Source organism: Saccharopolyspora erythraea NRRL 2338 (assembly GCF_000062885.1).
Classification (GTDB): Bacteria; Actinomycetota; Actinomycetes; order Mycobacteriales; family Pseudonocardiaceae; genus Saccharopolyspora_D; species Saccharopolyspora_D erythraea.
This window is the reverse complement of the sequence record NC_009142.1, coordinates 6126985-6184655: the sequence shown is the minus strand read 5'-3', so window position 1 is coordinate 6184655 and position 57671 is coordinate 6126985. Positions and strand designations below refer to the sequence as shown.

5 protein-coding genes (2 of these 5 only partly in view) are annotated in these 57671 nt (G+C 67.0%); 4 read left to right on the top strand and 1 reads right to left on the bottom strand.

All coding sequences use genetic code 11. From position 1 onward, the window contains the following. Both SACE_RS26405 and SACE_RS26400 read left to right on the top strand, forming a co-directional pair. Positions 1-34496 carry the 3' portion of a helix-turn-helix domain-containing protein gene (locus SACE_RS26405; protein WP_011874736.1) on the top strand. 883 nt of this gene lie to the left of the window's left edge, so only the last 34496 of its 35379 coding nucleotides appear in the window; the start codon falls outside the window, past its left edge; it ends in the stop codon at positions 34494-34496. Between the two features lie 149 nt (positions 34497-34645). Next, a complete protein-coding gene (locus tag SACE_RS26400; RefSeq protein ID WP_143538232.1) occupies positions 34646-36532 on the top strand; it encodes a hypothetical protein in 1887 nt (628 codons plus the stop codon). A gap of 403 nt (positions 36533-36935) precedes the next feature. On the opposite strand, the gene SACE_RS26395 is transcribed toward SACE_RS26400, so the two are convergent. Then, entirely contained in the window at positions 36936-38228 is a 1293-nt protein-coding gene (locus SACE_RS26395; protein WP_231849793.1) for a YrhB domain-containing protein, read from the bottom strand. 446 nt (positions 38229-38674) lie between these two features. Here SACE_RS26395 and SACE_RS26390 point away from each other — a divergent pair, with 446 nt between their 5' ends. Continuing rightward, positions 38675-39400: a type VII secretion system-associated protein gene (locus SACE_RS26390; protein WP_009951229.1), complete on the top strand. Its 726-nt coding sequence runs from the start codon at positions 38675-38677 to the stop codon at positions 39398-39400. A 481-nt stretch (positions 39401-39881) separates the two neighbouring features. Continuing rightward, positions 39882-57671, top strand: the 5' portion of a protein-coding gene (locus SACE_RS26385; protein WP_143538231.1) for a hypothetical protein. The gene runs 7404 nt beyond the window's last position; only the first 17790 of its 25194 coding nucleotides appear in the window; it begins with the start codon at positions 39882-39884; its stop codon lies beyond the right edge, outside the window.

The window sequence follows — 57671 nt, the reverse complement described above, 5'->3', positions numbered from 1 at the left end:
GGTTGGGGGAGGCGATTGGTGAGGGGTTGACGGAGATGTTCGGGGAGGCGGCGTATGGGGCGGTGACGGGGGATGGGGAGTTTAATCCGTTTTCGTTGACGGCGGGGTTGTCGGAGGGTGTGGGGTCGTGGGTGGGTGATGTTGTGGGGTTGTGGCGGCGGGGGTTGTTGGTGCCGGGTGGGGGGAGTCCGTATGTGGAGTCGGGTGCTGGTTCGGATTCGGATTCGGCGCCGTTGGTGGAAAAGCCTTCCGATCTCGATGATGATGCGGGTGATGATTCCGGGTATGACTCGGGGTATGGATCGGGCGGTGATTCGGATGCGGAGTCGGTGTGGTCGGACGAGGGTTCTGGTTCGGGTTCGGGGGTGGAGGCGTCGGGTCCGTTGGGCGGGGGTGCGGGCTGGTCGACCGGCCCCGGCCTGGGCGCGGGTGGGGGTGTGCCGGTGGGGATCGATCGCGGCGTTGCTTCGGTGCCGGGGGGTGCGGGCTCCGGTGGGACGACGTCTGCTGGTGGTGGTGTGTCCGGTCCGGGTGGCTCGTCGACCGCGGGCGCGGTGGCCGGGGCTTCGGCTGGGGGCTTGGCTGGGGGGTCGGAGACGTCGGGGGGTCCGTCGGAGGGTGCGGCTCCGGCGACCAGTGGCGGAGAATCCGCGGCCGCGCAGCCGGGGCCCGGGACGGGTCCGGTTTCGCATGGCTCGGTGTCTTCTGCCACCGGCCCGGCGGCTGGGGGACACGGCCCCGCTGTGTCGGGTGCGGTGCCGGCATCGTCGGTGGATGGTGGCCCGGTTGTGTCTTCTGCGGGTTCGCGCACCGGCGCGGTGGTGGATCCGGCGACCAATGCTGGTGAGGTGTGGGCTGGGGATGTGGAGGGGGTGCGGTCGCAGACCCCGCCGCCGCCCTACACCGAGCATGACACCGGTGCTTTTTCCGACCCGGATGTGAGTGTGCCGCCGCCCGCCTACAGCGAGACCGAGCCCGGCACGGTCCACGGCGGACAAGATGGGTCTGGTGCGGACTCGGCCGTGGGTGCCGGCGATGGCTCTAAGCCCCACGTGTCGGAGCCGGGGCGCCAGGACACGGTGTTGTCGGAGGACTCGTCGAGCAGTTCCGCGGTCGTGGGTGCCGGGCACGCGGGTGTGCCGGCCGGCGGCACGGCTGGGGCGGCTTTGGTGGGGTCGGGTGCGGGGTTGTCGTTGGCGGGGTTGCCGTCGGGGGTGGCTGAGGGGGCGCGGGTGGTGCGGGTGCCGGAGCCCACCGGTACGGGCACCGGCGGTGTGTCGGCGGAGCGGGTGCGGGCCCAGCTCGGCGCGGACGTGTCCACCACGGGTGGGCCGGTGGTGGTGGCGTCGCGGGCGGCTGCTGGTGGCGGTGTGGTGATGTCGCCGGAGCAGGCCACGACGCTGGCGCGCGAGCTGGGCCGGGACGTGGTGGTGCTGGCGCCGGGGCGGGGGCGTCGAGGGCCTCGGTGGATGCGGTTTTCGGCCAATGGTGGACGTCCCAAGCCCGCGGCCGACGGTGTGGTGGTGCGCCCGTCGGAGCCGGACACCTCACCGACCGCCCCGCGCACGGATCTGGGCTCGCTGGCGCACGCCTCGACGGCGGTTCCGGAGACCGCCAAGCCCACCACGCCCGCGACCGGGAGCGAGGACGCTGCTGGCCCGGAGGCGTTGGAGACCGCTGCGGTCGGCGCGGATCTCGGCGGGCCGGGGCGGCCGGTCGCGGGGTCGGAGCCCGCCACGCGCGGAGAGGTGTCTGATGCCGATGGACCGGCGATGCCGGCTGGTGCGGAATCGGGTGTGGAGGATGGCTCGGTCGATTCCGTGACAGCCGAGGCCGGTAGCGGTGTCGGAGATACCTCGGCGGAGTCGGTGAGCACTGCGTCGACGTCCCGGCCGGAGCCTGGCCGGTCTGAGAGCGCCGGGGCCGTTGACGCCCGCAAGGAAGCGGTTCGGATCGTCAGGGATACGCATGATCCGGTGAAGCTGGCGCGTTCGCCTGAGGTGGTTTCGGTCGATGAGGTGATTGAGCGGATCGCGGCGCTGGTACGAGAGCACGGTCCCGCGTGGGCGCGTCAGTACTCCCAGGAACTTGCCGACGAGCTCGGCACCGCGGGTCGGGCTTATGGCATTCGTGGCGGGGCGGGACCGGAGCCGACCGCGCAGCCAGGGAACCAATCTGGGGGTTCGGGCCTGCGACGCCGGGGTGCTGTGCGCGGGCGGGTTGGTAACCGGCTCCACCCGGATAACCAGCCGGTGGTGCCACATTCGACTCCACCCGCGCAGCCGCCTGGCAGCGACGCTCGTGGCCACGAGGAGGCTCAGCCTCCGGACGTGCAGGACGTGAATGCCGGAACTCGAGGCGATGATCCGTCCAGGCTTACCGGGCCGCTCGATGCGCCGCACGTTGGTGACGCCGGGCCGGTCGTTGATCTGTCTTCACTGGGTGAGCCGTCCCTGGGGAGGGACTGGAGGCCGGCGGATAGCCAGCGCGGGGATGCGTCTGGCTCCGGCGATCCGTTTGTTGATTTGTCTTCACTGGATGGGATGCCACAGTCCTTGGCCGCGCGGGCGAGCGGCACGGATGTGGCTGGCCCCAACGAGTCTGGCGGTTCTGAGCAAGACAGCCGGACCGTGCAGGCGGAGTCGGAGTCCGAGCCGGCCAGCCCGATTGTTGGCGACCACGACGGGGACCCTGGGAGCCCGGTGTCTCCATTGGACCCCGATGACTCGCGGCCGCTGTGGCCGAGCGTGGACCGGGGCACGGGTGTATCGCGCGGTGAGCGGAGCCCCGAACACGAGGAGTCGCTTGACGTCGACCTGACGCAGTTCGCGGGTGAGCCTCCGGCGCTGTATCAGGGGGAGGTCTACCTGACCGGTGGGTCGTCGGCGCGGCCGGTTGGCGGCGCTGACGGCTTCGCGTACCCGATCCGTGACGACGCACCACAGCGACCGGTGGGCGCACAGCGGTACAACGCGACACCGTGGCAGGACGTTCGGCGGTGGTATTGGAAGCGGCGGGAGCAGGACATCGAGGTCTCGCGCGAGATGCTGGCTGGCAAATTCGGCATGTCCGAGGATGAGGCCCTCCGCGCGCATGAAGCCCTCCTTTACGAGGAGTCTGTGGCTCCGACTGCGCCGCCGCGGTATGACTCGTCGGGCCGCGATGGGTGGACTGGTAGGCGGGGCGAGGGGCCTCTTTCGGGGCGTGATCTGCAGGAATCTTATGAGCGGGCTTGTTTGCTTTTGGCGGAGCAGGCTCGGCTGCGGGGCCAAGGAGCTGTGGCGGGGTGGTTCGCGGACGCGGAGCACGTGTTGGGCTCGCTTGGAGCGTCCGAGACGTTTCGGGTGTTGATGGCGCACCATTTCATGGCGAATCCGAATGACTGGGAGGGTGCGTGGAACCTGCGGGGGCGGTTCCTGGAATACATGGCTCGGGGTGTGTCTGCGGGTGCGGGGCCGGAGCCGGGTGGCGAGGGTTCGCGGTCGTCGGAGGAGACTTCTGAGGAAGAGCGGCAGGAGATGCTGGCTCGGCTCAAAGAGTTGGCTGACCCGGCGGACGATGGCGTTGAGCTGGACACGAGCCGGGAGGAACCGGAGTCTGGCGCGGAGACCGCGAGCCGCCGTGTGTCCTGGCCTGGGGCGCTGACGAGCGAGCAGCGTTCCACTGCGGACAGTGCTGCCGTTGTGACGGCGGATGGTGCGACTGGCGCCACTGCGGATGCCGGCGGCATCGCTGCGATGGACGGGGGAGAGTCGACTGGGCGTGTCCAGCCGGTCGCGGGCCCGGTGTCGGCTCAGGGGCAGTCGGGCCAGGTCACGCTTGATGAGGGCCGGTTCCCGAAGGACGAGTCGGCGTTGACGGTGTTTGGTGCGGGTTCGGCGCACGGTGTGCGGATCGGTGGGCGGTTGCTGTCGGGGGAGGCGTTGGGTGCGGCGTTGGCGGCGAGGCGTGGTGGGGATCGGCGGCCGTTGCGGTTGATCGCGTGTGATTCGGCGGTGGGTGGTCTGGACTCGGTGGCCGCGCGGGAGGCCGCGCGGAGTGGGTTGCCGGTGCTGGGTGTGCGGGGCTGGGTGTGGCAGGCCAAGCGTGGGGGCCGGTATCCGGAGGGGATGGCCAGCCGTCCAGCGCTGGATGGCAGTCGTCCGGTGTGGCCGCCCAACGGCGGTTATGTGCTGTTCGTGCCCGGCCGGGACGGCAAGGTCGTCGAGCATGATCTCAAGGCCACTGTCCCGCCGCAGAATTTGGGTGCTGTGGTCGCGGCGGTCGAGGCCGGTGACGCGGCCCGGCTGCACGAGCTCACCGCCGCTGCGGGTCGTGACATGGCCAGCAGTACCGGCGATGCCCAGGCGGCGGGGGTCTACACCGACACCGACTGGGCCCACTGGGCCGGCACCACACGCCCGGTTAGGGCTGGGGAACAGCCCGTGACGCCGCAAAGCGGGACGTTGGGGTCAAGGCTGCAGACGCTTCGTGAAGAGGCTGGGTTCTCTAAACGCGCCGCGGCAGAAGAGGCGAAGGTCTACTACGGGTGGATTTTGCACTACGAGGACGGCCGCCGTGTTCCAACGCCGGGGGCGCTCCGAAAGCTGCTGGATGCTTACGACGTTTCGGGTGACGAGCGGGCGGCCGTCGAAGCTCTCCATGATGCGGCTCGGAGTAAGCTGAAATTGGCTCGGCAAACCGCTACGTTGGGGGCGGAACTTACGTCGCTTCGTATCAAGGCTGGGTTGAGCCAACATGAAGCAGCGAAGCGTGCGGGGTTCGGACAGGGGCGTATCGCCGATTATGAGGTTAACAAGTTTCCCCCGAGCTCGGAGCGGCTTGAGGCGCTCTTAAGTGTTTACGATGTCTGGGGCGAGCGGCGAGAGCAGGTCGTGGCCCTTCGCGATAAGGCTAATTCCGGCCGTAGCCCTAGTGAGCAGGAAATAGTCCAGCAACGTGGTGCGTTGGGGGCGAAGCTCTGGATGCTTCGCGACGCGGCTGGGTTGACCCGAAAGAAGGCAGCGGCCAAGGCGGGGGTCAAGGAGTGGTCGATTGCCTCCGTTGAGACTCGCCGCACTGTTCCGCACGCGGACTGGCTCGCTGCGCTGCTGGACGTTTACCGTGCCTCGGACGCGGAACGTGCGGAGGTCGAGGCTCTTTACCATGCAGCTGGCGGTCGGAGTGGGGCAGGCACGGAGACGACCGCTGAGCCGGAAACCGGGTCGAACCCTCCGGAGTATAAGTGGCTAACGGGCAAAAAATTGGCGGATACTCGCGCCATGCTCGGGGAACGGGTCCTTAACCGGCTTGCGGAGGTGGAGCCGGAAGGCGGTGTGAATCGGCGGGACGAGAATGAGGCGGCGCGTCAGGAGTGGATCAGTGCCTATTACGCTGGTCAGCAGCTAACGGGTGCCCAACTTGGGGAGCGCTACAACAAGGACGGCCGGTGGGGTAGTGCTCGGGCGGCGGAAGCGCGGCGGCGAATCGAGGACAGCCGCCGGGAGGCGGATGAGCGGCAGCGTGAGGCGGCGAGTCGGGAAGCGCCTGGTTTGGCGTCTGAACTTTTGGGTGAGTTGGACTCGTTGCGGGCGATGGCGGACCCAGGGTCGGATATGCGTTCGCGCCTGGATTTGGTTCGGGCGCAGGTGATCGAACAGCTTGATTTGGGGCTGTTGCGGGATTCTGACTTGCAGGAGCATTTGGATGTGGTGCGGGGGTTGGCGCAGCAGGTGCGGGCTGAGAGTGGCGGGGCGGGCAGTAGTGGTGGTGATACGGCGGATTCGTTGAATGCGGTTGAGCTGCTGGCGGATGCCGAGTCGGCGCGCATTGCCTTGGAGGCGGGGGCCCGGCAGTGGGGTGAAGCGGCTATGGCGCAGTGGTTCGCGTACGCGGACAGTGTTCTGGGGTCGATGAGTGCTTCTGACCCGTTCCGGGTTTTGATGGCCCATCACTTTATGCAAAATCCCTGGGACTTGGACGGTGCGCAGCAGTTGCGTGCGCGGTTGATGGGGTACATGGCTCGTGGTGTGTATGCGGGTGCAGGTCCGGAGCCGGGTGGGGATGCGGATTCGCGCTCGCCGGATGAGACTTCGGAGGAAGTCGCCCACGAGCAGGGGCGGCAGGAGATGCTGGCTCGGCTCGAGCGGTTGGCTGGCTCGGCGGTTGATGGCGTTGAGCTGGGCACGATCCCGGAGGAACCGGAGTCTGGCGCGGAGACCGCGAGCCGCCGTGTGTCCTGGCCGGGGGTGCTGACGAGCGAGCAGCGTTCCACTGAGGACAGTGCTGCCGCTGTGACGGCGGATAGTGCGGACGGCGCCACTGCGGATGCCGGCGGCATCGCTGCGATGGACGGGGGAGAGTCGACTGGGCGTGTCCAGCCGGTCGCGGGCCCGGTGTCGGCCCGCGAGCGGTCGGGCCAGGTCGCGCTTGATGAGGGCCGGTTCCCGAAGGATGGGTCGGCGTTGACGGTGTTTGGTGCGGGTTCGGCGCACGGTGTGCGGATCGGTGGGCGGTTGCTGTCGGGTGAGGGGTTGGGTGCGGCGTTGGCGGTGAAGCGTGGTGGGGATCGGCGGCCGTTGCGGTTGATCGCGTGTGATTCGGCTGTGGGTGGTCTGGGCTCGGTGGCCGCGCGGGAGGCCGCGCGGAGTGAGTTGCCGGTGCTGGGTGTGCGGGGCTGGGTGTGGCAGGCCAAGCGTGGGGGCCGGTATCCGGAGGGGATGGTTAGCCGTCCGGCGCTGGATGGCAGTCGTCCGGTGTGGCCGCCGAATGGCGGTTATGTGCTGTTCGTGCCCGGCCCGGACGGCACGGTCGTCGAGCATGACTTGGGTATTGCGGTGCCGCCGGCGGATCTGAACGCGGTGATCGCGGCGATCAAGACGGGTGACAGGGCGCGGCTTGTCGAGCTTACCGCCGCTGCGGGCCGTGACGTGGCCAGCAGTACTGGCGATGCCCACGCGGTGGAGGTCTACACCGACACCGACTGGGCCCACTGGGCCGGCACCGACACCGTCGACACAGGCCAGACCCAGGCCGGGGCGCGTGTTGAGTTGGGCAACAAGTTGCGGGCTCTTCGTGAAGCCGCCCGGTTCGAAACCCAAGCCGCCGCGGCCAAGCAGTTGAGGAAGACGCCTTCGAGATTTTCTGAGTATGAGTCTGGTTCTCAGGTCCCGAGTTCGGGGCGGACCAAGGCGTTGCTGGAGTTGTACGGGGTTAGGGATGCGGCGCAGCGAGAGGAGGTGATGCGTCTTCGTGATGAGGCTGCCGGGCCTCGTGGTCAGCAGGAACCGTCGCCGGCGCGTGTTGTGTTGGGCAACAAGTTGCGGGCTCTTCGTGAAGCCGCCCGGTTCGAAACCCAAGCCGCCGCAGCCAAGCAGTTGAACATTACGGCTATGGGTATTGGTAGGTATGAGTCTGGTGTTGCGCTTCCGGGTTCGGGGTGGACCAAGGCGTTGCTGGAGTTGTACGGGGCCGATGCGGCGCAGCGAGAGGAGGTGATGCGTCTTCGTGATGAGGCTGCCGGGCCTCGTGGTCAGCAGGAACCGTCGCCGGAGCGTGTTGTGTTGGGCAACAAGTTGCGGGCTCTTCGTGAAGCCAAGTTCGAAACCCAAACCGACGCGGCCAAGCAGTCGAACATTAAGGCTGTGAGTATCGGTAGGTATGAGTCTGGTTCTAGGGTCCCGGATCCGGCGCGGACCGAGGCGTTGCTGGAGTTGTACGGGGTTAGGGATGCGGCGCAGCGAGAGGAGGTGATGCGTCTTCGTGATGAGGCTGCCGGGCCTCGTGGTCAGCAGGAACCGTCGCCGGTGCGTGTTGTGTTGGGCAACAAGTTGCGGGATCTTCGTGAAGCCGCCCGGTTCGAAACCCAAGCCGCCGCGGCCAAGCAGTCGAACATTAAGGTTAGGAGTTTTTCTAGGTATGAGTCTGGTTCTAGGGTCCCGGATCCGGCGCGGACCGAGGCGTTGCTGGAGTTGTATGGGGTTAGGGATGCGGCGCAGCGAGAGGAGGTGATGCGTCTTCGTGATGAGGCTGCTGGGCTTCGTGGTCAGCAGGAACCGTCGCCGGAGCGGCTCATGGAGCTTGATGAAGCGGCCGGGTTGGAAGCCCAGGCCACGGCGGCAGGGGTTGGTGTGCATGTTGATGAAGATGGTGTTGTTGAGTCGCTGGTTGCCAAGTTGGAGGGCAGTGTGGCTGCTCTGGAGCGGCATTTGGCGGCGTTGCCGGCGGATTATTCGCCGGAGTTGCGTGAGCGTGTGGTGTTGTGGTCGAGGGTTTTGCGGGATCGTGCGGACCAGATTCGCAGCGGTGCGGACATGGCTCGTTTGGAAAAGCGGGCGAGCGATGCGGCAATGTTGGTGGAGCGGGTGCGGCGGGATCGTGAGATTGTGGCTGAGTTGGATTCTTTGGTGGGGTTGTTGGATTCGGTCTCGGATGCGTATGTGATGCCGGTTTTGCGGGAGCAGATAAATGATTTGCGGGCGGAGGTGGTGAGGGGAGACCAGGTTGCTGATGTGGAGTCTCGTCTTAGTGTTGTGCGCGAGTTCGCGGACGACGTGCGGAGTCGGTTCGAGCAGGGTGTGCCGGGTACGGAAGATTTGATGCAGGTGGAGGAGGCTGGGGACACGGCTAGTGCTGGTGCTGTTCTTGGGGATACGGAGTTGTCGCGGATCGAGGCGCTTCAGTTGCGGGAGTTCGCCGCGCGGGCGCGCGCGGCTTTGGAGGAGGCTGATCAGGAGGAAGTTAAGGAGTGGTATAGGAAGGCTGGACGCTTCCTGGGGGAGCTTCGGGCGTCTCCTGACTTTCTGGACTTGATGGCGCACCATTTCATGGCGAATCCGAATGACTGGGAGGGTGCGTGGAACCTGCGGGCGCGGTTCCTGGAATACATGACTCGTGGTGTGCGTGCGGGTGCGGGGCCGGAGCCGGGTGGCGAGGGTTCGCGGTCGTCGGAGGAGACTTCGGAGGAAGTCGCCCACGAGCAGGGGCGGCAGGAGATGTTGGCTCGGCTCGAGCGGTTGGCTGGCTCGGCGGTTGATGGCGTTGAGCTGGGCACGATCCCGGAGGAACCCGAGTCTGGCGCGGAGACCGCGAGCCGCCGTCAGTCCTGGCCGGGGGTGCTGACGAGCGAGCAGCGTTCCACTGAGGACAGTGCTGCCGCTGTGGCGGCGGATGGTGCGGCCGGCGCCACTGCGGATGCCGGCGGCATCGCAGCGACGGAACGGGACGAGACCACCGAACGCCCCCAAGACGTCCAGGACACCCTGTACAAAACGATCACCCGGCAGGACACCGAGTACACCGAAGCGACCGAGTACACAGCGACCGACTACACCGCAGCAACCCGGGAAACCGAGCCCACAGAGCTGTCCGACACCGAAGACGCCGGCGACAACGGCAGTGAGCCGGTCGACGACGACGGTGCATCGAGGCAGGCCGCGGGCGAACGCAACGGTGTCGGCTCATCGCGGCCGCGCTTGCCCGACTACTTCCTCAGCGGTGACTCGCTGGGCCGATCACCGCAGCTCAGCGAGACCGTCGGGGCCGACCGAGTGGTCGCGAGCGCGGAGAGGCTGTTGCCCAAGGACAGCAGCCGAGACGGCATCGACAAGCTGGAGCAAGCTGTCCGAAAGCAGTTCGGCAGCCTCTTCAAGCATGGCCGGAAGTTCAAGGTCGGCGACGTGACGCTTCTGGTCAAGGCCGACTTCACCGCGGACCCGCGGACGCTCGTCCAACCCGCGCGCGGCACGCAATCGGCCTCCACGAGCAGCGACTACATCGCAGGAGCCAGTACCCAGTCCGCGCACCGGCCGGACTTCACGCTGTTCTGGTTCATCCCCGGCGTGCCGGGTGTTTTCGGTACCGGGGTCATCAACATCCCGCTCGGCGCGTCCGATGTCCGCGGCACCAGCCGCACCGACACGCACAGCCAGTCGATGAGCCTCACGCTGCCGGCCCAAGCAGGCCCGGACAGCGACAGTGAGTACACCGGAACGCGTGCGCTCTGGGCACCGTTGAAATTCGAGATCTCGCGCGTAGACGACGACGGCCGGGTCCTTGGCGACAGCGAGTTCGTCGGTGGGAAAGACGACCCCGATTCCCGCCCGGTCGGCGTCGCGTTGGGCGTGGCCACCGGACTGCGGCCGCTGGAGAGCGCCCGCCCCCTGCCGATGCCCCGCGAGCTGCCTCCTTCCGTGGTGGAAGCACCGCTCGTCGATGAATCGGCCCGCGGTTACTACAAGGGCAAGCCCGTCGGGGTCAAGACCAAGGACGGGCAAGCGCCGACCATCTACGAGCAGGTGGCCGCGCAGATCCCTTCCCTCAGCGAAAAGGGAAAGGAAACGCTCGAGAACTTCATCGCCGGCATCGGCGAGCTTCTGCCGCCGATCGCCGTGACCCAGGAACAGGCGGACGCCGGTCTGGGCTGGCAGTCGTCGGAGGCGCTGCTGCCCTCCGGAAACCCCCTCAAGCGGCTACTGCGGAGCCGCGCGATGCGCGTGCAGGCGCGGGCAGTGGTCCGGAAGGTCGCCTACCTGGAGACCATCGACAACGCGCCGTTCGCGTCGTCGACCAAGGATGCCTCCCAGCTGACCAGTCAGCACGGCGCGGGAAGGGAGGTGAGCGCCTCGCAGCTGGTGGGGGCAGGTGTGGACGCCCTGGGAATTCTCGCCGCCGGGGGAGGGCCCTATTTCGGAGCCGGTCTCGGTTCCAGCCAGGAAAAGCAGTTCGCGAGCACGACCGAGCATGGTGAGGCCGCGGCGCGCGACGTCAAGCTCCTGCGCTACCGCAAGGTTCTCGACCTGGAGGTCCGGCTTCCCGGGCGCCCCGCGATCACGTTCCCCGGCGCCATCGACTCCGCGAACTGGACGCCGGCGGAGTTCGCCCAGAACGCCGGAATGCTCGACACCGACGGTCGGCCGGAGGTGGACCTCGCGACCGACATCACTCGTACCGGCCTGCGGTCCAGCGGGGCGGGCGCGAAGCTCGCCGAGATCTTCCGCGAATCGGCGCGGACCATCCCGGGACACCACCGATGGAGTTTCTGGCGGGACACGGCGTTGGTCACCGACTTCGGTGATCCGAAGCTGAAACGGGGAATCAAGGGCAGGACCGACGAGCAGCTCAAGCGCGGCGACCAGATCGACGCCGCCACCTCGGGCGCGCGGTTGTCGTCACCGCAGGTGGTCGAGGAGATGCTCACCGACCAGGCCACGGTGGTCGAGCTGGTCGAACAAGGCCGGGGACACGACTACCACGTATCGCTCAAGCTGGATGCGAAGGTGCTCGAGGTCAAGGCCCCGGAACCGGTCGACGAGGTCGCCGCGACGACGACCACGACCGAGTCCGAGTCCGCGCTGCACAGCACTGGAAGGAGCTGGACGGCCGCGGGGGGTTTCGCCGGGCGCGTCTACTCGGTGGTGGCCGGAGCGCCGGCCTTGATCACCAGCTACCACAAGTTCGGTTTCACCCGGTCGAAGGCGTCGGCCATCGGGGAGAAGACTGAGCGGACCTTCGGCGGTGCCCGCGGCAAGGAGCCGGCCGCCAGCGGGTCGGTGGGCCCCGAACCCCGCAAACGCCTGGCCTTCCGGGTGCGCTACACGGCTTCGGGAACGCATTGGCAGGAGTGGAATGCCCTGGTCAAGGGTGTGACCATCGGCAGGCCGGGTGTGCACACGACGGAAGTGAAGAACCTGCCGATCGTGGACAGCACGGCCGCCGCGGAGGGCCGCGAGCCGGGCGTGGTGGAGGTCGACCAGGTCATCGAACTTCCCGCGTCGAAGGCCGACCAGCTCCATGCCGAGCTGCTCGAGCTGATGAACTCCGCGGTCGAACCCGTGGACCGGCACGAGGTCCCCGACGACGACGAGACCACGTCCCATGGTTTCTCGCGCCTGTATGACGGCACGGAGCTGATGTCGCTGCACGGGCTCCGCCACATCCGGGAATCGGCGTACCGGCAGCTCGAGAAGCTCTCCGGCCACGGGAACTGGAAGCTCGCGGACAACGGGCGCCTGGTCAACAGCGGGATCTCGCTCGGCGCGATTCGTCGCAACCCGCGCTCGTGGAGCAAGAAAATCCGGCTGGGTGGCCTGGTGTCGGAGCGGCGCCGCCGCGGCCAGGTCGGCGCGGTCGAGTATTCGCTGATGCGGCGAAACCCCAGGGTGCTGCTGGACGACAAGGGCAATCCACTCGAGGACTGGAAGCGGCCGGCGCACTCGATGACCGGGGGGCGCACCACCGACAGCAGCACGACCGGTGCCGGCACGTTCGTCAACTCCATCGAGCCCGGAATCATCCCGGCCAGCGACTTCTCCGGCGAACACGATGGCAGCACCTTCAAGCTGGGTGCGCTGGCCCTGCTGGAACTGACCCCTTGGAAGGGTTCTTTCTTTAGCAAGCGGGGTTATACGACCACCAGCAGCCGCACGCGTTCGGAGAAGCACACGGCGGTCAAGGGCAAGTGGATCGAGGCGGATGTCGAGGTCACCGTCGCCGCGGAGATCAAGACATCCAGCAACTTGCCCCTGAGGAAGCTGTTCAAGTCGAAGCCGGACGAGCGGTCGGCCGAACGGTTCACGCTGCCGAGGGCGGGCAAGTTCTGGGTCACCGACGAAGAGCTGCACGAGATCAGGACCAAGCAAGCCGAGGTGGACGCACAGCGCGCCCGGGAAGCCGCCGAGAACCCGCCGGCGCCGAGCCCGGCCGCGCAGCCCGCCCCCTCAACGGACCTGGCGCCGCTGCCCCCCGGACAGACTCTCGCCACGCCGTCCTGGAGTGGAGGGGTCACGGCGGCCGTGGACCTCACCGAACGGACCGACCGGACCGATCGGGACCCGATCTCAAAGCTTCACGAGCGGTTGGTGAACCACCTCGGCTCCAAGCTGGCCGACCAGGTGCTCCCGCGTTCCGCGCAGGACACTGGCCACCCCAACTATCCCGATGTCGCGGGGTTCCTGTCCAATGTCCAGGCCAAGCTCGGCGACGTCGAGAACGGTGGGGCCAGCACAACACTGCGCATCGAGGACCGCAGGCGGAAGGGGCACACCTACGAACTCCACGTGGACGCCGAGCTGCTGTCGGAGCCGGTGGCGCAGGGAATCACGCACGGCGAGCTGGTGACCGCGAACGACGCGACCGTCACACTCAGCGAGACGCGCCAGCGGAGCAGGGTTCTCCTCGAAGTGTTCAGTGCCCTGATCCCAACGCTCGACATCGCGGGGCCCGATTCATCGGTGCCTTCGCCGACTGGCGAACCGACTCAGCAGCACGGAGGGGCGTACGCCAAGCTGGGCCTTGGGCTCGTGCACATCGCAGAGTGGCTGAAGCAGTCCCGCACCCGCGCACGGTCCGAGGCCAAGCACTACACGCAGACCGAGACGGTGTCCGGTGCGCTGGCGGCGCATCGCGCTGACGTGCTGTTCGACCTGCGGATCGAGCGCCACGGAGAAACCCTCGCCTCCGTACAGGAGCCCCGCAACAACGTCGGGATCCGGACGGCCGTCGAGGACGCCCTCCCCGCCGATGTCGCGCAGCGGCCACGGGGTGGCGTGTTCGTCGATCGGGAGGCGTCGGAGGCGACCGGCGAGGCGCTGCGCCGGTGGCGGGAAGCCGAAGGCTCGGAGCGCCTGCCCGATGACTCCCGGTTCCGGGCGGTGGATTTCCTCGGCAAGGTCGACGACCTCGTCGAGGCCGTGGAGCACTACGTCACCCAGGCCGGCGGGTCCGTGGACGCCGAAACACGCCGCAAGCTGCGAGCGTGGTTCACCCCGCACCGGTTGGAGGCGCTGCTCGGGCCACTGGCCGCCCGGGGAACCCATGCCGTGGAGGTCGAACTACCGGACTGGCTGGGCGTCGACGTCGCCATCGCCGTCAGGCTCGACCGGGGCACGCTCACCTCGACCAGCGGGCGGATCAACCTGGGTGGCCAGCCCACGACATCAGAGACCGAGCAGGACGCGGTCAGCTCGGGCAACGGCCATGCCGTCTTCGCCGCACCGTTCGTCGCCGGTGGCGTGTCTCAGCCGGAAGGAGCGGAGACCTACGAGGAGGGGCGGAACCCCTTCGGTTCTGTAGGCGACTGGAACATCCCCCTGCGTTCTCTGGGCGCACACGAATCGGAGCTGGAGCAGGAAGCCGAGGAGCACACGACCGGTGCGTCTGGGCGCGGGACGAGCACGGACTACTCGCTGAAGGACATCACCAGCACCTGGTCGCACCGCGCCGAGTTCCGCATCATCGCCAGCGGCAAGCGCACCGCCGTCGGCGACGTCCCGTTCGAAGCGGGCTATGTGATCCGCCGCGGTGACCGCGGAGACGAGCTTCCCGCCGAGTTGGTGGCCGCGACGCGCCAGTTCGCCGAGAGCGACAGGGAGTGGACCGCCGCCACTTACCAGGAGCACGCCGCTCACTTCCACCTGTCGCGGGCAGAGGCGGACGAAGCGAAGGCGAAGCGCGAAGCTGACGAGCTGGCTCAGCACGAGGCGGAGGCGCGCAGGCAGGCTGACGAGTGGGGCCGGCGCGAGTCGGTGGCGTGGACGCAGGCCGCGGGTCCGGAGTGGCACGGGGACGCGGTTGGGCGGGAAGCCGCTGAGGGGGTCTGGCGCGATGCCGCGGTGGGCAAGGAGGCCGCGGAAGAGGTTCGGCGCGAGGCGGAAGCGGCTAACCGAGCCGCGCAGCAGCGCTGGCAGGAAGCGGTGGCGAGCAAGCAGGCCGCGGAGCAGCTCTGGAACGAGGCCGCCAGGCGGAAGCAGGTCGCTGAACAGACCTGGTGGCAGGCCAAGCAGTACTACGAGTTCCAGCTCGCCAAGGCACGCACGGAAAGCGACCTCGCGGGTGGTCCAGCGGATGTGAGCGTGACCTTCCCGGACGACGCCGATACCCTCCCGCTCTCGAAGCTGGTCGAGCTGAACGGTGTCACCAGGAAGGCACTCGACCACGCCGTCGAAACGGGTCGCCCGGCCCGTATCCGCTACGTCGTGCACGGCGACCTTCGCGCTGTCGATGAGGCCCACCAGTCGCGGGCCAAGCGGGACTTCTCGGAAGCGATGGGTCAGCTTCGGCGTTCGCTCAACCTCGTGCAGGCGGGAATGGGCACTCCGAATCACGCCCGCCTGGGGCCGGAGGCCGTTGGGCTGTATGCGACACCGCAGTTCCTGCACTCCGAAGGACCGACCCGGGTGCAGATCTGGGTGGAGCAGGACGCGGCCGTGCACGAGGACGGCTCCGGTGGTCATGAGCCGGCGGATGCCCGTGGCCAGGAGCCCGTGGAGTCCGCATCAGGGTGGTCACGCGAGGACCTGCGGCGCGAGGCGCAGCAGGCCAGGTCCAGCCTCGATGACGCGGATGCGGCCGAGCGGCAGCGGTTGCGGCGGGGCGCCGCGGCGGTTCTGGCGCGCCATCACGACTTCACCGGCCAGACGAACGGCCGTGCGGAACACGACCTCGCTGCCCTGCGCGAGGACATGGAAGCGGTGGTGGCGCAGCGGCTGTCCGAGAGCGGCGAGACGCGGGCCCGGGAGCTGTCGCGTGGTTTGGCGGAGTGGTTCCAAACCTGGCGCGGGGTGCGCGCGGGCGCGGGTCCAGAGCCGGCGGATGGTGGCATGCCTCCGGAGGGCGGGGAGACGGGGCTGAAGCGGGCTCGGGGTGGCAGGACGCTGCGCGGGGTCGCGAGGGCGATCGGGGTCACTCACTCCACGTTGTCCCGTTGGGAGAAGGGCAGGGGGGATATCGATCCCCATTATCGGGAGAGGTTGGCTGCATTTTATGGGGTTTCTCAGGAGGAGCTTTTTGCTGATATTCCTGAGGCGAGCGGGGAGACGAGGCTGAAGCGGGAGCGGGCTCGGGTTGGCAGGACGCAGCGCGAGGTCGCGGAGAAGATCGGGGTCCATCTCTCCACGTTGTCCAATTGGGAGCATGGCAGGGACAATATCGCTCCCCGTCATCGGGAGAGGTTGGCTGCATTTTATGGGGTTTCTCAGGAGGAGCTTTTTGCTGATATGCCTGAGGCGAGCGGGGAGACGGGGCTGAAGCGGGCCCGGGGTGGCAGGACGCTGCGCGAGGTCGCGAGTGCGATCGAGGTCACCTCCGCCACGCTGTCCCGTTGGGAGCATGGCAGGGGGGATATCGATCCCCATTATCGGGAGAGGTTGGCTGCATTTTATGGGGTTTCTCAAGAGGTGCTTTTTGCTGATATGCCTCCGGAGGGCTCGTTCCAGCGGGTGGCTGGAGGGTTTCGGGGTGTGTCGTCGGTTGTTGTGGTGCCGTTGGTGGATTCGCGGGCGGGTGGGGATGGGTTTGTGGGTGTGGCGTTGCTGAATGCTGCTGAGGGTTGGGTGGTGGCGGATGCGGTGTGGAGGGGTGCTGCGGGGGTGTTTGGTGCGGGGTCGTTCGTGTTCGTGGCGCATGGTTCGGTTGAGGGTTTTGCGGGCCCTGGTGGGATGTTGGATGCGGCTGGTGTGGCGGCGGTGATGTTGGCGCATGGTCTGGGTGGGTTTGAGCGGGCGGCGGTGGTGGCGTGTGCTCCGGGTGAGGCGGGGTTGCGTGGGTTGTGGGGGTCGTTGCGGGAGGGCGGTTTCCGGGGTGCGGTGGTGGGTACTGAGCGTGATCGGTTTGTGGTGTTTGAGTCTGGTGCGATCACGTTGGAGAGCGGGTCTGGGGCGGTGTGGCCGGCGAATGATGGTGAGGCGGTGATCCTTGACGAGTGGGGGAACCGGTCTGTTCGCAGCCTTCCGTGGCCGGCGACCGCGCCCGGCGGGGCGAGTGTCATCCTCGCCGACGAGGACATGGCGGGGGATGGCTCGTCGCAGGGGGATGCTGGTGGGTCTGGGACGCCGGATCCGATGAGTTTGGACGCCATCCTCGACACGGTGCCGTCTCAGGGTGGTGCGAAGCGTAAGCGTGGCGATGAGGGTGTTGGTGGTGCTTCCGAGGTCAAGCGGGTTAAGACGCCGCCGTTGGTGACGGGTTTTGCGCCGCGTGACAATGCGGTGGGTGGTGTCGCGTTCTCGGCCGACCCGGGCACTGTTGCGAGGTGGCAGCACATCTACGAGGGCATGCCGCAGGTGCAGGGCCGGAACACTCAGCCGTTCTACGTGTTCGCCGACACCAGGGACGGTCGGTTCGTTGTTGACGGGCAGTTGGTCGGCGGGGCGGAGTTGGCCGATCGCGTGTCCCGGTCCGATGAATACCGGGCGACCGCTGCGACGAACCCGGACGTTCCCGTGATCGTGCTCGCAACGGACCCGGCTCATGCGCAGGAGTTCGACGCGTCGATGAACCAGTTCGCCGATGCGCTCCGCGGCAGCGGTCCGCCTCGGGAGGTGCTGGCACCGAACCAGCCGGTGGAGCGAGGCCCGCTCGGGCCGTCGTATGTGACCAACGGTGGATTCTTCAACGATTTCTCCGCGGTTCGGGTCGGGGACTTGGTAAGAACCGAGCTGCGTGACATGGATTCGCGTGAGATTGGGATGGCCTTCGTCGCTGATCGGAGCGCTGCCGACCGGTTGCGCGCGACGATGGCGGCGTCGACGGACTTCTCTGAGCGTGTGGTGGCTGAGATTTCCACCCGTGCCGACGGCACGACGAAGATGGCGGAGTCGGTGCAGGAGTGGGCGCCTGCCACCGATGGTGAGCGGATCCGTCCGGTGCGTCTGTTCCTGGAGAGCGAGAACGGGCACTACAAGGTGCCTAAGCGAGACGGGGCGACGGTGTCTCTGCGGCCGGAGACGGTGGCGCAGATGGTGTTCGCGAGTGGCTTTTTGCAGCGGGCCGAGGTTGAAGGGGTGCGGCCGCCGCTCATCGTCGTCACCAAGGACGATGGTGCGAGCCCGAGCACGGGGTTGAACGCGCGGTTGCTGGACCGGTTGCGGGAGTTGACCGGTCCGCGGCAGACCTTCGAGTACTCGGGCTATGTCGATTACCAGCCGGACGGCAAAGACGGTCACGTGCAGAGCGGTGTCATCGGCACGGCCAAGGGCGTGGGGTTCACGGCGGGGCGCTTGGGGCCTGACGATGTCGAGTACACGCGGCGTGGGGACGTGTTCGACTTCGCCACCGATCCGGATGATCCGGATGCGCTCGATGAGCTCGACCAGTTCGCGGCCGGGGTGGAGAAGAAGACCGCCGATATGGACGGGCTGGGGACGCCGTTGGTCGTTTCGGTTGTCGCGATGGATGACGGCTTCGCGCGGGTGCGGTTGCCCGATGGTACCGAGGCGGATCTTGGGGGCCGGGAGCTTGCGAAGCTGCTGCTCGCCGATCCGGAGTTTCGGGCGCGGCTGACGGCTGATCCGGCACCCTCGGTGCTGTTGCTGGGCGAGAACACGGGTTCGCGGGACGACATCGGTGGGTTCGGTTTCGATTTCGCGGGAGGGCTGCACGAAGCCGGGATCTACAACGACGTCATCGGAACCAAGGGCGTTGCCTGGTTCGAGGATTCGAAGCTGCAGAAGACGCCGACTACGACTTTTGCGAATGTTTCGCGGCTCCGTGCGGGTGATCTGAAGACCGCCGCGCTTTACGGCAAGGACGGCAGGCTGGTTGCGGTCTATCTCCGTGTCCGCGGTGATGACAAGGTGCTCAGCAACCTGCAGGACTGGGCGAAGGATGTGACGCCCGATTCTCTTGCTGAGGTCATCGGCCCGGACGGAAACTCGGTTGCAGCCCTGTGGGCGAAGGACAATCCGCCGGTGCTGGTAATCACTCATTCTGTCGCGGATAAATCCGCCGGACAGAGCAGGATTTACGCGATTCGCAATGACGATCGATCGATCTTTTTGCGCAAATTCTCGCTCAACGGCGCGATCCATGATGAGCTCGCCGACGCGCTGCGCGATGACCCGGTCCTGCGCGAAGGTATGGGCAACTATGGGGTTGGGTATGGACGAGGTTTCCTGCTGGCCGGGTTCGGAGAAATGGACGCGAAGTATTTCGCCAACGGTATTTCGCTGGGCGGGTACGCGCGTGCGGTGTACTACGGCCGTATAGCAACTCGACCTGGTGGACGGCTCGCCGTCGGACAGGTCCAGGAGCTTTCCGCCCTTTTCGATGGGAAAAACGTAGCCAGCCAGGTATACAAAGATGTTCTCGGTCCATATGGTCAAGCATTCCACAGTCAGGATTTCGATGCCGCACGAGGAATGACGGACCACCGCAGGCGGATCCGAAACCGGCCGGGCTACTACTTCATTGAGACGACGGACTCCTCCGGTAATACGAGAAAGAACCCGGTGGCAGTACCCTGGCAGGGGCGTGCGTGGCATTGGATCGGGCACGGGACTCCGAGCGTGCTCCAGTTCGGCATGCGTACTGGCAACCCGTATGTGCGCGGCGACGCAGTGTTGGTGGGCGCTGAGTTGAGTGCTGACGCCTTCTCGGCAAGCACACACTTCTCCCGAGCTATGGGCATGCCGAACGTCTTCTACCACTGCAACGCGAACTCTCCGGACGACCAGAGTCCGGATCGTGTGACGGTTGCGCGCCGAATCATGCTGGAGTGGGAGAAGAAGACCGGCCAGCCGGTTCCTGCGTTGTATGCCGCCACCGGCAAAGTGGCTAACGATTTCCGCGGCGGACTGGTTGTCAAAGACGGAGGCCAGTTCGACAAGGTCCGAGATCCGAACGAACCAGGGATCACCCCGGTCCCGCTGTCCAACCAGGCCGCACCGCCCGCCGCCAGCCTGGTGTCGGGCATGACATGGGCCTCGGACACCTCTACGCAGGCACCCGAGGGCCAGACGCCCGAACAGGTCGGAGAGCGCGCCAACAGGAGCGCCGCTGAGGAATTCGATCAGGAGACGGCGCGCCAGTACGTGCGCCAGGCGTGGGCTGCCAATCTGCCCGTCTCGGGCCGGCAGGTCGGGGCGGAGTTCGAGCGGAATGAATCCGAACACGTCGGAGAGACCGCCACCGATGCCGACCATGAGATGGTCGTTCTCGGTCCGGACGGCAGCCGCAGCACACGCAGGCTCTCGTGGCCCACGCCTGCCCCGGCCGCTGGCGCGACTTCGGCGGCGCCCGCCGCCCACAGCATGGGTTCTGGCTCGGCATCTGCCGATCGCACGGCTGGTGATGTGGACGCGTTGTCCGCGCGCCGGGCGGAGTTCATCGCCGGCTTGCTTAAATTCGAGGAACCGGACACCGGTGCGGTGTTGGGTGAGCTGGGTCGGCTTCGGGGTGATGCGGCGGAGATTCGCGGGCTGCGGTCCGCCTTCTGGCAGCACACCGGCAGGGAGCTGGATTCGGTGCTGTCTGAGCACCTCAGTCCAGCACAGTTCGACCACGCTCTGACGATGCTGGGTTTCCGCAACGACTTCAGCACCAACCCCGCGCACACCCCACCCAAGGTTGTCGCGAGCCCTGGGCAGAAGCTCTCCGAACTGCCGCAGGTCCGCGCCTTCGCGGAACAACTGCGGGCCCACGTCGAGGCGGACGAGTTCGACGAAGCGCTGGTGATGTTGCGCGGCCTGGACCGCAATCTCCGCGCCGTGTGGGCGGTGCAGGAGGCCTACCACGCCTCCGGCAGTCGAATTCTCGGTGTCGATCTGATCAAACTGCGCCCCGAACACTCGCACGCGGTGCTGGACGCACTGGCGTTCGTCAACGACAACGCGGTCTCTCTGGAACAGGCCATTCACTGGCACGAGCGGCTCAAGACATCCACTTTCGAACACCACAGCCGTGGCACTGTTCCGATCCGCATCGACTACCCCGACCAAGGCTGCAACATCCGGGCCCACCTGTGGTCGCTCGATCTGCAGCGCATGGGTGCCCAACCGAGCAAGGTATTCGTTACCCGCAGCAACCCGAAACTCACCATCACGTCCGCCAACGCCGCCGACGCCACACCCGGTGTGCCCGGCACCGTCAGCTGGCGGTACCACGTGGCGCCATCGGTTGTGGTCCACACGCCACAAGGAACGCAGAACTACGTGCTCGATCCCACGCTGAGCGGTACACCCCTCCCCGTCTCCGACTGGCTCGCCATGATGGGGGTCGATATCAGCGACGAGAGTGGCACGATGGTGCTCGGCGGTAGTCCCCGATACATCCAGGAGGTCGTCGACCGGCATTTCCTAGACCATCCTGACCAGTGGGAGACCGTGGACGGCTTGATTTTTCCCACCCAGAAGGCGTTCATTGTCTTCGGCGACCCCAGCATGCTCGGGTGGCCCATGCCGCTGGTCAACGTCACGTCGCGTGGCAGTTTCAAGGCGGCTGACGATATGATTCGCGCAGGGTTTGAGGGCGAGCTCATTGAAGCCAACGAAGAGGCCGAACGTCGCGCGCAGCAACGTCAGCGCATGGTCGACCTCATGACCCTCATGGGTGCGAGCCATCAGGCCGGCTTCAATGTTTTCTCCGCCGATCCCAGCGACCCGAACTCCTTGTCCTACAACCCCGGAAAATTTCAGGAGTTCGTCAACGAGGCCATCGATCCCAACCTATTGCACATCGATCCCGTCCACCTGAACGCCATCCTCGACAGCATCGACAACGGCTTCCCAGAGCTGCTCGACACCACGAACGTCGGTATCAACCCCGAGTTGCAAGATCTGTTCGCCGGTACGAGCGCTGGGTTCGATCCGAATGCGCTGGGGCTCGATCTCAACGATGGCGTCAACCCACAGGACTACTTCATTGCTGTGGAACACAGCGCCGATGTGATGGATCTCGATGGTGCCGAATCCGATCGGATGAATCTCGATGTTTCTGCTGAGGCTCCGGTGCATGGCGAAGACGGGCCCGGGGAGAGTGCTGCCGAGTCTGCCACCGAGGAATTCGAGGCCGATGAGGCGCTGACTCTGGATGAGCAGGGGAACCAGTCCACTCGCGAGCTTCCGCGGCTCGCGAACACGCCCAGCGGAGCGAGCGTCGTCTTCGCCGACGAAGACAACACGGCAGGACCCGCTCCGGAGCAAAACCAGAGTGCCAGTGCTCGGCGTGCAGCGCTGCGTGAGAAGGCGCGGGAGGAGGCGCGGGAGGTGGCGCGGAAGGAGGGTGATCCGCATGCCGGTGAGATTGTGGTTCTCGGCGAGGACGGTTCCCTCAGCACGCGTAAGCTTTCCTGGCCCACGCTGGAAGCGGCCGGGCCGGGCGTAACTTCCGAGGGGTCTTCCGGCCCCGGTGCGGGGCCTGGCTCGGATTCTGCCGCCGGGTCGTCCGGTGATGTGGACGCGTTGTCCGCGCGCCGGGCGCAGTTCATCGCCGATTTGCTTAAATTCGAGGAACGACGATCTGGCCGCGGCGCGCGGCCGAGGACGCCAGTGCGACGGCGTGCTCCCGGCTCCGGGTCGGGCACACGGTCACCTCGGCCGGACACCGATTCGGTGTTGCGTGAGCTGGGTCGGCTTCGGGGTGATGCGGCGGAGATCCGCGGGCTGCTATCCGCCTTCCGGCAGCACACCGGCACGGAACTCGATTCGGAGCTGAATAAGCACCTCAGCCCGGCACAGTTCGACAATGCCCTGAGGATGCTGGGTTTCCGCAACGACTTCAGCACCAACCCCGCGCACACCCCACCCAAGGTTGTCGCGGAGCCTGAGGCGCTTGGCCGGAATCTCGCTCTCGGGCACTCCCCTGCTCCGCCAACGATAGCCATGGCCTCGCCGAGAACCCGCGAAGCCGCCCGCTCGAAGGGTAAGACTCCGCTGCGGCAAGCGCGGGAGGCCATGGGGTGGACGCAGGCATACGTCGCTGAGAAGCTTGAGGTCAGCAGCAACACCGTGTCGAACTGGGAGACCGGTAAGACACCGATGAGGAGCGGTGACCGGGAGAGTTTGCGTGTGCTTTACGGCCGCTCCACGGACGAGACGTTGTTCGATGGCCTTCCTCCGGTGAGTGACGGGATACAGGCGCCGGAATCTTCTCGCCATGAACGTGCCGCGCAGTATCACGAACAGGAACAGGTGAGCGGCCCCACCGTTCAGGATAAGGTTGTCGCGGAGCCTGAGGCGCTTGGCCGGAATCTCGCTCTCGGGCACTCCCCTGCTCCGCCAACGATAGCCATGGCCTCGCCGAGAACCCGCGAAGCCGCCCGCTCGAAGGGTAAGACTCCGCTGCGGCAAGCGCGGGAGGCCATGGGGTGGACGCGGGCATACGTCGCTGAGAAGCTTGAGGTCAGCAGCGACACCGTGTCGAACTGGGAGACCGGTAAGACACCGATGAGGAGCGGTGACCGGGAGATTTTGCGTGTGCTTTACGGCCGCTCCACGGACGAGACGTTGTTCGATGGCCTTCCTCCGGTGAGTGACGGGATACAGGCGCCGGAATCTTCTCGCCATGAACGTGCCGCGCAGTATCACGATTCGGATGACGATGACGCGGTGATGGGCGGTGCGCTTACTGAGGCGGTGTGGGAGGAAGAGCGGCCTGCCAGCCCGGGGGAAGGCGAGGCGCAGGACGGTCTGTCCCGTCCTGGTGATGAGGAGAGTGCGCGCGCGACTGCGCTGCTTGCTCAGCAGAGGGAGGCTGAGGCCGAGGGCGGTTTGTCCCGTGACGAGTTGCAAAATCTCACAAGGGAAGCTGGACGAGCGGAGGCGCGGCGTCTTTTCGCACGGGGTGAGTTGCCTGACGGTGCGAGTGTGGCAACGCCGTTCAACCAGCACCCGTCGTGGGGTACGGCTCGGATACGGGAGGTTGAGGCCGAGGGCGGTTTGACCCGTCGTGAGTTGGTCGGTATCAGGCGTGCGGTGGAGAATGTCGCGGTGTGGGAGGAAATCAGACGTGCTCATGCGGCGGTGCCGGCGCTGAACGTCCCCGAGAGCGGCGATGTTCAGTCGCTGGAGGAGGCCGGCGGGGCAGAGCCGGTGATCGATCAGAGGATGTATGAGTTTCTGCGTCAATTGACGCATCTTCAGCGGCAGCCTGTCGAGTTCGCGTGGTCCGGGACGGTCGTCAATGCGAGCGAAAGCGACCCGTTCCAGCCGGGTGCGCTGGATAAGTTGAAGCGGACGGTCCATGCTTTGGCGGAGGAGGCGCTGGCGCGCGACGCGCTCGGTCGGGTACCGTTGACCCTCTTGCTCGCCGGAACGGGTAGCAGTCGTCTCCAGCACAAGGTAATCCGTTTGCTCGGTCCCCTGGCGGCGGAAGTGCTGGGAGACCGGGTAGCGGAGTTGTTCCACGTTGAGCCGATGACGCTGCCCGGGGCTTACCGGAAGACGCTTGAGGAAGCCCGGAAGAACGCGGAAACCGCAGGCGTGCCGCGGGATTTGATGGTGCTGGCGGTGGGCCGGCGCGAGCAGGACAAGGAGGATTACCAGAGGCGGGGTAGCTCATTCGACATCGGTTTGGTGAGCAGCCCCAAGGGGTTGGCGTGGGTGGAGCGGCAGCAGTTGGAGTGGGCGTTCGAGGCGTTGTTCACGCTGGTGGAGGAAATTCCTGAGGGCAAGCGCCCTGTGCTCGGCTTCACCCTCTACGTGGACTCCAGATACAAGCAGAGAAAGTCGGAGACTTTTGCGGAATTTCGTCGTAATTTCTGGGCGGAGAAGGTAAACGAACGCGATTCTTACACGCCGACGGAGCTTGATGGAAACTATTTCCGCGTCGGGGTCAAGACCATATCGGAAATCCCCGGGGAAAAGAAGGGATTGGACTTCAGGCAGGGTTTCGTGCGGGTTGGTGTGGAGTGGGTTGATGGTGCTGACGAGCTGGGTTGGCGTCCTGGGGATCCGGAGCGGGGTGGAAACGAATCCGCCAATTGGGATGTGCGGGCACGGGATTATCTGCAGCACCTGCCCCCGCTGAGGCGGCGGCCCGTCACGGGGTTTTGGGCGGGACGCTATTCCGGCGCTTCCAGAAAGGGGTTGATGGAGCCGGATCCGCCGTATCGGGCTGGGTTCGAGGACGCGGTTCGGGAATTGGCGGTACAGGCGCTGGCGAGGGAGCGCGCGGGATTCGAGCCCCAGGAGGTCCTGGTTGCCGCCATTCCGGCGAGTTATTACATCAAAAAAACCGCGGTATCGTGGGTGTCTCGTGTCCGGGAGATCGCGCGACAGACGTTGGACGATCGCGTTGATGAGTTGTTCGCGGTTGAACCCGCGAGTTTGTACGGCACCAATGGCACGACGCCCGAGCAGATCCGGAGGAAGCTGGCCGAGACGGGGGCGCCGGAGGGTGTGGTGGTGCTGGCGGTGGGCATGCCTGCCCGGCGCATCACCGAGTACGAGGAGGTGGGGACCACCTTCGGTATCCACTTCGCCCTGAGGGAAGCCTGGATCCCGGATGCCGATCGACGAAGGCTGAAGTATGCGGGTAGGGGTTTGCTCAACCAGAACCCACCACCGGGCAAACGTGCGCTGCTGCAGATCACCGCTTATGTCGGTAACGAGGGCGTGGAAAAACTGAACGCGTTCGCGGCTGCGCTGGCTGAGTTCTGGGCGAAGGACAAGCCCGCGGGGGGGCTGGGTTTCACCAATGAGCACGTGCGGATGGTCTGGCGAACCTCCAATGCCGAGGTGCGGGAGCGCAAGGCCGCGGGGCTGCCGGGGCGGCACGTGCGGGCGGGTCTGTTGTGGCTGGAAGCCGACGACAATGTGGCGAACCAGGCCGGGGGCGATGTGCGGTGGGAGCATGCGGCACCGGAGAGTGTGGAGGAGCGCGCGGCGAGGGCCGAGACGAAGCTGAAGGCCGCCCGCATTCGCCGGGGCTGGACCTACGACGACGCCGCCCGGGCACTCGCCGACGCGATCAACGATGCCGGTGGCGAGCCCGTAACGCCCAACTACCTGTCGAAACGTCTGATGCGGTGGGATTTCGGCACGCCTGTTCCGGCGGAGTACAGGCCCTTCCTCCGTGAGATTTTCGGCCTGACCGACGTCGAGATCGGCTCCTCCGGACTGGCTTCGGCAGGTGCGTTCGAGGTGCAGGCGCACGAGCCTGCTGATGCGGCGTTGATTGAGGACGACGTTGTGATGGGCGGTTGGAGTGAGCCGGAGTCAGGGACGGGGCTCGGCGCTGATGGGGATGTGGCGGTGCAGTGGGACCCTCAGCCAGGCGAGGACGTTGAGCCGGCCGCGTCGCCTGTCGACGGTGCGATGGAGATCGATTCGTTCGAGGACGAGTCGGCAATGGTCGGTAATGCTTGGGGGCCGCTGTCGGGATCGGACGCGACCCGTGCTGCGGAGTGGGCCGGGTTGGCTGCTGAGTGGACGATCTTGCTGGGTCAATTGCGGAGGACCTTTGCTGCCCTGGACGGTGGGGTGGCAGATGGGGTGCGGGAAAACTTCGAGTCGTGGATGGAATCGTGGCAGCCTGATTTGAACCAGGGGCCGGCTGCGTTGCCGCTTGTGCGGGCTCATGTGCGTGTGGCGGTCGGATTGTTGCAGGGGTTGGCGGCGTCGGCTCCGAGTCAGGGTGTGTCAACGGTGAGTCTCGTGCCGTTGGTGGATTCGCGGGCCGGTTATGCGCGCTTTGTGGGTGTCGCGTTGCTGAATCCTGGCGAGGGCCAGGTGGTGAGAGATGCGATGTGGAATGGTGCTGCGGGGGTGTTTGATGAGGGGTCGTTTGTTTTCGTGGCGCATGCTTCGGCCCGGGGTTTTGTGGGGCCGGGTGGGTTGTTGAATGCGGCCGACGTCGCAGGGTTGATGTGGGCTAATCGGGTGGGGAGTTTCCGCCGGGCGGCGGTGGTGGCGTGTGCTCCTGGTGAGGCGGGGTTGCGTGGGTTGTGGAAGTCGTTGCGGGAGGGCGGTTTCCAGGGTGCGGTGGAGGGGAGTGAGCGTGATCGGTTCGCGGTGTTCGAGTCTGGTGGGATCACGTTGGAGAGCGGGGCTGGGGCGGCGTGGCCGGCGAATGATGGTGTGGCGGTGATCCTGGATGAGCGGGGGAACCGGTCGACCCGTCGGCTTCCCTGGCCGTCTACGCCGCCGGGGGGTGCCAGCGTCACCCTCGCCGACGAGGAGCGGGCTTTGGCGGCACCTGTTGCCGGCACGGTCGGTGATGGTCAGCGTGCGGCGACGCTGCTTGCTCAGCTGCGGGAGGCTGAGGCTGCGGGCGGCTTGACCGATGGTGAGTTAGCTGCTCTTCGGAATGCAGCGGCGTGGGAGGTGGCGCGGCGTGCGTGGGAGGAGGGTCGGCCGCATACCGCTGCGAGTTTGGGTGCGGTGTTCGACAAGAGCAAGACGTGGGGTTCCGAGCGGTTGCGGGAGGTTGAGGCTGAGGGTGGTTTGTCCCGTCGTGATGTGGTTGATGCGACTCGCCAGGTGGCGTTGGAGGAGGCGCGGCGTGCGCTGGCGGATGGTCGGCCGCATACCGGTGCGAGTTTGGGTGCGCTGTTCGACAAGAGCGAGTGGTGGGGTCGGGCTCTGTTGCGGGAGGTTGAGGCTGAGGGTGGTTTGTCCCGTCGTGATGTGGTTGATGCGACTCGCCAGGCGGCGTTGGAGGAGGCGCGGCGTGCGCTGGCGGATGGTCGGCCGCATACCGCTGCGAGTTTGGGTGCGCTGTTCGATAAGAGCGAGTGGTGGGGTCGGGCTCTGTTGCGGGAGGTTGAGGCTGAGGGTGGTTTGTCCCGTCGTGATGTGGTTGATGTGACTCGCCAGGTGGCGTTGGAGGAGGCGCGGCGTGCGCTGGCGGATGGTCGGCCGCATACGGGTGCGAGTTTGGGTGCGCTGTTCGATAAGAGCGAGTGGTGGGGTCGGGCTCTGTTGCGGGAGGTTAGGGCTGAGGGTGGTTTGTCCCGTCGTGACGTGGCTGGTGTCAGTCGTGATGTGGTTGATGTCAGTCGTGATGTGGTTGATGCGACTCGCCAGGTGGCGTTGGAGGAGGCGCGGCGTGCGCTGGCGGATGGTCGGCCGCATACCGGTGCGAGTTTGGGTGCGCTGTTCGACAAGAGCGAGTGGTGGGGTCGGGCTCTGTTGCGGGAGGTTGAGGCTGAGGGTGGTTTGTCCCGTCGTGATGTGGTTGATGCGACTCGCCAGGCGGCGTTGGAGGAGGCGCGGCGTGCGCTGGCGGATGGTCGGCCGCATACGGGTGCGAGTTTGGGTGCGCTGTTCGGCAAGAGCGAGCGGTGGGGTTCCGAGTGGTTGCGGGAGGTTAGGGCTGAGGGTGGTTTGTCCCGTCGTGATGTGGTTGATGCGACTCGCCAGGTGGCGTTGGAGGAGGCGCGGCGTGCGCTGGCGGATGGTCGGCCGCATACCGGTGCGAGTTTGGGTGCGCTGTTCGACAAGAGCGAGTCGTGGGGTGCGGCTCTGTTGCGAGAGGTTGCAGCCGAGGGTGGTGTGGTGGTGGCTGGGGGGGCAGCTTCTGGGGCTGACTCGCGGCGCACACACGAGCTTGCGGGGCCCTCGAACACGTCCAGCGGGACCGGCGGCACCCCTGTCGACGAGAACAACATGGTGGGAGAGAGGCCTACTGCGGAGGAGGACCCGAGTGCTCGTGCTCGGCGTGAGGAACCGCGTGAGGCGGCGCAGGCGAAGGGGCGGCGTGCGCGGGAGGTGGCTGATCCGCATGCCGGTGAGATGGTGGTTGTCGGCATGGACGGCTCCCTCAGCACGCGCAGGCTTTCCTGGCCCACGGCGGCACCGGGCAGCTCCGGCGTAACTTCCGAGGAGTCCGTCGGCCGCAGTGCGGGGGCTGGCTCGGCTTCTGGCGTCGGGGCGGACGGTGATGTGGACGCGTTGTCCGCGCGCCGGGCGAAGTTCATCGCCGGCTTGCTTAAATTCGAGGAACGACGATCTGGCCGCGGCGCGCGGCCGAGGACGCCAGTGCGACGGCGTGCTCCCGGCTCCGGGTCGGGCACACGGTCACCTCGGCCGGACACCGATTCGGTGTTGCGTGAGCTGGGTCGGCTTCGGGGCGATCCGGCGGAGATTCGCGGGCTGCGGTCCGCCTTCTGGCAGCACACCGGCAGGGAGCTGGATTCGGTGCTGTCTGAGCACCTCAGTCCAGCACAGTTCGACCACGCTCTGACGATGCTGGGTTTCCGCAACGACTTCAGCACCAACCCCGCGCACACCCCACCCAAGGTTGTCGCAAGCCCTGGGCAGAAGCTCTCCGAACTGCCGCAGGTCCGCGCCTTCGCGGAACAACTGCGGGCCCACGTCGAGGCGGACGAGTTCGACGAAGCGCTGGTGATGTTGCGCGGCCTGGACCGCAATCTCCGCGCCGTGTGGGCGGTGCAGGATGCCTATCACGCCTCCGGTGCCGGGATTCTCAGCGATGACTTGAAGAAACTGCGACCCGAGCACTCCCAGGCGGTGTTTGACGCGTTGGCCTTCGTCAACGGCAACGCGGTCTCGCTGGAGCAAGCAATCCGGTGGCACCAGCAGCTCAAGACTTCCACCTTCGAACACCACAGCCGTGGCACTGTTCCGATCCGCATCGACTACCCCGACCAAGGCTGCAACATCCGGGCCCACCTGTGGTCGCTCGACCTGCAGCGGATGGGCGCAGAACCGAGCAAGGTCTTCGTCACCCGAATCAATCCGAAACTGACGATCAGGTCCAGCAACGCCGCCGACTCCGCGGCTGATTCGCCCGGCGTCGTCAGCTGGGAACACCACGTGGCACCCACCATCGTGGTCCACACTCCGCAGGGACCGCAGACCTACGTGTTCGATCCCGTGCTCAGCGAAGATGTGCCACTCAGCGTCTCGGACTGGCTCGCCAAGATGGGAGTCGACGACAGTGACGGGAGCGGGACCTACGTGCTCGGGGGGAGCCCCCGGCACATCCAGGACGTAGTGGACCAGCATTACCGCGACCACCCCGACCAGTGGGCGGAGCAGGACCCGGGCTCCGGCTACTTCAGGCCCAGCGGGAAAACGTTCGTCATCTTCAGCGACCCCAGTGTGCTGACCGCACCCTGTCCCAACAGGGCACTGGGGGCGCGCAGCTTCCAGCAGGCCGACGACTTCGTGCGTGGCTCGGAGGAAGACAAACTCATCGAGTTCAACGACGAGGCTGAACGTCGCGCGCAGCAACGCCAGCGCACGGTCGACCTCATGACCCTCATGGGTGCGAGCCATCAGGCCGGCTTCAATGTTTTCTCCGCCGATCCCAGCGACCCGAACTCCTTGTCCTACAACCCCGTTGAACTCTGGGATTTCGTCAACGAGTCCATCGATCCGAACCTGTTGCGCGACCCCGTCGACCTGGACGCCATCCTCGGCAGCAACGGCTTTTCAGAGCTGCCCGGCACCACGAACGTCGGCCTCAACCCCGAGTTGCGAAGTCTGTTCGCCGGTACGAGCGTTGGGTTCGATCCGAATGCGCTGGGGCTCGATCTCAACGATGGCGGTAACCCACGGGGTATGTCCGGCGACGACCGTGTGCGGGCTTTGCAGGAGGAGGCTGGTGGATTCGGCGAGTCGCACGTTGCGAACAGGAATCGCCAGGTTTCCGCGGCTGAACAGCGGCGTGAAAGGGAGAGGTCGGCTCTGCTGGGGCGTGAAAGGGTTGTGCTGGGGGCGTACCTCAACCGTGTGCTGTACACCGCGCCCGAACTGCAGGAAAAGCACGGTTGGAGTCCGGAGCAGGCGGAGAGCGTTCTTGCCAGCGTCCGGAGGGACTACAGTCTTCTGAGATTCCGTGAAGCTGATCAAGTTGTGCATGGTTTGGCGAAGGTGGAGGCTGCCCGTGCCGCTCGAAGCGGAAACGGGTACACCCTGCGTATGTTGGCCGCTCGGTATTGGCGGAACAACCTAGGCAGTTTGGGACCGGTTGAGGGATACGCCGGGCTGGATCCGTCGGTCGTGGTTGTGGTGGAAGGGCTTGTTGCGTTGCTGGGTCCGGGGATGGATGTGAATAGTTTCGTCGCGGCTGTGTGGGGGATTGGTGAGGGCTGGCGGGGTGTGGTGTTCGATGCGTTCGAGCGGATGACGGGTAGTCCGGTTGCTCGTGCGGTGGAAGTGGCGTGGTTTGAGGGGTGGTTGTCCGAAGCGGGCCGCGCCCAGGCTCTGCGGGCGCTCGGCGTGGAGGACAAGCACGAGCGAGCTCGTCGTGAGAAGGGGCTTGCGGCTCTTGATCTTCCTGCGCTGTCGGGCCCGCGGTTGATGGGTGCGCGAGCCGGCCAGGAGCAGTGGGCGAGCAGGCTGCGTTCGATTCCTAAGGACGGTGAATGGAAGAAGAATGTGAAGTCGGTTGTGTTGGAGGCTTACCTAGCGCATCACCTGTATACGCCTGTCAATTTGCAAAGAGACGCTGGCGGAGGTAAGCGTGTGGCGGAGGGTATCCTTGCCGAGGTCCGGCGCGATTACGGTGTTCTTGGCGCCAATGAGGCTAGTCGAGTCGTGCGTAGTCTGGGGCGTGTGAAGCCTGGTCAGGCCGATGGGAATGTAGCGGGGCTGGAGGCATCGGTGGTGGCTGAGGTTGAGACGCTTGTGGGGTTGCTGGGTCCGGGCATGGATGTGGATACGTTCGTGGCGACCGTGTCGGGGATTGGTGCGGACAGGCGAGGCGTGGTGTTCGATGCGTTTGAGCGTATGACGGGTGTTCGGGTTGCTCGTGCGGTTGAGGTGGCGTGGTTCGAGAAGTGGTTGTCCGACGCGGACCGTGCGCGGGTGTTGCGAGCGCTGGGTGAGCCGGATACGCATGAGCAGGCTCGCCGTGATCTCGGGGAGCGTGCCGAAGACGCTGCCAGCGATGCGCCTCGGCGGGGAAGCCGTCGTCAAGCGTGGCCTGCCACGGGCAGTTCACGGTCGACGGGGGCCGAGGGACCGGATTTGCCGTCGCGGGCGGAGGGGACGGAAGTCGCGGAGCGGTCAGTCGCCTCTGGGCCGGTGTCGGTGGCGGATGTGGTGGACGGACTGGAAGGTCTGGCGGCGCGTGCGTCCGGGGAGACGCCGGTGGAGCCGGGTACGGAGTTGCTGGGCCCGGATGTGCTCGGGTTGCGGGGCTCGGAGCCATTGGCCGCGGTGCGGGGGCGTGACTACTCCGGTTGGAGTGTGGAGCAGGCTATTGGCTACCTGCTGAAGGCGAACATGCTGCGTGGTGTGGAGCCGACGTGGGAGGAGATGGATCCGGCCAATCTCGCCAACGACGCCGGTATCGAGATCCTGGAGGCGGACACGCCGCAGGAGGAGATCGAGCATTGGCGGAGCAGGGGAGTGCCCGAGAGCGAGATTCCGGCCAAGCGCCGGATTCCGCTGATCATGCATAGTTACTGGGTGGGTGATCCTCTTCGTCGTGACGGCCGTGAACGCGAGGAGTTCATGGGCAACATCGGCGTCGCCACGAGGATGTTTCCGCAGTTGCTGCCGGTGCTGTGGACAGATGTTCCCCGGCGCGTCATCAACGACGTGCTGGCGTCGGAACCGCCGTCTGATGGCAGTGCGGATCCGCATGCGGACGTGCGGGAGGTGGTCGAGTGGGCGAGGCGGCGCAACATCGTCCTGGCGAATGTCTGGGAGTTTCCGGGTGTGGAGTTGCGCGCGTTCTTCGAGACGGAGATGTTCAAGCTGTCCGGGCCGGGATTCGCCGGCTCAAGCGATGTGTTCCGGTCGCACCTGGACTGGTTCGGCGGCTTCTACACCGACGGTGACAACCAGGTGGAGAGCATCGACTTCCTCGACGAGGTGCTGGAAGCCGAGCACGGGTTCGCGCTCCAGGAGTTCCGTGTCTCGGATGCGGACGGAAAGACGCGGGTGGCCGGGGTGAACTCGGCGTTGGTGGCGGCGCACCGCCACCCGTTCTTCCGCTTCGCGTACCGGCCCTCGATCGTGGACAATTACGCTCAGCCGCAATCGGCGTTGTTCCAGCGGATACCTGAGTCGGAGCGTCGCAGCATCGAGGTTAGCTTGGACGTGCCGCATGGCCGTGCGCGCCGGTATTCGACCTTGCTACGGACCGTGCCGGAGCCCCGGAATCTTCTGGCCAAAGCCGGGCTCTCGTCGCCTCCTCTTTTCCGGGGCATCACCAAAGGCAACGGCATGAGTTGGGCTCCGGCTGTTCCGCGCGCCGCCGAGTCGAAGGTGCGGGCGGATGATCTGGCGGGCACCGTCGAGCTGACGGCGAAGGTGGTGCACACGCTGATCCGGGACATCTACAACCGGGAGGGTGATCTGCACCTGCCGGCTGTCGAGTCGGCGATCAAGCGGCACGAGGACCCGCGGATGGTGCTGACGGCGGCGCTGCAGTTCATCGCGTCGCGTCCGGAGTTGGCGTCGCGGGTGTCTTCGGTGACCGATTTGAAGTATGACAACGGTGAGACCCTGTCTTTCGCCTTGCCGGATGAGGCCCAGGGGCTGCTGGAGTACCTCCCGGACGGTGCGCACACGTGGTTCATGGGCGAGGGCACCCGCCCGGTTGTGATGGTGTCGCGGGAGGCGCCGGGGCATGAGCCTGTGGCGGAGGGGTCGGTGGAGTCGCCGTATCCGGTTGCGTGGGGGTTGAGTGGTGATGCGGTGTGGGCGAAGAGTTTCGCCTCGGAGGAGCATGCGTATCGGTATGCGAAGGATCGATATGGGTTTTTGGCGGGTGTGAACCGGTTCAACTACTTCAGGGGTGGGGAGGGTTTCCGGCGGAATTGTCTGAAGGCGGTGGTGGCGTTTTTCAATGCGGTGCGGTTGGGTCGGCGGTTTGCTGCGGGGTCGGCGGATGTGGACCGGGATCCGGTGGCGCTGGAGGCGGCGTTGCGTTCGCGGTTCCGGCGGGTGGGTGGTTTCGACGAGGTGAAGCGGTGGATGCGTGGTCAGCGTGATGGGGCGGGTGCGGTGGTGTTGTATGAGCGGCCGGGCAAAGTTGCGCATGCGATTGTGGTGGTGCGGCATCCGGATGATGGTGTGATCGATTTTGTTGATCCGCAGGTGGGGTCGATGGCGGAGTTGCCGGGCGATGTCACGCGGGTGTGGCTGATGCCGGCGGGGTCGATCGCGCGTGGTAAGGATGCGGTTCCGTTTGTGTTGCCGGGTAATGGGTCGGAGCTGCGGGCCGCGCGCGAGCGGTCCGGTATTGCTGCCGACGGTGATCTGCCACGCGAAGCTGGAGCGCGTACGGGTCAAACGGATGCTGGGGGCCCTCAGCCATCGGGCGATGGGACGCAGGGCGGCCGACGGCGGGGGCGTCGAGCAGCCTGGCCTTCCAGTGGGAAGTCCGCGGAGAGCGGGCACGGTCCTGAGGGCGGATTGAAACGGGCGCATTCGGCCGAGACGGCCGGGCAGCGGGCGGTGCGTGGACGGCACGACACCGGCGCGGAGGAGCAGACCTCGGCTGCCGGTTTCCCGGACACCCGCGATGAGACACAGGGCTCCGGCGCGGCGCAGCAGCAGGTGGCGGTGGAGCTGTCGGGGCCGCTGGAGAAGGTGGTGCGGTGGCGGCCTGAGAGTGACGGGGACACCTTGTGGAAGTACCTGGTCGAGCTCGGCTTGGTGGATGGCTCCTTGGATGCCAAGGAGGCTTGGCCCCAGTTGGGGTCCGAGCTGCAAAAAGCGGTGCGGCGTTGGGCCATCGGCATGGCGGAGGATGACGGAGCCCGGAAACGCTACTCAGGGTCGCAGATGGCCAGACTTTCCGGCGACCTGATCACTAAGGACCAGGCCAACAAGTGGCGGCTACGTGCTGAACCGCAGCGGCCGGAGGTCGTCCGGCGATAGAAATTCCGGAGGGGTGGCGGCCTGTGCCTGGCTCCGGGCCGCAGACGTTGAAGGACTACCTGCTCGCTGAGGGGGTGCCGGAAAGCGTTCTTGTGAAGAGGGGCCCGCGTCGGCTGGATCCTGCGATAGAGGCACAAGTGCGACGGTGGGTGATCGGCCTCAAGGGTGACATCAACCCGTTGCTGAGCAAGTTTTACACCATCAAGGACGCGAACAAGCAGTCTGGCGGCCTGGCCAGTCAGGAGCAGGTTCAGTCGTGGTGGAAGGAAGCTTCCCAGCAGCGGGCGGCGGTGGGCGAGCCGGACTGGCTGGGGTGGCGGCCTGAGCGTCATGGGCCGCAGAACTTGAGGGACTACCTGCTCTCTGAGGGGGTGCCGGAAAGAGCCCTTGCCAAGGACGGCCGGGACCGCCTGGAGCCTGACCTGGAGGCGCACGTGCACCAATGGGCGCTCGGGTTGGCGCGCGAGGGCTACAGCACCCACGACATCGCGAAGCTGTCAGGCGGCCTGATGAGCCAAACCACGGTCCATAGGTTGTCGCAGCGCGTCCCCTTGCGGCGGCCGGCGGTCGAGGTGCCGGCCGGTGCGACGGAGTGGCGGCGGGCTGAGTCCGGCGGGCCGAGGACGTGGAAGGACTACATGCTCGGCGAGGGGGTACCGGAGGACGCCTTCACCATGGATCGCAGGGGGTATCTGGTCGTGCCGGAGATCCGGGAGTCCCTGCGGCTTTGGGTGATCGGTTTGGGACGAGAGGTCGACGAGTCGCGCCGAGGGCGGCGCTACGGTTCGAACACGGCAGCCGCGATGTCCGGACTCGGAATACGTCCCGCCACAGTCCGGAACTGGTGGCAGGAGAGTTCCAGGCAGCGCCAGGAGGCCGGGGTGCCCGCCGAGGTGCTGCCGGAGTGGTGGTGGCCTGAGCATCCCGGCGACACGGTGCGGGAGCACCTTGTCCGGCAGGGTGTACGGGAAGACTCCTTGGCCGTGAATGGCAACGGTGTGCTGCCGAAGCCGATCCGGGAGCAGGTGTGGCGCTGGGTGACCGCGTTGGGCCAGCAGGTCGACGAGGCGACTGGAAGGCGGCGCTACAGCGCCGACAAGGTAGCCGAGATGACCGGCCTGCTTGTCGGGAGCACGGTCCGCAGCTGGTGGCGGAAGGTCTCCCAGGAGCAGCCGATGGGGGTCGTGGAGCACCAGCTCAAACCGGATCCGGAGATGGAGAAAGCGTTCCCGTGGCGGGATGGGGCGGACCCGGCAGGGCGGGTGTACGCGCCGTTCGCTGACGAGAACGGTGCGGTACACCCCACGGTTCGTGCGAACGCCGACCATGTCCGCGCGGAGGGCTTCGCGCACAGCCTCAAGTGGTTGAAGGACATCGCCCGGGATCCGGACGACCCCCGATTGCCGGTCGCCATGGCCAACGACATGGAACGACTGTGGTCGCTGCTGGAACAGGACGTGGCGGCCGAGGTCCGCCGGACGATCAAGGGTGAGGACCCGCCGTTCGCCCGAATCAAGCCCGCGCTCCTGGAAGCGCGGCACCTTCGGGATCACGAGAAGATCCTCGAAGGTCAGTGGGGGCTGTTCCTGACCACCCGGCCTGCCGAGACGCCCGCCGACCAGCGGATGTCGCTGTCCAACGGCCGGATACTGGGCCTGTACCTGGGCGCCGTGCTCGAAAACGAGGAGGAAGTGGAAAGTTTCAGCCAAACCTATACTCGTTTCCCTGACTTCGCGATGGACGTTCCGAACAAGAACGGGCCCTTGTTTACGATGGCAGGGGAAGCTGTCACCAATTACACCGCTTTCGCGAACACCGCGACCCGGCCGAATACCGCCGAGCCGCAGTTGGACCACTCGGTGATCAACGCGGAGTTTGTGGCTTTCGCTGTTCGGATGCCCACGAACAAGGGCCGGTGGCGTTGGCAGGGAATTGTCGCGTTGGTTGCCTTGGACAACGCCTTCGATCCGATCGCCAATCCGCATGGGATGATCATCGCCAATTACGGTGACACATATCTCCCTCTCTTGGCGTAGCCGGCCGAAGCCGGGTCTGGCGATGGCGAAGCTGGGCCTGACGCTCCAGCTACGGCGGCTGAGGGGAGCGGTCTGGTTGGTCTGGACTTGGCCCTCAGGTGGTGGCAGGAGGAGGCTTCGATGTGCCGCCGCACTTTCCGCACGCGCGGAGGAAACGGAGGTGGGGGAACCTCAGCAGGTACCCGGACATCTTGGCTACTTGCTCGTAGTTGTACAGCCGTTTTCCGATCGACTCGTCGGTCTCACCCCCGCTCCACAACCGTGATCCGGTTCTGTCAGACCACGTCGGTACATGACCAGAGCACGGTGCCGGGGCATGCGGGATCAGCTCACGTCAACGGCAGGCTGTGGTACGGCGTCGTTGCGCGGCACGGTGTTCATGTCGGCACCGCAAAGGGGACTTCTACTCGAAGCGAATCACGTGCAGGTTCAGGACTTCCTGGTCCAGAGTCGGATTGCCGTCCTCGGCCATCGCATCGACCAGCCGCACACCGTCGGAGGCAGCGTCGGCCATCAGCAGGTTCCCGAGGGTCTCCCGGCCACGCGCGTCCCGGCGGCGGACCCACACCACGGCTCGGGCGTCCTGCGAGAGAGTGGCGAGCTCGGACAGGACCTCGCCCCAATGTTGGTGAACGTTGGTGCTGACCACTCGCCCGAGCTGTTGTGCCATCGGGCCGAACCAGGCAGCCGCCCCGGGGGCCGGCGGTGCGGCCAGGCCGGATTCCCCGGCATCCCACTTCGCGAGGTAGTCCCACGGGTCGGAGTTCGGCAGCCCGAACGGTTCCTCGCCCGCGGCCTTGGGCACCACGAGCGCGGCGTCGAGCATCTGGTCCTGCCAGTGGCCACTGCCCAGGAAACGTGCCGTCGTGCAGGCGAACAGCCATCCTCGGCGCGTCTCGTCGGCAGGGCCAGGGGCGACCAGCACCACGTCATCGGAGTATGCCTGGTCGAGCCAGCTACGGGCCTTGGCGAGCGCCGAAGCCAGATCCGCGGCTCCGGCCTGCCACGGCACGGCGATCGTTTCCATGGGGGCCGGCCGGTGGAACCGCGCCAGCACCAGTCCGGATACGTCCTCTTCCAGTTTGGCCAACGAGCCTCGTTGGCCGTCGAGGAAAACGGCTTGCCCCTCATCGTTGAGGACGTTCACCAGATGACCGGTCAACTCGACACCGTGCAGGCGCCTGCGAAGCCAGACCGCCCCTCGCGTGTCGGGGCCCGCGTCGAGAATCGCGTCCGCGACCTCGGACCAGGACGTGCAGACCGCCACCTCGGCGTCGGGGAAATACTCGGCGAGCAGCCGCGGCCACCAGCCGGGCGCTTCGTCCCGCGGTTGCCAAGGCAGTGCCGTCGCGGGCCGTTGATCGAGTCCCGCGTCCGTGGCCACCAGGCAGTTGCGTGCGTTCGCGCGCCAGGCCCACGGTCGCCGCCCCAGATCGAGTGGCCGGGACATGTTGTACGGCTCGTCCAGCGGGTCGCTGTTCGCCGGCGGAAACGGCTCCGCACCGTCCATGGGCACCACGATGGCCGACGCCAGCATCGGTTCGTCCACGGCGTCGGCGTATTCACAACCGAACAGCCACGTCCGCTCACCCGCGACGACGGGTTCGTCATCGGCCAGCCGGACCAGGCCCGCGTAGGTGCGGTCCAGCCACTCGGCGGCCCTGCGGCCGACCTCGTCCACCATCGTCGTCCTCACCCGTTCATGCGCGTCCCGGCCGCTGAGAACAGCCTGCGTGGCGTCCGCACTCCGGCACGGGACTCCACGTCCGAGATCGTGAAGGCGGCCGCTCCACTGGTACCGGACTCGAGGGCTGTGCCAGCCTGTCCTCGCTCGGCCCGCGACGCAAGACGTCGCCCGGCACACTGCCCTTAGGGGAAAGGGCACAGGGGTGGATGCCGGCACGGGTGCTCGTCCGCAGTGTGATGCTCTGGCGCGGAACGCGGGTAGCGATGCGCTCAAGTGCAGAGAACGTGGGCCAAAACGCCATTTCCGGTGCGGGGCGGCCAGCTGTCCGGCTTCGTCGCTGTACCGTCGTGCCGGGTTTGCCGGATCCGGTAGGGAGCCGGTACGCGGCATCCGCGTGCGAGCGGGGGTGCCGAACCCTCCTCGGCAACGTCGCAGAGCAGGGTGAGGAGTCAGTGATGGCGGCCTGGGAAGCAGTCGAGACGATGACCGATGTGCAGCGCCCGGACAGTGTCGACACTCCTGCGCCCCCGGGGGAGGCTGGGGAGCGAAACGGTGCGGATGCCGCCGAGAAGTGGTTCCTTCTCATGGACCCGGCATGGAGTCCGACCGCCGATGAGCCCGATCCACCGGTGAGCGCGATAGTCGGGGTATGGCCGTTGGAGGACGGCGCTGTCGGGAAGTTCCGTCCTAACCCGGGCTACGAGCCTTCGGATGAGAACTCGCCGAGCGATCCGGTTGACGCGGTGCTGCGAATGATGGTGCGGGCGAGCGCGGATGCGGACCAGCTCCGGTTGATCCTGCGCGACTCGGTGTTCGACCTCGCGATGAACGGCGACGGCCGGCCGCTCGTGACGCGCTCGCCTGACGACGTGCTGTGTGCCGTGGTGGCCACCTCTGAACCGCACCGCCTCCGGATCACCTCACCGTCCTGGCGCCGGGTTGACATCGACGAGCTGGTGGAGTTGCTCGCCGATGACGCCGACGTCCTCTTCAACCCTGGGGGCCCGGCGACCGTGCGCCTGGTCGGCGGCTTCATCCGCAGCGTTCCAGCCCTGACCGACGACGAAGTAGCCGAAATGCACGACAAGTACGTCGGAGACCTCGACGGTCGAGTAGAGGTCATGCCATGGCAGCTCGACGAAGACAGCACACCCGAGGCGGAGCAAGCGGCCAAGCTCTGAAACGCTTCGCTGCCAGAGCGGGCGTCGCCGATCGCGGTGAAGTGACCGGCCGCTGTGGGAGCCGGCGTGGCGAGCTGGGGCGTCGATCCCGCGTGCGCCGTCGGCGGCGAGCTGGCCTGCATTCGGATCGAATGCGACGCCGGTTTCGTGGCTCTGCCCGCGTGACCAGGGCTTGAAGACTGAACCCGAGGGCGTCTTGTGCGTGCCAACATGAAATACGGGCCGGGGCCTTCCGTCGGCAAGATGGCATCTTGGTGAACAACGATGCAAATGGTCTAAGGGCTTGAACCTCTTAGAGGTTCGACCCGTGTTGTCGTCGTGGAAATGATGCGGGACTTGCGTCGCGCGGCTGAGGCTGGGCGGACGCCGGCCGTGTGTTACCGCACGCGGCTGCTGGTCGACATGGGGTCGGCGGCGAGAAGTGCGCGGCGTTCGTTGTCCGGATTGGGCCGGTTGGCGGTCTCTGGTTTCGATTCGTGGAATGGGTGAGTTACGGGTGGTTGTTTCGATTAGGTTTACGGAGGAGCAGAGGAAGCTTTTGTTGGTGGTGTTGGGTGATGATCCGACGGATGCGGATGAGGGTTGGTTGTTTTGGGTGGGGGAGCAGTTGGAGGTGAAGGCGGTGGATGTGGCGGAGGTGGGTGTGGTGTTGCGGGAGTTGGTGGGGCGGGTGCTGTCGGAGTTTTCGGGGAAGGCGGCGGATCGGTTTGAGGAGCAGTGGGTGGGGTTTGAGTTGTTTTTGGAGCGGGGTGGGGCGGTGTTGTCGGGGGTGGGGGAGAAGGTGCGGGAGTGGGCGTTGCAGGTGCAGTATTTGAAGTTGATGACGTTGTATGGGTTGAATTTGTTGTTGGCGGAGATGGCGTGGGCGGTTGCGATGGCGGCGTTGTCGTTTGGTGCTGGGGTGGGGGCGTGGTTGGCGTTTCGGTTTGCGGTGATGCGGTTTTTGTTGCGGTCGTGGTGGGGTCAGTTGTTTGTGCGGTTGGCGATGGCGGAGGTGGCGGGGGTGGGGGTGCAGTTGGTGCTGGATCCGGCGGTGCAGGGGACGCAGATCGCGATGGGGACGCGGAAGCCGGATGAGTGGGATGAGAAGGCGACGGTGGATGCGGTGGGTGTGGGGGCGGTGAGTGGGTTGTTTGCGTTGCCGATGGCGGCGTTGGGGAATGTGGTGGGGAATGCGGTGTCGGGGGTGTTGGTGCGGGGGTTGGGTGGTGCGGTGGATGAGGAGGTTTTGGTGGCGGCGGCGAGGCACGCGGTGGCCGAGCATGCGGAGAAGTATCCGATCTCGGCGATGGCGCGTTTTGCTGACGCGGTGGGGCAGAGTGTGAAGGATTATGGGGGGATGTCGTTGGGGGGGATGTGGGCTGCGCGGGTGGGGTCGGGGTTGGGGGAGGCGATTGGTGAGGGGTTGACGGAGATGTTTGGGGAGTGGGCGTATACGGGGGAGTTTAATGTGTTTTCGGGGACGGCGGGGTTCTTTGATCGTGTGGGTGAGTGGGTGGGTGAGATGGGGGGGTTGGGGTTGGCGGGGTCGTTGCTGCCGGGTGGGGGGAGTCCGTATGTGGCGTCGGGTGCTGGTTCGGGTTCGGATTCGGATTTGGCGCCGTTGGTGGGAAAGCCTTCCGATCTCGATGATGATGCGGGTGATGATTTCGGGTATGACTCGGGGTATGGGTCGGGTGGTGATTCGGATGCGGAGTCGGTGTGGTCGGACGAGGGTTCTGGTTCGGGTTCGGGGGTGGAGGTGTCGGGTCCGTTGGGCGGGGGTGCGGGCTGGTCGACCGGCCCCGGTCTGGGCGCGGGTGCGGGTGGGGGTGTGCCGGTGGGGATTGATCGGGGCAGCGTGCCGGTGCCGGGGGGTGCGGGCAGTGGTGTGGGTGCGACGTCGTCGGCTGGTGGTGGTGTGTCGGGTCCGGGTGGCTCATCGATCGCGGGGGCCACGGCGTCGTCGTCCACGGGCGACACGTTCATCGATGGCCAACACGCGTCGGATCCAGGGCGATCCAGCATCGGCGCCTCTCCGGCTGCGACAACCAGCGGCACCGTCGGCGGGGAGAGCATCGTCGATCCCAACACCGCGGTCCCCGCTTCGCGCGGCGAGGAATCGGTTAGTGCCGCCGGAAACGACACGCGTGATCCTGGGCAAGGGGAGAATCCATCGACGAAGAACGATCGCACGGTTGGTTCATCGATGGCGGACACGAACACCGCGACGTCTTCGGCCGGCAGCGGTCAACGGCCCACGAACACGGGGGACTTCGCAAGGCCCGCTTCGCCGCCTCCGGCCTATTCCGTCGAACCTCCGGCCTATTCCACTGAGCCTCACACGGCGCACGCGGATCCGCCCCCCGCGTACAGCGAGACTCCCTCCGGTTCGAGCTCCCACACGACCGGCTCCGCGAACGCGGACGGGTTGAAGAGCCTGAGCGGGACTACTACCGATTCTTCGGCGCTCGGGGCTACGCCGAACGGCATGTCCGAAACGGACTCCGCGGCGACTCACGGCAGTGCGAAGCCGGACGTCCACGTTGTCTCCCCGGCTGGTCATGCTGCCGACTCCGCGCCCACCCCTGAGACCGCCACCCGGCCAATGCCCGATGACCGACGTGGTCTCGACGGCCTGCCGACCGAGGTGTCGTCGGCGGCGACGGTGGTCCGCGTTTCGCAGGAGCCCGGCGCCAACGCCCCGTCCGCCGACTCTGTGCGGGCGCAGACCACCCCGGGAACGCCGAGTTCGGCACCGGTCGTCGTGGCGCCGGCAACCGGTTCCGGTGACGCCGTGGTGGTGTCCTCGAAGCAAGCGAAGGGGCTCGCGCAGGAACTCGGTCGTGACGTCATCGCACTCGTGCCGGGCCGGGGACGCCGTGGCCGACGTTGGATGCGGTTCCCGGCCACTGGGGGGCGACCGCGGTCCGTGGCCGATGGTCTGCCGATCACCACGCCCGGGACCAACATCGGGGAAGCGGTCCAATCGGTCCCGGACTCGCTGGTGAAAAGTGCTGCGGCTCTTCCGGCAACCGGAGGAAGGACTGCTGCCGCGGCACCCGCGTCAGAGACATCCGGGGCCAAGGACGTACCGACCGCGGCACAAACGGTCAGTGCCATGTCCGCCGATGGTCGCGCGCTCCCTGAGACGGCGGCGACCGGCAAGCACGCGAAGGACGAGCAGAACCCTCATCCGTCGTCGATATCGGGCACCGCGAACGGCCAGCGCGGCGAGGGCGCAGTTTCAGCGCGGAAGTCCCGCACCGATGACGGCGAAGCGTCACCCGTCGCCCGAATCCCCGGGGGCCTGTTCGTCCGGTCGGGACTCGATGACGATGGTGCGATCCGGACCGCGGCGGGCAGGATTCCGGTTGAGCGTGGCCGCTTCGCGGTGGTGGTCCGCGGTGATGGTCGCGGCGCCGTGCGGGTGGACGGGAAGTCGGTGCGACCGCGGACGCTGGCCGGTTTGATCCGGAGCTCCGATGGCTGGGATGGCGCGACGCCGGTCCGGCTGTACGCGTGCGACGTCAGCGAGGCTTTCGCGCGTGAACTGGATGGCGAGCTGGGTGTCGAAGTCGTCTGGTCGCCGTACAGGGTGTGGTTCGGTCCGGAGACCGGTGGGTATGCGTCGGTGGCTACCGGTGCGACCGTGGGGGCGGATGGGCGGATGCTTCCGGACTTCCCGCCCAGCGGGACGTGGAAGACGACCCGGCCGGGCGGTGAGCAGAGTGTTGATCAGGGTCCGTATGCGGTTCGGTTGCCGCAGGGTGCTGGTTTGCATCCGCGGTGGATGCACCTGCGCATGCGCCCGCCAGACCAACGGTCGGATCTTGGCCTGATCGAAGAGCTTTCAGACGAACAGACTCCGCTACCGGAGCGCCAGCTTGCGGAGGTGGAGCAAGACGCGCGGGACGCTGCGCGGGCCTTTGCCGGGACGGCTGAAGCTGAACCAGACGGATATGACTCGGACCTCGAGCCGTTGCTCGGGCGTGATCGCCCGTCTGACGTGGGTGCCGCCACCCCCGCGGAGGATGAGCGCCGTGCCGGTGCCGAGGCGTTGGTGACGATGCTCGCGGACGAGTCCGAGTTCGCGCCGGACGCCGGTAGCGGTTGGGAGGGGTTGGCCAGGTCCATTGGGCTGGACGAGTCGGGGGTGTTGCCGGAGGACTTTGAGCGGCGGTTGCTGAACGTCGCGGAGCTGGCGCTGGGCGAATGGCGGGACGACGCTCCGTTGCCGGATGTTGAGACCCTGCGACGGACGAATTCCTTGATGCGCCAAGCGCTGGACAACGGTCTCGGGGACCCCATCCGCTACGAGGTCACGGTCGACGAACTGCGTCAAGCTCGGGCGATAGCCGAACGCGAGGATGCTGGGTCGGATTCCATGGCGGCTTTCGATCCGCTGCTGGGGGCGGATGAGCTGGTGCGCCGATTCGATCCCGGGGTCCTTGGTGTGGGCGTGCAGGGCCGGCTTAGCCGCGAGGAGCGGCGGCGGATTGTTCGTCTGGGTGCGTTGGCTTCGGTGCTGGCCGGTGTGGCGAGGGCTGCGGATTTGCGGGCTGAGGACGTGCTGTATGCCCGCGAGGTGGTTGAGGCGTTGGCGGAGACCGTTCCCGAGTTGGTCGGGACGGACGGAGTGGCACTACAGCATCTGCGCGGACTCATTGGCGCATGGCTGGGTCTGGGCGATGATCCGAGGTCTACCGCTGACGTCCAGAGCCTCGCGGCGCGGTTGGTGGTGTTGCGGGAGGAGGCGGGTCGGCCGGTGACCGTGGACGAGCTCGGTTCGTCCTGGGTGTCCGATCGTGTGAACGCGGCTCTTGCCGGGCTGTCGAGTGCTTACGACGTGCTGGCCTCCTACTTGGCGGATCTGCCGGAGGACTATCGGCCCGGTCTGCGGGCGGCGATGGCGGAGGCCGCTCCGTATCGGAATGCGCCGCGCGGATCGTGGAGCCAGGAGGACGGGCGCCGTGTGCGGGATCTGGAGGCCCTGCGGGAGCATCTGGATGCTTTGGCGGCTGAAGTGATGTCGGACGCCGATGAGCGGCCTTCGGTCCGTCGGTCGGGGACGGTGCCCGGTGGTTCTGGGGTGTCGGAACTGGCCGATGTGCTTCCTGAGATGCCGAGGCTTTCCGCCGCACGGGAAAGCACGGCCGGTTCGCCGGAAGGGGCGGACGGCGGGGCCGGCGTCGTAGAGAGTGCCGATCTCGGCGAGTTGGTCGATGCGTTCTTGAACGTGGTCATGGAGCAGCCGCGAAGTGGCCAAGCCAGCCCACATCCGGCCACGTCGCTGGATTCGGATGTATTGGATGCGGATCGTGCTCCCGCTGACACTCGGCAGGATGAGATGGGCGGGCCCGCTGAGATCGTCGAGTCGGAGACACCCGCGTTCGTGGAGCTGATCCCGGCGGGAATGCTCGTGGTCACCGACTCCATCGGTGAGGTTCACGCCGCTGCGCGGAACTTGCCGCTGGAGGCAGGTGTGTATGCCGTGGTCGTGCAGGGGCATGGGGCCGGCGGGGTGGTCGTCGACGGACAGCCGGTGTCCGTACAGGAGTTCGCCGATCTGGTCAGGCGCGGCGGGTGGACGCCGGACACACCGATTCGCCTGTACGCGTGCGAGATCAGCGGGGAGTTCGCGCAAGGGCTGGACGAGGAGCTGGGTGTCGAGGTCGTCTGGTCGCCGTACAGGGTGTGGTTCGGTCCGGGGACCGGTGGGTATGCGTCGGTGGCTACCGGTGCGACCGTGGGGGCGGATGGGCGGATGCTTCCGGACTTCCCGCCCAGCGGGACGTGGAAGACGACCCGGCCGGGCGGTGAGCAGAGTGTTGATCAGGGTCCGTATGCGGTTCGGTTGCCGCAGGGTGCTGGTTTGCATTCGGGGTGGGTGCACCTGCGCATGCGCCCGCCAGACCAACGGTCGGATCTTGGCCTGTTCGGGGAGCTTTCCGACGAACAGACGCCACTACCGGAGCGCCAGCTTGCGGAGGTGGAGCAAGACGCGCGGGACGCTGCGGTGGCCTTGGGCGGGCGGGGTCGGGGTGTCGATGCCGAGGCGTTGGTGGACGGGCTCGCGGCCGAGTTCGCGGTGGATGGCGGTAATGGTTGGGAGGGGTTGGCCAGGTCCATTGGGCTGGACGAGTCGGGGGTGTTGCCGGAGGACTTTGAGCGGCGGTTGCTGAACGTCGCGGAGCTGGCGCTGGAAGAATGGCGTGACGGTGCTCCGTTGCCGGATGTCGTGACGCTGCAACTGACGAACTTCTGGAGGCGCCAAGCGCTTGACCACGGTCTCGGGAATCCTCTGCTCGGCGAGGTCACGGTCGACGAGCTGCGTCAAGCTCGGGCGATAGCCGAACGTGAGGCGGCTGGGTCGGATTTCGAGAGTTCGGGTGAATCGCCGATCGCGGATGAGGTTGCAGAGGAGCGGTCGGTTTTCGATGGAATCGACCCCGATGTGGCGCGGCTGAACGAGGAGGTTGCGCGGGAGTGGCGGGAACTGGGTCTGGAGGGCCGCCGGTCCGGTGATGAGCATCCCGGTGCGCCGGTAGCGAGGAGTGGAGCGGAGCCGGGTCCTGCGGGTGCGCCCTCGTCCGCTGATCTCCCGCCGGTGGAGCCCTCGTCCGCGTCGGATTCGGACGGAAACAGCTCGGGGCTGTCAACTTCGTCACCGGAATCGGGAGATGCGGGTGTTCGTGCGCAAAGCTCGTCGAGCGATCTCGGACCAACGGCACGGCGGCTGGTCAAGGCTCTCGCGGACCGAAACGGTGGTCACGTTGAGTTGGCCGATGCCATTGGCTTGCATCATCAGGAGCGGGGTTTCCGGCGGTTGGGTGCTCGCTGGGTGCGCGATGTCCCGCGGCGACTGGAGAACATCGTCAGGCTGTGGCTGGAGATTTCCCACAACCGGCGCACCGTGAGCCTCGGCGACCTGCGCGACGTCCGGCGGCTGGCTGACGCCGTGCGGCGGCGGTATCCGGATGTCGGATATGACGTGACGGCCGATCATCTGCGTCGGATGGTGCGGGATTTCGCGCCGGATGATGCTCGACCTGTCACAGATGAAGAGGTTCGCTATCTCGCAGGTCTTGTCGGCCCGGTGAGGGATCACGGGCGTCCGGTGACCTATGAGGCGTTGCGGACTGCTTGGCGTGCCGGCGCGGAAGTTCTGGAGCGCCGTGCGCGTAGCACGCTGGACGAGCTGGATCGATCGTTGCAGGAGCTGACGGGCGCGTCGGCCGTGGCGCACTCGGGTTTGCGGGAAGCGACTCGCTCGCTGGCTGACCGCGCTCGCAGGGAGCGCGATATGCCGTGGCGCCCGACCGATGAGGGCCGAGCAAGGCTGCTGGAAGAGCTCCGCACCGAGGGCGCCTGGTTCGCTGAGGAGATGAGGGCTGTCCGGGGCAGCAGCGGTGTCCCGGCTGAGGCCGCGCTGTTGGCGCTGGCGCGGGAGCATGGAGGCGGGCGGCACATCGCGCGCGAGGTAGGTGTGGATTCGGCGGACGCACGTGATGGCTGGGCGCGCTTGGTCAGTATTTCGCAGCTTGCGGTGTTCATGTTCGGGGAGCGGCCGAACCTGGAGCAGTTGCGGCGTGCTGCGCAGGACGCACATCGGTTCGCACCCAGGCTGGTCCAGTTGCGGCAGGCGGTGGGCGGTGAGGCCGGGCTGGGGATCGGCGAGATCGACGAAGCGCGGATCACCGAGCATTTTGGGGCGGCGGTGCGGCGTTGGGCGGATGGTTTCGAGGCCGCCGGGCAGCATCCGGTCACCGAGGCTGATGTGCATCATCTGGCTGAGTTGGTGTTGGGGCTGGCGCGTGAGGGAGACGTGACGTGGGACGGCCTGCGCCGCGTCTGGACCGCGCAGCGCAACGAAGTCGCCGATCGTGCGGGGAGGGCGCTTGCGGCGTTGCGGGATTCCGTCGCCAGGGCAACGGAGGATCTGGCGGAGTCGCCGAGCTGGTACCAGCCCGAGTTGCGTAGGCGGTTGGACGCGATCGAGGCGGTGGTCGGTGAGAGCGCGGGTCCGTGGCGGCCGTCGTACGCACGCCAGGCGTCTTCCCTTGAGGAGCTCCGCACGGATGCGGAGGTGGTGGCGGCGGAGGCTCGGGCGGCGCGTGTGGCGTTCGAGGTCTCCGGTTTGGGTCCGTTGCTGTTGGCTGACGAGCTGGTGCGCCGGTTCGGTCCCGGGGTCTTTGGTGTGGACGGACAGGACGGGCTTAGCCGTGGTGACCGGCGGCGGATTGTTCGTCTGGGTGCGTTGGTTTCGGTGCTGGCCGGTGTGCGGAGGGCCGCGGATTTGCGGGCTGAGGACGTGCTGTATGCCCGCGAGGTGGGTGAGGCGTTGGCGGAGACCGTGCCCGAGCTGAGTGGATCGGATGGGGTGGCGCCGGAGCATTTGCGTGGATTGGTTCGTGAGTGGCTGGGGCTGGGTGGCGCCGATCCGGTTTCCGTGGCGGATGTGCGGAGCCTTGCCGAGCGGCTGGTGGTGTTGCGGCAGGAGTCCGGTCGGCCGGTGACCGTGGACGAGCTCGGTTCGTCCTGGGTCAGCGAGCGGGTCGATGCGGCTCTTGCCGGGCTGTTGAGCGCTTACAACGTGCTGGCCTCTTACCTGGCGGATCTGCCGGAGTCCCACCGGTCCGGTCTGCGAGCGGCGATGGCACAGGCCGCTCCGTATCGGAATGCGCCGCGTGAATCGTGGAGCCGGGAGGACGGGCGTCATGTGCGGCACCTGGAGGAGCTCCGCGAGGAGTTGGATGCTCTGGCGGCCGAAGTGCTACTGGATGTTTACGACCCGACGTCGGTCAGTCGGTCGGCGACGGCGCCCGGTGGTTCTGGGTTGTCGGAGCTGTTCGATGTGCTGCCCGAGGTGCCGAGGCCCTCCGCCGCACGGGAAAGCTCAGTCGGTTCGCCGGAAGGGGCGGACGGCGGGGCCGCCGTCGTCGAGAGGGTTGACCTCGGCGAGTTGGTCGATGCGTTCTTGAACGTGGTCGCGGAGCAGCCGGGAGGTGGGCAGGACAGTCCGCGGGCCACTGAGGCACCGGATTCCGACGAGCTGGATGTGGATCGTGCGCCTGGGGTCGTGGAGCTGGTTGCGGCCGGGATGCTCGTGACCAGTGATTCCACGGGCGAGGTCCACGCGGCTGCGCGCAACTTGTTGGTGGAAGACGGCGTGTTTGCCGTGGTGGTGCAGGGGGACGGTCGCGGTGGGGTGGTCGTCGACGGGCAGGCTGTGACCGCGCGTGAGTTCGCCGATCTGGTCAGGGGCAGCGGTTGGGTGCTGGGCACGCCGGTTCGGTTGTATGCCTGCAATATCAGTAAGGGTTTCGCGGGCGGGTTGGATGCCGAGCTGGGTGTTGAGGTGGTCTGGACGCCGGACATGATGTGGTTTGGTCCGGAGGGGCTTGGTTATGCGCCGGTGGTCACTGGGGCGACGGTGGGGGCGGATGGGCGGATGGTTCCGGCCTTGCCGGCGACCGGTGTTTGGTATTCGACTCGGCCGGGCCGGGTGCGCGGTGTCGAGCGTGCGGGTGGCGTGTCGTTGCCGGAGGGTGCCGAGCTGCTACCCGGCTGGGAGCACCTGCGCATGCCGCGGACTGAACCCCCGTTCGACTCGCTGGCGGATCCGGGGGAGCTTTCTACTGAGCAGAGGCAGCTTGCTGAGCGGCCGCTTGCCGAGCGGCAGCTTGCGGAGGTGGAACAACAGGCGCGGGAAGCCGCGCAGACCTTGGCCGGGCAGTGGCGGAGTGTCGATGCCGAAGCGTTGGTCGACGAGCTTGCGGCCGAGTTCGCGCTGGATGGAGGCAATGGTTGGGAGGGGTTGGCCCGCCGGATTGGGCTGGACGAGTCGGGGGTGCTGCCGGAGGACTTTGAGCGGCGGCTGCTGAACGTCGCGGAGCTGGCGCTGGGTGAAATGCGTGGCGAAGGTCCGTCGCCGGATGTTGAGACCCTGCGACGGACGAATTCCTTGATGCGCCAAGCGCTGAGCATCGGCCTTGGGGATCGTCAGTTCTATGAGGTCAACGTCGGCGAAGCACGTCGCGCTCGTGAGCTAGCCGATGGCGGGACGGCCGAACTGAACTGGTCCGGGGATGCGGACACGGTGGTTGGGGATGATGCCGGGTCTGTTGGGGATGCGGACACGGTGGTTGGGGATGATGTCGCGTCTGTCTCGGACGCCGCCACGGTGGTCGGGGACGAGCGGCGGTCCGATGCCGAGGCTCTGGTCAACGAGATCGCGGCCGAGTTCGCGTTGGAAAACGGCTTTGGGAATCGCGAACTCTACGAGGTTGCGGTTGATGAGCTGCGCCAAGCTCCGGCGATCGCCGAACGCGAGTCGGCTGGGGCGGATTCCGAGGATTCGGCTGAGTCGCTGATCGCTGATGAGGGGGTTGCCGGGGAGCGGTCGGCGCTCGAGGGATTCGACCCCGATGTGGCGCGATCGAACGAGGAGGTTGCGCAAGATCGGGTGGAACCGGGTCTGGAAGGCCGCCGGTCCCGTGATGAGCATCCTCAAGGGGATGCGGTAGCGGAAAGTGCGGCGGAGCGGGGGCTTGCGGGCGTGTCCTCGACTTCTGCCCTCTCCCCGGTGGAGGAAGTGGCCGCGTCGGATTCGGGCGGGCACGATCCGGGGCGCTCGGCTGCGTCGCAGGAACCGGGCGATGCGGGAGCTCGAGTGGAAAGCGAGTCGGTCGACCGCGAACGCCTGGCACGGCGGCTCGTGGACGAGCTCGCGCATCGGTACGGTGGTCACGTCCGGTTGGCCGATGCCATTGGCTTGCACCACGGGGAGCGGGGTTTTCGGCGGTTGGGTGCGCGCTGGTTGCGCGATGTCCCGCAGCGACTCGAAAATCTCGTTGCGCTCGCGCACCGACGGCTCGGTCATCGAGTCGGTCGGCGCGCGGGAGCTGTTCCGCTGTGGGAGGAAATCAACGAGGAATTCGATAGGGCCTCGGGCGTTCCAAGTCTCGTCGAGCTGCGTGACGTCCGGCGGCTGGTCGATGCCGTGCGGCGGCGGTATCCGGATGTCGGCTATGACGTGACGGCCGATCATCTGCGTCGGATGGTGCGGGATTTCGAGCCTGGTGACACTCGCCCCGTCACCGAAGACGATCTTAGCTACCTGATCGGTCTTGTCGGGCCGGTTAAAGATCACGGGCGTCCGGTGACCTTTGCGGCGTTGCGGGCTGGTTGGCGTGCCGACGCTGGGACGCTGGCAGATCGCGGTCGTAGTGCGTTGGTTGGGCTGCAGCTTTCCCTGAATGTGCTGACGACGGCCGAGGCCATGGCGGCACGGCCGAGTGTGCAGGAACGGGCGAACCAGTTGATGACTCTCGTCGGCGAGGAGCGCGGTGTGCCGTGGCGGCCGACCGACGGGGACCGGGCGAGGAGGCTGGAAGAGCTCCGCGCTGAGGGTGAGTGGCTGGCCGAGGAGATGAGGGCCGCCCGGGACAGCACCGGTGACCCGGCCGAGGCAGCGCTGCTGGAGCTGGCGCGGGAGTATCGGAACGGCTACGAACTCGCGCGCTCGATAGGCGCGTACATATCGGACGCCCGTGACGGTTGGGCGCGTTTGACCAGCCTCTCGCAGCTTGCGGTGTCCGTGTTCGGGGAGCGGCCGAATCGCGATCAGTTGGCCATGGTCGCTGAGGAGACTGATCGACTGCCACCGAGGCTGGTCCGGTTGCGGCAGGCGGTGGACGGTGAGGCCGGGCTCAGGTTCGGCGAGATCGACGAAGCGCGTATCGAAGAGCATTTGCGTGCGGTAGTGCGGCGTTGGGCGGATGGTTTTGAGACCGCCGGGCAGCATCCGGTCACCGATGCCGATGTGCGGCATCTGGCTGAGTTGGTGCTGGGGCAGGCGCGTGAGGGAGAAGTGACGTGGGACGGCCTGCACCGGGTCTGGACCGCGCAGCGCAACGAAGTCGCGGAACGTACGGAGAGAGCGCTTGCCGCGTTGCGGGATTCCCTCGCCAGGGCAGCGGCCGATTTGGCGGCGCTTCCGAGCTGGTACCAGTCCGAGTTGCGTATGCGGGCGGACGGCATCGCGGGGGTCGTCGGTGAGAGCGCGGGTCTGTGGCGTCCGTCAGACGCACGCCAGGCGTCTTCCCTTGAGGAGCTGCGCACGCACGCCGAGGTGGTGGCCACGGAGGCTCGGGCGGCGCGTGTGGCCTTCGAGGTTTCGGGTCTGGGCCCGTTGCTGTTGGCCGACGAGCTGGTGCATCGATTCGGTGGTGATGCGCTGGGTGTGGACGGACAAGACGGGCTTAGCCGCGGTGACCGGCAGCGGATCGTCCGTCTGGGTGCGTTGGCCGCAGTGCTGGCAGATGTGCGGAGGGCCGCGGATTTACGGGCGGATGATCTGCGCTATGCCCGCGAGGTGGGTGAGGCGTTGGCGGAGACCGTTCCCGAGTTGAGCGATTCGGTTGGGGTGGCGCCAGAGCATTTGCGTGGGTTGGTTCGTGAGTGGCTGGGCTTGGGTGACGTCGATCCGGTGTCTGTGGCGGATGTGCGGAGTCTTGCCGAGCGGTTGGTGGTGTTGCGGGAGGAGTCGGGTCGGCCGGTGGCGTTGGCCGAGCTGGGTTCGTCCTGGGTGAGCGAGCGCGTGGATGCGGCTCTTGCCGGGCTGTTGAGCGCGTACGACGTGCTGGCCGGTTACCTCGCGGGTAGGCCCGAGTCCCACCGGCCTGCTCTGCGTGCGGCGATGGCGGAGGCGTCTCTGTACCGCCACCAGCCGCGTGAATCGTGGAGCCGGGAGGACGGGCGTCATGTGCGGCACCTGGAGGAGCTCCGCGAGGAGCTGGATGCTCTGGCGGCCGGAGTGATGTTGGAGGCCGATGAGCCGCCTTCGGCCGGTGAATCCGTGGCGCGGTCCGGTGGCTCTGGGTTGTCGGAGCTGTTCGAGATGCTTCCCGAGGCGCCGAGGCCCTCCGCCGCACGAGAAAGCTCAGGCGGTTCGCCGGAAGGGGCGGACGGTAGGACCGGCGTCGATGGGCTCGATCTCGGCGAGTTGATCAATGCCTTGTGGAACGTGGTCACGGAGCAGCCGCGAAGTGGCCAGGACAGCCCGCGGACCACTGAGGCAACGGCTGCCGACGAGCTGGACCCGGATCCGGAAGCGGAATCCCTCGACCCGGAGGGAAGTTCGGCGCTTTCCGACGAGGCCGGTGCTCCCGCGGATGCTCTGCAGGACCCGCCGGAAGCGCCGGGCGGGACCTCTGAGTTCGGCGAGTCGGGGGCGCCTGGGGTCGTGGAGCTGATTCCGGCCGGGATGCTCGTGACCAGTGACTCCACCGGCGAGGTCCACGCCGCTGCGCGGAATTTGCCGGTGGAAGCCGGTGTGTTTGCCGTGGTGGTGCAGGGGCGTGGGGATGGTGGGGTGGTCGTCGACGGGCGGGCTGTGACCGCGCATGACTTCGCGGATCTGATCAGCGGTTGGGTGCCGGGCATGCCGGTTCGGTTGTATGCCTGCAATATCAGTGAGGGTTTCGCGCGCGGGTTGGACGCCGAGCTGGGTGTCGAGGTGATCTGGACGCCGCAGCTGATGTGGTTTGGTCCGGAGGGGCTTGGTTATGCGCCGGTGGTCACTGGGGCGAGGGTGGGGGCGGATGGGCGGATGGTTCCGGTCTTGCCGGCGACCGGCGTTTGGAACACGACTCGGCCGGGCGGCGAGCGGAGCGTCGAGAGGCCGGGCGGTGCACCCCTGCCGGAGGGCGCCGAGCTGCTACCCGGCTGGGAGCACCTGCGCGCACCCACTGCCCGTTTCCGGGCCGGTCCGCCACTCGACCTGGCGCGGTTGCGAAACTCGGCCCGCACCGAAGGAGTGGCCGACGCCCGGAACAGGGTCACGGCGTCGGACGCCAGGCTCACCGAGATCTACAACGCCATGGACGCGGCAGCGCCGGACGCGCCGGCCCCCGCCGATGTCGAGGTGGCCGACCCGGCGGAGACCGACGCGCTCGTCACAGCGGCGGCTGACCTGGCCGCCTCGGCCGCGGTGAGCGTTGAGCACGCCCAGCGTCGAATGGAGGAGCTCGCCGCGGCCTGGCAAGAGCTGGCGGAGGCTGAGCGGCGGCAGGACGGAAAGCGTGCCGACCTCGACGAGGCTCGGCAGGACCTGGTGCTCAAGCGCGCGGCTGATTGGGGCGCCCGTGTTGAGGCGCAGATGCTGCGGGAGCAGCTCGACCTCGCCACACCGGGGTCCGAGGAGCGCGCATCGCTCATGCGGCTCGCCGCCGACGCGGCAACGCGCCTGCGAACCGCCGCCGAGGAGCTGCGCGCTGGGCAGGAGCGTGTGAGCGAGCTGTCGGCCGCGCATCGCGAGGCGAGCGCCCGTGCCGACGATGCCAGGGACAAGATCGAAGCCGTGCGGGCGCTCGCCAAGCAGGAGGCGGCGAACGCCGGCAAGGCGATCGCCGGCGCACGCTCGGCGGCGGACCGCGCCGATGTGACGGTCCGGCAAGTCGAGCTGCCGCCCTACGCGGCCAGTGGCGCTGTCGGCAGCGGGAAGGTGCAACAGGCCGGTGAAATCGAAGTCCAGAAGGTGCTGGACGCGTTGCCGGAGGACCTGCGGGAAGCCGCAGGCAAGCCGATCCGGAACCTGTTCACCGACACCAGCATCATGGACACGCTGAGGAGGCTGGAAGACGAAGGAATCCGCCTGGAGGTCGGCTCCCGTGAACTGCACCTGTTCTTCGAACGCACGGCGGCCACGGCGGTGGTGCTCCCGGAGGAGGAAGGTCTGGTCGAGTACGGCGTCCACTACGCCGATGCGAACCTGACCGCCGCCCAGGAGCAGTCGTCGCAGTCGGGCATCCCGGTCACCCTGCCGAACCTGATCGGTACCGCGAAGAAAGGCGTGCTTCGCAACCTCGTCCTCACCCCCTCCGCGCGGGGTAGTGGTGGCAGCAACCAGCAGCGCGGCGTCAGCACCGCGATCGACTATTCGCGGTCGATGTCCGGCCGGGCCACCCCGCGCCACTTCGTCGTGGACGGGAAGATCGCCATCGACGTGCGGGAGGGCTCGGAGGAGACGCCCGAGACCTACCGGACGGACCCGCTCGACAACGTGGCACTGATCCGCTATCTCGCGGAGGACTTGCCGCCCGCCACCGTCAACCCTGGTGCGGACCAGCCCGTGCGGGCCGTTCCCTCGTCAGCGCTGCACGAGGTGTTCGCCGCGCCGCAAGCCGCCGCCATGCGGCGAACCCGTGCGCAGGTCCTCGCCAACCTCCCGTTGTCCACGGTCGGTACCGGCGTGCGCGACGCGGTCGCCCGCGAGCTGTCCGAGGAGTCCGTGCTCTCGCGGTTCTTCCAGATCACCGGTGGGGGCTATCGCCCAAGCGCCTACCGGCTGCCGGGCGTGGGGCTGAAAACCCTGTCGCTGGAGGTTTCCGCGGATCTGCGCGCGGTGCGGAGGGTGGACGAACGCGTCGTTCCGGGAGTGGTGCTACGTCAGAGCGCCTCGACCGACAAGAAGGTCGACAGCAGTCAGACGCGGTTCGCCAACTCCGAGCTGTCGGTGGTCACGGGTCCCGGCATCGTCGCCGATGTGGACGAGAACCGCCGCGGGCTCGGTGCTTACACCATGATCACGCCCTCCTCGGTGTCCGGTGCCAGGACAGCGGCGGAGTCGATGACACAGGGCATGACCAGCGGTGCGGGGAAGAAGAGCGTAACCACCGTCGATGGCGACGCCGTCCTGGTGGAGGCGACGCTGGACGTGCGTGTTGAGCGGACCTCCTCCGAGCCGGCGCTGGAAGGTGTGGATCTCGTCGAGGAGAAGGCATACCTCTGGATGCCGGCCGAAGACTTCGCCCGCCTCGAGGAGGTTTCCGCGGCCGAAGCCGCTCTGCGGCCACTTCGTACTCTGCTGGCCGAGAGTTCCGGGACCGGGCGCCGGCTGCTGGAGCAGTGGTTGGACGAGCCGTTCGAGTCCGCCGGGCTTGACGATGTGGTGGCCGGCGGTTCGAAGATGCCGGAGATCACGGTCGTCGAGGAGCGCCCGCAGTCGGCGGCCGACCGGTTCGCGGGGGGTGACGCGGCGCGGCTCGACGATGTGGTGGCCGGCGGTTCGAAGATGCCGGAGATCACGGTCGCCGAGGAGCGCCCGCAGTCGGCGGCCGACCCCTTCGAGGAGGGTGAGGTGACGCGGCCCGCCGTTGTCGTGGCGGATCACGCGAGGCGGCCGGAGATCACGATCCCCGAGGGCGAGCCCCGGCAGCCGGACATGCTGGCCGCGAACAAGACCATCGGCGGTGGCACGGTCAGCCGCCTGCCTGGAGCCGAGCTGGTGCTACCGGAGGTGTGGCGGCTGGTGCGCGAGTCGGTGGGCGACGAGCTCGGCTCGCTGCGCCACGACCAGCGGGCGGCCGTCGAGGCGCAGGTGACCGCGGCCTTCGGTGTGCCCGCGCTCTTCGGCCGGTTCAGCACGGACCTGCGCGGGGTCACCAGGACGGTCCGGATCGGTGACCAACTGGTGGTGATCGATGCCAAGCCGCAGTTGGGGGCCCTGATCGGGACCGGCAAGCTCGACAAGGCCACCGTCGACCTGACCATAAAGAGCGCTACCCGGACCGAGTTCAAGACGAAGGCCGGCAGCCAGCACCGCTTCGGTCTGGAGTCGGGTGCCGCGATCGGTACGAGGCGAAAGGACTTCTGGCGCAACTTCGGAATCTCGCTCGGTTCGTCGGCCGTGTTCTCGTACGCGGCGGGTACCGCCATAGGGCAGGGCTACAAGCTCAACCGGCGCCAGAAGTACAAGGGGCCGGCGATCACCTTCGACCGGCGGGTCACCTGGTTGGTCTCGGTTTCGACGGCGGCCACCACACCGCCGACGGCGCGGCTGGAGCCGTGGTATCGCAGGCTCGGCCTGTTCCAGATCGGCTCGGGTCGGCGCGACGGCGACGAACGGGAGGGCGCCGGCATCGAACTCGGCTCGATGCCGCGCGACTCGTCGACGGCAAGCAACCCCTCGACATGGAGCAGCTACTCGGTCGTCGGGAGCTCCAAGGTCTCGGGTTGGGCGCGTATCATGGTGCCCGAACCGCTGGCACCCACCACACCGCAAGACGATGTGGCCCACCTCGGGCAGCTCATTCGCGACTTCGACTACGACGCCCAGGACGACAACCCGTTCAAGCTGGACGTCGAGTTCCTTGTGCCACCGGGTGTGGCCAGCCCCTACACCTTCCTGGGCGAAGACATCGCCGATGTGCTGGAGGGCCTCCCGGGACGAGCCGACGCGGTACCCGAGCAAGAGGAGCCGCTGGCGTCGCACTTCGACCAGCTGCTGGCGCCCGAGGGGCTGCCGGTTCCCGGGGGCCGGGTGCGACTGCGGCTGTTCGACGCCCACCCGGTCGGAACGGTGCCGGACAAGCTCAGCCTTGAGGACGTCTCCGACGGCGGGCTGAAGGTGGATGGGCAGAAGTCGCAAGGAAAGGGCCTGGACGGCCGGTTCCGCCTCTCGTCCCTGTGGCAGTTCGGATCGAAATCAGGTGAGCGCGCGCACGTGATGCCCGCGTTGGCCGGGCGGGCCACCGCCATCTCCGAGGAGGCAGCCTCCTACGGTCTGGGAACCTCGCGCCGGCGGATCGGCAAGACGACAGGAGCGACCCACCTTTACCGGGCGCACGCCCTGTTCGAGATCACCGGTTACGGAGAGCCGGACTCGGTCCCGGAAACGGAACTGATCGCGGTGAACGGCGGTATCGAGTTCCTGCTGGCCGATGTCATCGCCCAACGGCTGCGCCGGAACCCGGGGCTGGAGCCGGAAGCGGAGGGACAGCCGCCGCGTACCAGGTACCTCGACCTGCCCACCGGGGTGGAGCCGAGGCCCGAGCCGGCCATCGAGATCCGCTATCCCCCCGAGTTCGTGTTCTTCGGAGCGGGCCTGGGCCCGACCATCGTTTCCGAAATCTCCAACGCGCACTTGGTCGCCTCGGTGATCAAGGACCTGATCGCCGAACACGCCCCTGGTTTCGGCACGGGTCGCTTCCTGGAGCTGTCCACCGGTATCTCCGGCTCCGTGGACGCAATGGCCTCACCGGTCGCTCTGGGCAGTCGTTTCGGCCAGGCGTCGACATCCGGGGTGTCGCTGCTCGCCGCGCGGTCGCAGGGAGTGGGAACCGAGACGATCGAGTTCGTCGTACGCGCGGGGTACGCGCCCGACCCGCGGGCGGTTCCGAACAACGAGTTCAAGTCCGACACGTCGTTCCAGCACTCGGAGAAGCGCTGGCAGTCCGCATCGCGCGGAAGCGGCGCCGCGATCACCGGTAGCACCCTGGCGGTGGCG

What these genes read in the sequence shown, in the direction of transcription:
- SACE_RS26390 (WP_009951229.1), top strand. Translation starts at nt 38,675, where the DNA reads ATGGCGGCCTGGGAAGCAGTCGAGACGATGACCGATGTGCAGCGCCCG.